Annotated in this window: 58 protein-coding genes and 1 pseudogene (1 of these 59 only partly in view); 34 read left to right on the plus strand and 25 right to left on the minus strand. The window is 57.1% G+C overall.

The genetic code is table 11. The features are described 5' to 3' along the window. A pseudogene (locus OS189_RS13485) lies at positions 1 to 1,083 on the minus strand (IS3 family transposase); the annotation flags it as partial. Positions 1,084 to 1,485: 402 nt separating this feature from the next. Between OS189_RS13485 and OS189_RS13490 the strand changes: the two are divergent. After that, positions 1,486 to 2,625: an HPP family protein gene (locus tag OS189_RS13490; RefSeq protein ID WP_267167854.1), complete on the plus strand. Its 1,140-nt coding sequence runs from the start codon at positions 1,486 to 1,488 to the stop codon at positions 2,623 to 2,625. A 7-nt stretch (positions 2,626 to 2,632) separates the two neighbouring features. On the opposite strand, the gene OS189_RS13495 is transcribed toward OS189_RS13490, so the two are convergent. Beyond that, positions 2,633 to 2,863 (minus strand): hexameric tyrosine-coordinated heme protein, encoded by a 231-nt coding sequence (locus tag OS189_RS13495; RefSeq protein ID WP_267167855.1) that lies wholly within the window; start codon positions 2,861 to 2,863, stop codon positions 2,633 to 2,635. A gap of 54 nt (positions 2,864 to 2,917) precedes the next feature. Further along, positions 2,918 to 3,073, minus strand: a complete 156-nt coding sequence (locus tag OS189_RS13500) for a hypothetical protein (protein ID WP_267167856.1) — start codon at positions 3,071 to 3,073, stop codon at positions 2,918 to 2,920. 80 nt (positions 3,074 to 3,153) lie between these two features. On the opposite strand from OS189_RS13500, the gene OS189_RS13505 reads away from it, so the two are divergent. Together OS189_RS13505 and OS189_RS13510 are read left to right on the plus strand one after the other, a co-directional pair. After that, positions 3,154 to 3,582 (plus strand): RrF2 family transcriptional regulator, encoded by a 429-nt coding sequence (locus OS189_RS13505; RefSeq protein WP_267167857.1) that lies wholly within the window; start codon positions 3,154 to 3,156, stop codon positions 3,580 to 3,582. A 279-nt stretch (positions 3,583 to 3,861) separates the two neighbouring features. Continuing rightward, positions 3,862 to 4,842: a membrane dipeptidase gene (locus OS189_RS13510; protein WP_267167858.1), complete on the plus strand. Its 981-nt coding sequence runs from the start codon at positions 3,862 to 3,864 to the stop codon at positions 4,840 to 4,842. Positions 4,843 to 4,871: 29 nt separating this feature from the next. Here OS189_RS13510 and OS189_RS13515 read toward each other — a convergent pair whose 3' ends face one another. The 6 genes from OS189_RS13515 to OS189_RS13540 form a co-directional block, all read right to left on the minus strand. Then, positions 4,872 to 5,669 (minus strand): 3-deoxy-manno-octulosonate cytidylyltransferase, encoded by a 798-nt coding sequence (locus OS189_RS13515; protein ID WP_267167859.1) that lies wholly within the window; start codon positions 5,667 to 5,669, stop codon positions 4,872 to 4,874. Continuing rightward, positions 5,669 to 6,637, minus strand: coding sequence for a KpsF/GutQ family sugar-phosphate isomerase (locus OS189_RS13520; RefSeq protein WP_267167860.1), 969 nt, complete (start codon positions 6,635 to 6,637; stop codon positions 5,669 to 5,671). Before OS189_RS13520 ends, OS189_RS13515 begins: the two co-directional genes overlap by 1 nt. A gap of 73 nt (positions 6,638 to 6,710) precedes the next feature. Further along, complete coding sequence (locus tag OS189_RS13525; RefSeq protein ID WP_267167861.1) at positions 6,711 to 7,556, minus strand: fumarylacetoacetate hydrolase family protein; 846 nt, start codon at positions 7,554 to 7,556, stop codon at positions 6,711 to 6,713. A gap of 38 nt (positions 7,557 to 7,594) precedes the next feature. Beyond that, a complete protein-coding gene (locus tag OS189_RS13530; RefSeq protein WP_267167862.1) occupies positions 7,595 to 8,272 on the minus strand; it encodes a nitroreductase in 678 nt (225 codons plus the stop codon). Positions 8,273 to 8,287: 15 nt separating this feature from the next. Then, positions 8,288 to 9,049: a MipA/OmpV family protein gene (locus tag OS189_RS13535; protein WP_267167863.1), complete on the minus strand. Its 762-nt coding sequence runs from the start codon at positions 9,047 to 9,049 to the stop codon at positions 8,288 to 8,290. 161 nt (positions 9,050 to 9,210) lie between these two features. Beyond that, positions 9,211 to 9,567, minus strand: coding sequence for an MliC family protein (locus OS189_RS13540; RefSeq protein ID WP_267167864.1), 357 nt, complete (start codon positions 9,565 to 9,567; stop codon positions 9,211 to 9,213). Between the two features lie 52 nt (positions 9,568 to 9,619). Here OS189_RS13540 and OS189_RS13545 point away from each other — a divergent pair, with 52 nt between their 5' ends. From OS189_RS13545 to OS189_RS13565, 5 genes are all read left to right on the plus strand, one after another. After that, positions 9,620 to 9,826, plus strand: a complete 207-nt coding sequence (locus tag OS189_RS13545) for a hypothetical protein (protein WP_267167865.1) — start codon at positions 9,620 to 9,622, stop codon at positions 9,824 to 9,826. Between the two features lie 57 nt (positions 9,827 to 9,883). Then, the gene (locus OS189_RS13550; RefSeq protein ID WP_267167866.1) at positions 9,884 to 10,081 is read left to right on the plus strand and encodes a hypothetical protein; all 198 of its coding nucleotides are present in this window, start codon (positions 9,884 to 9,886) and stop codon (positions 10,079 to 10,081) included. A gap of 5 nt (positions 10,082 to 10,086) precedes the next feature. Further along, positions 10,087 to 10,308, plus strand: coding sequence for a hypothetical protein (locus OS189_RS13555; RefSeq protein ID WP_267167867.1), 222 nt, complete (start codon positions 10,087 to 10,089; stop codon positions 10,306 to 10,308). 633 nt (positions 10,309 to 10,941) lie between these two features. Continuing rightward, positions 10,942 to 11,091, plus strand: coding sequence for a hypothetical protein (locus tag OS189_RS13560; protein WP_267167868.1), 150 nt, complete (start codon positions 10,942 to 10,944; stop codon positions 11,089 to 11,091). 330 nt (positions 11,092 to 11,421) lie between these two features. Next, on the plus strand, positions 11,422 to 11,871 hold the full coding sequence (locus OS189_RS13565) for a hypothetical protein (RefSeq protein WP_267167869.1): 450 nt from the start codon (positions 11,422 to 11,424) through the stop codon (positions 11,869 to 11,871). 13 nt (positions 11,872 to 11,884) lie between these two features. On the opposite strand, the gene OS189_RS13570 is transcribed toward OS189_RS13565, so the two are convergent. From OS189_RS13570 to OS189_RS13580, 3 genes are all read right to left on the minus strand, one after another. After that, a complete protein-coding gene (locus tag OS189_RS13570; RefSeq protein WP_267167870.1) occupies positions 11,885 to 13,183 on the minus strand; it encodes an MFS transporter in 1,299 nt (432 codons plus the stop codon). Continuing rightward, complete coding sequence (locus OS189_RS13575; protein ID WP_267167871.1) at positions 13,180 to 14,637, minus strand: MFS transporter; 1,458 nt, start codon at positions 14,635 to 14,637, stop codon at positions 13,180 to 13,182. Before OS189_RS13575 ends, OS189_RS13570 begins: the two co-directional genes overlap by 4 nt. 113 nt (positions 14,638 to 14,750) lie before the next feature. After that, positions 14,751 to 16,037, minus strand: a complete 1,287-nt coding sequence (locus tag OS189_RS13580) for an MFS transporter (RefSeq protein ID WP_267167872.1) — start codon at positions 16,035 to 16,037, stop codon at positions 14,751 to 14,753. 253 nt (positions 16,038 to 16,290) lie between these two features. On the opposite strand from OS189_RS13580, the gene OS189_RS13585 reads away from it, so the two are divergent. The 5 genes from OS189_RS13585 (at position 16,291) to OS189_RS13605 (ending at position 21,253) form a co-directional block, all read left to right on the plus strand. After that, positions 16,291 to 17,004: an endonuclease/exonuclease/phosphatase family protein gene (locus OS189_RS13585; RefSeq protein ID WP_267167873.1), complete on the plus strand. Its 714-nt coding sequence runs from the start codon at positions 16,291 to 16,293 to the stop codon at positions 17,002 to 17,004. Next, positions 17,005 to 18,549, plus strand: a complete 1,545-nt coding sequence (locus tag OS189_RS13590) for a phospholipase D family protein (RefSeq protein ID WP_267167874.1) — start codon at positions 17,005 to 17,007, stop codon at positions 18,547 to 18,549. A 312-nt stretch (positions 18,550 to 18,861) separates the two neighbouring features. Then, positions 18,862 to 19,161: a DUF1127 domain-containing protein gene (locus OS189_RS13595; RefSeq protein ID WP_267167875.1), complete on the plus strand. Its 300-nt coding sequence runs from the start codon at positions 18,862 to 18,864 to the stop codon at positions 19,159 to 19,161. Positions 19,162 to 19,385: 224 nt separating this feature from the next. Further along, positions 19,386 to 20,318: a mechanosensitive ion channel family protein gene (locus OS189_RS13600; protein WP_267167876.1), complete on the plus strand. Its 933-nt coding sequence runs from the start codon at positions 19,386 to 19,388 to the stop codon at positions 20,316 to 20,318. A 65-nt stretch (positions 20,319 to 20,383) separates the two neighbouring features. After that, positions 20,384 to 21,253, plus strand: coding sequence for a universal stress protein (locus OS189_RS13605; RefSeq protein ID WP_267167877.1), 870 nt, complete (start codon positions 20,384 to 20,386; stop codon positions 21,251 to 21,253). Between the two features lie 6 nt (positions 21,254 to 21,259). Here OS189_RS13605 and mgtE read toward each other — a convergent pair whose 3' ends face one another. Further along, a complete protein-coding gene (gene mgtE / locus OS189_RS13610) occupies positions 21,260 to 22,603 on the minus strand; it encodes a magnesium transporter (protein ID WP_267167878.1) in 1,344 nt (447 codons plus the stop codon). 225 nt (positions 22,604 to 22,828) lie between these two features. On the opposite strand from mgtE, the gene OS189_RS13615 reads away from it, so the two are divergent. Both OS189_RS13615 and OS189_RS13620 read left to right on the plus strand, forming a co-directional pair. Then, complete coding sequence (locus tag OS189_RS13615) at positions 22,829 to 24,481, plus strand: alpha/beta hydrolase (RefSeq protein ID WP_267167879.1); 1,653 nt, start codon at positions 22,829 to 22,831, stop codon at positions 24,479 to 24,481. Continuing rightward, complete coding sequence (locus OS189_RS13620; RefSeq protein ID WP_267167880.1) at positions 24,478 to 25,317, plus strand: patatin-like phospholipase family protein; 840 nt, start codon at positions 24,478 to 24,480, stop codon at positions 25,315 to 25,317. The genes OS189_RS13615 and OS189_RS13620 overlap by 4 nt, the downstream gene beginning before the upstream one ends. Positions 25,318 to 25,335: 18 nt before the next feature. Here OS189_RS13620 and OS189_RS13625 read toward each other — a convergent pair whose 3' ends face one another. Beyond that, positions 25,336 to 28,377, minus strand: coding sequence for an aminotransferase class III-fold pyridoxal phosphate-dependent enzyme (locus OS189_RS13625; protein ID WP_267167881.1), 3,042 nt, complete (start codon positions 28,375 to 28,377; stop codon positions 25,336 to 25,338). Positions 28,378 to 28,544: 167 nt separating this feature from the next. Between OS189_RS13625 and hemN the strand changes: the two genes are divergently transcribed. Beyond that, complete coding sequence (hemN, locus tag OS189_RS13630; protein WP_267167882.1) at positions 28,545 to 29,900, plus strand: oxygen-independent coproporphyrinogen III oxidase; 1,356 nt, start codon at positions 28,545 to 28,547, stop codon at positions 29,898 to 29,900. 14 nt (positions 29,901 to 29,914) lie between these two features. Here the strand turns inward: hemN and OS189_RS13635 are convergent, their stop codons facing one another. Next, positions 29,915 to 30,970, minus strand: coding sequence for an AbrB family transcriptional regulator (locus tag OS189_RS13635; protein WP_267167883.1), 1,056 nt, complete (start codon positions 30,968 to 30,970; stop codon positions 29,915 to 29,917). Between the two features lie 281 nt (positions 30,971 to 31,251). On the opposite strand from OS189_RS13635, the gene OS189_RS13640 reads away from it, so the two are divergent. Continuing rightward, the gene (locus OS189_RS13640; protein ID WP_267167884.1) at positions 31,252 to 33,186 is read left to right on the plus strand and encodes an acyl CoA:acetate/3-ketoacid CoA transferase; all 1,935 of its coding nucleotides are present in this window, start codon (positions 31,252 to 31,254) and stop codon (positions 33,184 to 33,186) included. A gap of 25 nt (positions 33,187 to 33,211) precedes the next feature. On the opposite strand, the gene OS189_RS13645 is transcribed toward OS189_RS13640, so the two are convergent. Then, complete coding sequence (locus tag OS189_RS13645) at positions 33,212 to 33,898, minus strand: 5-formyltetrahydrofolate cyclo-ligase (RefSeq protein ID WP_267167885.1); 687 nt, start codon at positions 33,896 to 33,898, stop codon at positions 33,212 to 33,214. 181 nt (positions 33,899 to 34,079) lie between these two features. Here OS189_RS13645 and OS189_RS13650 point away from each other — a divergent pair, with 181 nt between their 5' ends. The 5 genes from OS189_RS13650 to OS189_RS13670 all read left to right on the plus strand — a co-directional run bounded on the left by OS189_RS13650 (position 34,080) and on the right by OS189_RS13670 (position 36,645). After that, positions 34,080 to 34,709, plus strand: coding sequence for a TetR/AcrR family transcriptional regulator (locus OS189_RS13650; RefSeq protein WP_267167886.1), 630 nt, complete (start codon positions 34,080 to 34,082; stop codon positions 34,707 to 34,709). Positions 34,710 to 34,721: 12 nt separating this feature from the next. Further along, positions 34,722 to 34,895: a hypothetical protein gene (locus OS189_RS13655; protein WP_267167887.1), complete on the plus strand. Its 174-nt coding sequence runs from the start codon at positions 34,722 to 34,724 to the stop codon at positions 34,893 to 34,895. Positions 34,896 to 34,909: 14 nt separating this feature from the next. Continuing rightward, entirely contained in the window at positions 34,910 to 35,083 is a 174-nt protein-coding gene (locus OS189_RS13660) for a hypothetical protein (RefSeq protein ID WP_267167888.1), read from the plus strand. Next, positions 35,080 to 35,865, plus strand: coding sequence for a VOC family protein (locus OS189_RS13665; RefSeq protein WP_267167889.1), 786 nt, complete (start codon positions 35,080 to 35,082; stop codon positions 35,863 to 35,865). The genes OS189_RS13660 and OS189_RS13665 overlap by 4 nt, the downstream gene beginning before the upstream one ends. Before the next feature lie 198 nt (positions 35,866 to 36,063). Next, positions 36,064 to 36,645, plus strand: a complete 582-nt coding sequence (locus OS189_RS13670; RefSeq protein ID WP_267167890.1) for a HutD/Ves family protein — start codon at positions 36,064 to 36,066, stop codon at positions 36,643 to 36,645. On the opposite strand, the gene OS189_RS13675 is transcribed toward OS189_RS13670, so the two are convergent. Continuing rightward, positions 36,606 to 37,964: a formimidoylglutamate deiminase gene (locus OS189_RS13675; protein ID WP_267167891.1), complete on the minus strand. Its 1,359-nt coding sequence runs from the start codon at positions 37,962 to 37,964 to the stop codon at positions 36,606 to 36,608. The two genes, OS189_RS13670 and OS189_RS13675, sit on opposite strands and share 40 nt — an antisense overlap. A gap of 87 nt (positions 37,965 to 38,051) precedes the next feature. On the opposite strand from OS189_RS13675, the gene hutI reads away from it, so the two are divergent. The 4 genes from hutI to hutU are packed head-to-tail and all read left to right on the plus strand — an operon-like array spanning position 38,052 to position 43,259. Further along, positions 38,052 to 39,260: an imidazolonepropionase gene (gene hutI, locus OS189_RS13680; protein ID WP_267167892.1), complete on the plus strand. Its 1,209-nt coding sequence runs from the start codon at positions 38,052 to 38,054 to the stop codon at positions 39,258 to 39,260. Next, a complete protein-coding gene (gene hutH, locus OS189_RS13685; protein WP_267167893.1) occupies positions 39,260 to 40,798 on the plus strand; it encodes a histidine ammonia-lyase in 1,539 nt (512 codons plus the stop codon). The genes hutI and hutH overlap by 1 nt, the downstream gene beginning before the upstream one ends. After that, positions 40,795 to 41,595, plus strand: coding sequence for an N-formylglutamate deformylase (gene hutG, locus OS189_RS13690; RefSeq protein WP_267167894.1), 801 nt, complete (start codon positions 40,795 to 40,797; stop codon positions 41,593 to 41,595). The genes hutH and hutG overlap by 4 nt, the downstream gene beginning before the upstream one ends. After that, positions 41,592 to 43,259 (plus strand): urocanate hydratase, encoded by a 1,668-nt coding sequence (gene hutU / locus OS189_RS13695; RefSeq protein WP_267167895.1) that lies wholly within the window; start codon positions 41,592 to 41,594, stop codon positions 43,257 to 43,259. The genes hutG and hutU overlap by 4 nt, the downstream gene beginning before the upstream one ends. 41 nt (positions 43,260 to 43,300) lie before the next feature. On the opposite strand, the gene hutC is transcribed toward hutU, so the two are convergent. Both hutC and OS189_RS13705 read right to left on the minus strand, forming a co-directional pair. Then, entirely contained in the window at positions 43,301 to 43,990 is a 690-nt protein-coding gene (hutC, locus tag OS189_RS13700) for a histidine utilization transcriptional repressor HutC (RefSeq protein WP_267167896.1), read from the minus strand. Between the two features lie 85 nt (positions 43,991 to 44,075). After that, positions 44,076 to 45,116, minus strand: a complete 1,041-nt coding sequence (locus OS189_RS13705; protein WP_267167897.1) for an aromatic ring-hydroxylating dioxygenase subunit alpha — start codon at positions 45,114 to 45,116, stop codon at positions 44,076 to 44,078. 416 nt (positions 45,117 to 45,532) lie between these two features. Here OS189_RS13705 and repA point away from each other — a divergent pair, with 416 nt between their 5' ends. The 3 genes from repA to repC all read left to right on the plus strand — a co-directional run bounded on the left by repA (position 45,533) and on the right by repC (position 48,965). After that, positions 45,533 to 46,717 carry a plasmid partitioning protein RepA gene (gene repA / locus OS189_RS13710; RefSeq protein WP_267167898.1) on the plus strand — a complete coding sequence of 395 codons (1,185 nt, stop codon included), beginning with the start codon at positions 45,533 to 45,535 and terminating at the stop codon, positions 46,715 to 46,717. Continuing rightward, positions 46,718 to 47,674, plus strand: coding sequence for a plasmid partitioning protein RepB (repB, locus tag OS189_RS13715; RefSeq protein ID WP_267167899.1), 957 nt, complete (start codon positions 46,718 to 46,720; stop codon positions 47,672 to 47,674). Positions 47,675 to 47,879: 205 nt separating this feature from the next. Next, on the plus strand, positions 47,880 to 48,965 hold the full coding sequence (gene repC / locus OS189_RS13720) for a plasmid replication protein RepC (protein ID WP_267167900.1): 1,086 nt from the start codon (positions 47,880 to 47,882) through the stop codon (positions 48,963 to 48,965). A gap of 287 nt (positions 48,966 to 49,252) precedes the next feature. Here repC and OS189_RS13725 read toward each other — a convergent pair whose 3' ends face one another. After that, positions 49,253 to 49,450 carry a hypothetical protein gene (locus tag OS189_RS13725; RefSeq protein ID WP_267167901.1) on the minus strand — a complete coding sequence of 66 codons (198 nt, stop codon included), beginning with the start codon at positions 49,448 to 49,450 and terminating at the stop codon, positions 49,253 to 49,255. Positions 49,451 to 49,777: 327 nt separating this feature from the next. Further along, complete coding sequence (locus OS189_RS13730; protein ID WP_267167902.1) at positions 49,778 to 49,927, minus strand: hypothetical protein; 150 nt, start codon at positions 49,925 to 49,927, stop codon at positions 49,778 to 49,780. A gap of 342 nt (positions 49,928 to 50,269) precedes the next feature. On the opposite strand from OS189_RS13730, the gene OS189_RS13735 reads away from it, so the two are divergent. From OS189_RS13735 to OS189_RS13755, 5 genes are read left to right on the plus strand one after another with little or no spacing between them, the layout of a single operon-like run. Then, positions 50,270 to 50,701 carry a hypothetical protein gene (locus OS189_RS13735; protein ID WP_267167903.1) on the plus strand — a complete coding sequence of 144 codons (432 nt, stop codon included), beginning with the start codon at positions 50,270 to 50,272 and terminating at the stop codon, positions 50,699 to 50,701. Then, on the plus strand, positions 50,701 to 51,360 hold the full coding sequence (locus OS189_RS13740) for a MotA/TolQ/ExbB proton channel family protein (protein ID WP_267167904.1): 660 nt from the start codon (positions 50,701 to 50,703) through the stop codon (positions 51,358 to 51,360). The genes OS189_RS13735 and OS189_RS13740 overlap by 1 nt, the downstream gene beginning before the upstream one ends. Positions 51,361 to 51,388: 28 nt before the next feature. After that, positions 51,389 to 51,730 (plus strand): biopolymer transporter ExbD, encoded by a 342-nt coding sequence (locus tag OS189_RS13745; RefSeq protein WP_267168009.1) that lies wholly within the window; start codon positions 51,389 to 51,391, stop codon positions 51,728 to 51,730. 3 nt (positions 51,731 to 51,733) lie between these two features. Next, the gene (locus OS189_RS13750) at positions 51,734 to 52,123 is read left to right on the plus strand and encodes an ExbD/TolR family protein (protein ID WP_267167905.1); all 390 of its coding nucleotides are present in this window, start codon (positions 51,734 to 51,736) and stop codon (positions 52,121 to 52,123) included. Then, positions 52,120 to 53,103: an energy transducer TonB family protein gene (locus OS189_RS13755; RefSeq protein WP_267167906.1), complete on the plus strand. Its 984-nt coding sequence runs from the start codon at positions 52,120 to 52,122 to the stop codon at positions 53,101 to 53,103. The genes OS189_RS13750 and OS189_RS13755 overlap by 4 nt, the downstream gene beginning before the upstream one ends. A gap of 17 nt (positions 53,104 to 53,120) precedes the next feature. On the opposite strand, the gene OS189_RS13760 is transcribed toward OS189_RS13755, so the two are convergent. The 4 genes in view from OS189_RS13760 to OS189_RS13775 are tightly spaced (at most 1 nt apart) and all read right to left on the minus strand, a layout consistent with a single transcriptional unit that may run on beyond the window. Next, a complete protein-coding gene (locus tag OS189_RS13760; protein ID WP_267167907.1) occupies positions 53,121 to 53,798 on the minus strand; it encodes an adenosylcobinamide amidohydrolase in 678 nt (225 codons plus the stop codon). Position 53,799: 1 nt separating this feature from the next. Beyond that, the gene (locus tag OS189_RS13765; protein ID WP_267167908.1) at positions 53,800 to 54,555 is read right to left on the minus strand and encodes an ABC transporter ATP-binding protein; all 756 of its coding nucleotides are present in this window, start codon (positions 54,553 to 54,555) and stop codon (positions 53,800 to 53,802) included. After that, the gene (locus tag OS189_RS13770) at positions 54,552 to 55,535 is read right to left on the minus strand and encodes a FecCD family ABC transporter permease (protein WP_267167909.1); all 984 of its coding nucleotides are present in this window, start codon (positions 55,533 to 55,535) and stop codon (positions 54,552 to 54,554) included. The genes OS189_RS13765 and OS189_RS13770 overlap by 4 nt, the downstream gene beginning before the upstream one ends. Continuing rightward, positions 55,532 to 56,121, minus strand: the 3' portion of a protein-coding gene (locus OS189_RS13775; protein WP_267167910.1) for an ABC transporter substrate-binding protein. It continues 229 nt past the right edge of the window; 590 of the gene's 819 nt are visible here — the last part of the coding sequence; the start codon falls outside the window, past its right edge — the gene reads right to left on this strand; the stop codon is at positions 55,532 to 55,534. Before OS189_RS13775 ends, OS189_RS13770 begins: the two co-directional genes overlap by 4 nt.

A 56,121-nucleotide genomic window follows, 5' to 3' on the forward strand; every position in this document is an offset into this window, starting at 1 on the left:
TCGAATTGCTCAAGCGCACGACGCGCTTCAGCGGGTGTTTGATTTTCCATTGATGAGTGTGGTCTGACGTTGTTGTTATCGTATCGCCAGAGCGCCAATTTCCGGCGGGTGTCGTCCAGGCTGCCGAACCATTCTTCGTTTAACAGCTCGTCTCGAGGGCTACCATTGAAGCTTTCGATGAAGCCGTTTTGTTGCGGCTTTCCAGGATCGATGCAGGGCCACTCGACATCGTTCTCATTGCCCATTTCAGGATCGCACGACCGGTGAACTCGGCCCCATTGTCGCTGACAATGCTGGCGGGCATGCCGTAGATCCGAACAAGCGCATCCAACTCAGGGACGACGCGCGCGCCAGAGATGCTGGTGTCGGCCATGAGGCACAGTTTCTCACGACAGCAATCATCATTCACTGCCAAAATACGGAACTTGCGGGACACGCCAATCGTGTCAGACACGAAGTCCAAGGACCAACGTTCGACCGGCCGCAGCGCAACAGGCATTGGCGTGCGCGATACACGCGCCCGCTTCCTATCCTTTCGTCGCCTGACACCCAGCTTCTCTTCCGGATGAAGGCCGTACAGCTTCTTGTGGTCCATGATCATGCCTTTGCGTTCCAGCATCACACCGATCCGCCGATAACCAAGCCGGCGGCGTTTGTGCGCGAGAACCTTCATCTCAGCACGTATTTCTGGATTGTCAGGCGGACGATCACGCCTGACGGGTTTAGGATCAACACCAACAAGACGGCAGGCCCGGCGCTGCGAGATATCATGACCCCGTATCGCACGAAGCGCTGAAGCTCGCCGCTCGTTTGATGTTGTCAGTTCTTTCCCGGCAAATCCTTCAGGCCAACGTTATCCAGCATCGTGTCAGCCAGCAGGCGTTTCAATTTAGCATTCTCGTCGGTCAATGCCTGCAGCTTTGCCGCATCCGACACTTCCATGCCGCGATACTGCGATTTGAACTTGTAGAACGTCCCCTGATTGAGGCCGTGCTTGCGGCACACCTCCGCCGTCGACATCCCAGCTTCTTGCTCTTTGATCATCCCAATAATCTGGGCTTCGCTAAATCGGCTCTTTCGCATTTGTTTGCTCCTTCAAAAGGGTGAGCAAACTCTACATCAAACTGAGGGAAGTTTCGGGGGGGCAGGTCAATAGCCCCGTCGCCTTCGAAAGGAAAGTGGCCTAAACGAGCACTTGGGGCGGCACGAAAGCGCGACAGGTCCACGTTAAACAGCGCAAGTATCTTAGCCACAATACACCTTCGATACCTTCCGCGAGGAACTTATTAAACCGGAGCAGATGTGAGCTACCCTTCCCTCGGAGACCGATGCTATTGGAATGGAATTCACTGAACATTAATCAATCGTATTTTCGCGTTCATCCATCTCACTTTCCTTATCATTCCTGTCTAGTAAGGCGTGGACATTGGGGCGCTGTCCGGCCAATCAGGGAACTAAACGTCGATTGGAACGGGGTAGCTAACCATGATAAGACTGAATTCTTTTGGGCCCGTCGTCGCACACACGTCACCTCTTGAGGCGCTGCGAGCAGGTATCGGAGCGTTTATCGGCCTGGGTCTGGTTGGGTTGTTGGTCTTGCTCCCCTCGGTCGATTTGACGACCGGCATTTATCTTGTCGCACCATTCGGTGCCAGTGCCGTATTGCTTTTTGCGCTACCCAACAGCCCCCTCGCGCAGCCTTGGTCAGCTATTGTAGGCAACACGGTCGCAGCTGTCGTTGCTGTGGCGGTCTGCCTTTCGGTTGCTGATCCCACTTTACGTATTGCTTTGGCTGTCGGGCTTGCGCTTGTCGCCACAATTCTATGTCGCGCACTGCACCCTCCTGCAGGTGCCATCGCAATGACTGCCGCACTCAGTCCTGACGCCATAGACGAACTGGGGTTTATGTTTGCTATAACGCCCGTCGCCCTAGGGACAGTTTTGCTGGTAGGAATTGCGATTGTCTATGGCCGCCTGACGGGGCGGCACTATCCCTTCCGTCAGTTTGACGATCCGAACAAGCACGGCACACTTGATCCCGAGCCGACAGAACGGTTGGGTTTGTCCGAAGAAGAGTTATCCGTGATTCTGGAGCAGTACCAGCAATCCTTTAACCTTGGCGTAGAAGATCTTGCGCGGTTGATTGGCGCGGCCGAGATGCAGGCGGCGGGTCACAGGATCAATCCAGTGGTAGCGGGTGATGTCATGTCACGCGATCTGATCACAGTGCGTGCAACTGCCCCACTCGTAGAAGTGGCCGACCTGTTCCGGCAGCACCGGATAACCTCGCTGCCCGTCGTTGATGAAAACGCACGATACTTGGGTGTAATCTTCCAGATGCATTTGATCGATCACGCACGACAGGATGCTTCCAAACTCCATCACAGGTTTGGGGCCGCGATGAGACAGGTGTTTGAGAACCGGGCAAACACGGCAGCAAATGCCGCTCGAATTATGAGCACTCACAGCCCCCGTGCCACTCCGGACACCCCGCTAACCGCGCTGTTGCCTCTGATGGCAGAGGGAGCGGTTGATGCTGTTCCGATTTTGTCTGACGCGAAAATTGTCGGCATTGTTACCCGCACTGATTTGATCAGTGCGCTGGCGCGCCTGAGTATTCAGTGAACTTGGTTCAGACGTCTTTCCAATAACCGTTGGCGGCTGCGACAGTTGCAAAATGCGTTGCAACAACCTGGCTGGACGCAATCAAGGCATCCGAGCTTCCGGCATACTCGGTACGCAGTTTGTTGCGCATATCCGCGTCCGGCTGGGTCATCTTCACCGCGACGCGGCTAAGTTTTACCGCCAACTCATAGCCTTCTTCAGGGGTTTTAGTGATTAATGTAGGTAGCCATGATGCCATAATAAATTCCTTTGGATCAGCGATTTATTTCCGAATATCCAGACACGCATATGCCTAAACAACAACGATCCATACAAACACCAAACTTACGATCAGGTAGACAAGTGTGTTCACCATCCATCGGATCAGGCCTGCATCACCCTCAGGATCCACACCCAAACGTTCGCAGACTTTTGTTCCCGGCCAGAGAAAAGCTTCTGATAATGACATCGAATTCACCTTTAATCGGTATTTCTGATGCGTAATATCTATCACTTTCAAATCGGCATTTCAAATGCTAAATATAGTCCATGCAGTTGGATAAATTCACCGATTACGCGTTACGCGTGCTGATGACCCTTGCCGTGCGAGACCCTGCGCGTGTGTCCGCAGCGGAAATTGCGGCCATTTTCAACCTTTCCGAAAACCACTTGTCCAAGGTCGCGACACAGCTTGTACGGGAAGGATTTGCATCATCGGAAAGGGGCCGCAACGGTGGGCTGACGCTGGCGCAACCGGCTGAACGTATTTCGATCGGCGATGTTGTACGGGCAATGAAACGAAGCGATCCTGTTGTTGAGTGTTTTGGCGCAAATAAATCCTGTCTGATCCTGCCAGCCTGTGGTTTGCGTGAACCGCTGGCCGAAGCGCAGGAAGCATTTTTTGAAACATTAGACCGATACACACTATCCGATGTAACACAGTCGCGTAGCGCACTTGCTAATCTAATGAAGGTTTAACCATTTGCAGTGCAATTGCGCGCCCCCGTTTAGGGCGCCTATCCCGCGCGACTTCTTAATCAAGAACCATTTCGGTACGTCTGACTAGAGTAATTAAATCGGCGATAACCTTGCAGCGGCACAGTTGATACAATCGGTTTCCTGATACGTGACGTTTGCCTTTCGGGATAACCCACTCATTGCTGATGAACCGAAAAGCAGGCAGTATAAATCGAATAAACCCGAAGCCGGGACACAAAACGGCAACCGCCGACACCCGTCTCTGAAGGAGCCGTGCTTATGCGAATTGATGGCCTGCAATATGCCAACTGGTCTGAAAAAATCTTCCGCCAGATGCGCGATGGCAATGTCGACGCCGTGCATGTCACGATTTCCTATCACGAGAATTTTCGCGAAACGGTCCTGAATTTCGAACAGTGGAACCGCTGTTTTGAACAGTATCCCGATCTGATCATGAAAGGCCAATGGGCCAGAGACATCGACGAAGCGCGTAATACCGGGCGCACGGCGATCTTCTTCGGATTTCAAAATCCAGCGCCAATCGAGGATGACATCGGGCTGGTTGAAATTGTTCATACCCTTGGCGCGCGCTTTATGCAGCTCACTTATAACAACCAGTCCTTGCTCGCCACTGGCTGTTATGAGGCCGAAGACACCGGTATCACACGCATGGGCAAACAGGTGATCAAGGAAATGAATCGCGTCGGGCTTGTCATCGACATGAGCCATTCTGCGGACCGCTCGACCATTGAGGCGACAGAGTTGTCGCAACGCCCTATCGCAATCACCCACGCCAACCTGCATGAATGGGCCCCTGCCCTGCGCAACAAAAAGCACGATGTGATCAAGGCTGTGACAGAAAATGGCGGCATGATGGGATTTTCGGTTTACCCTCACCACCTGAAAGGTAAATCCGATTGCACCCTGCAAAGCTTCTGCGAAATGGTGGCGATGGCAGCAGAGAAATACGGTGTCGATCATTTCGGCATCGGAACCGATCTGTGTCAGGACCAGCCCGACAGCGTGGTTGAATGGATGCGCGTTGGCCGTTGGTCAAAGGAAATTGACTATGGCGAAGGCTCTGCTGCCGCGCCCGGTTTTCCGCCGATGCCAACATGGTTCAATGACAACCGCGACTTTGGCAACATCGAAGCAGGACTGCGTGACATCGGATTTAACGAAGAAGAGGTCGGCAAGCTGATAGGGAAAAACTGGTACAGGTTCTTTGCCGAAAACTTTACCCCCGCCGCGCGCGATTGATCACGGCGCGTCGGCTGGGGCGTCTCGCCTCAAGACTCTTCTGCGTTCAGGATAGACTCGATCCGCTCAACATCAGCGGGGTTGTTCAGCTCCCAGAACACACGCCCGCGCCCCTCGACCTCTACGCACAGAATATCCGTACCATTTTCGAGAAAACGCAGCTGTTCCAGCCCCTCGTGTCGCTCGAGCCGCCCTTCGGGCCAGTTTGCGTATTGCGCGAGCGCCGCGGGGCGGTAGGCGTAAAGACCGACGTGGTGAAACACCTCTCCCGCTGCTTCCGCTTCCTTTGCGGGGGCGATGTAGGGCAGAACCTCCTTGCTGAAATACAGCGCGCGGTTGGTACGATCAAACACAGCTGTTGTGCCCCCGACCAACCCTGCCGCACGGTCTGCACGGAAGTGCGCGTAGGTCTGCGCGTCACATTTCACCACAGGCGTGGCAACTGGCGCTTCGGGGCGGGCAGCCATGGCCGCTATCAGGTCTTCGACAAACCATGCGGGCGTCAGCGGTGCATCGCCTTGCAGGTTTACCACCAGATCAGCCTCGAACACACCTGCGGTTGCGGCTTCGGCGCAACGGGCAGTGCCATTCTCACAGCTTTCCGATGTCATAATAACATCCGCGCCGAATGCCTCTGCCGCCTGCTTGATCCGCGCGTCATCGGTGGCCACATAAACCGCATCGACACCGCGCACGGCAATTGCCGCTTCCCAACTGCGCTGGATCAGGGATTTCTCTGCGCCGTCACGGTCGCGCAGCGTGACCAGCGGCTTGCCGGGATAGCGCGTCGAGGCATAGCGGGCGGGAATTACGATTACTGTTTTCATTATGCGACTCCTGCGCGCAAACAATCGTTAACGCGCAGCAATCCCACAGGTGCTCCGCCTTTATCTACCACCACTAAAACGGTGATCTTGTTGTCATTCATCACTGCCAGAGCTTCGGCTGCCATCATGTCAGTCGGGACGGTTTTGGGCGATCTGGTTGCAACCTCTCCGGCGCTGCGGGTGTTCAGATACTGGATATTGCGGCGCAAATCCCCGTCCGAAATTACCCCGACCAGCTCACCATCATCAATGACGCAGGCAAGGCCGAAACCCTTTTCGCCCATCTTCAACATGGTTTCCTGCATGTCCGTATCAGGGCCAACCACCGCCATGGCCTCCGGCCCGTGCATCAATTGATGGACCAGCGCCAGTTGCGCACCCAATTTTCCACCCGGATGGTAGGTGCGGAAATGCTCTGACAGAAATCCGCGCTGCTCCATCAATGCCATCGCCAGTGCATCACCCAGCGCCAGCGCCATGGTGGTTGACGTGGTGGGGGCGATGCCGCTGCCGGCCTCGCGCTCTTGCGGCAAGGTCAGACACAGATCGGCCGCGCGCATCAGCGTACTCTCTGCCTTGCTACTCATCCCGATCATAGGGATAGAAAAGCGGCGGGTGTGGCGGATCAGATCACCCAGTTCCGATGTCTCGCCCGAGTTCGACAGAAGGATGCACAGATCATCCTGCGTGATCATCCCGAGGTCACCATGGCTTGCTTCCGCCGGATGTACAAAATACGCAGGCGTACCCGTTGACGCGAGGGTTGATGCAATCTTGCGCGCGATATGACCGGATTTGCCGATGCCCGACAGGATGATCCGGCCTTTGATCTGCAGGATACGCTCAACCGCTGGTGCAAAGTCATCCGGCAGGTTTTCCGACATCCGCAGCAGCGCATTGCCTTCCTGTTCCAACACTTGCGAAGCGGTTGTCAGTATTTTGTCACGGGCCGCGATTTGATCAGGCATTATCACTCTTTCAGTCAACAGTCACAGGCACCGATGTACGCATTACAGGTCCGCCCTGCAAGGCGTGCGGTTTTCAGCCAGGATCGCGGTAAGCCAGAACCTGTTGACGCTGCGTGCCCAACCCTTCGATCCCCAGTTCGACAACACTGCCTGCGCGCAGATATTGTGGTGGGCTCATGCCCATGCCCACGCCTGGCGGTGTCCCTGTGGAGATCACATCCCCTGGCATCAGAGTGACAAAGCGGCTGAGGTAGGAGATGATATTTGCGACACCGAACACCATGGTCGCGGTATTGCCGGTTTGTCGCCGCACACCGTCTACATCCAGATACATCGACAGGTTTTGCGGGTCTGGCACCTCGTCCGGTGTGACCAGCCACGGGCCAACGGGGCCGAAAGTGTCACAGGACTTGCCCTTGGTCCACTGTCCGCCATGTTCGGTCTGGAACGCGCGTTCCGACACGTCGTTTACGATGCAGTACCCCGCGACATGGTTCAGCGCGTCGGCCTCTGAAACGTGATGGGCGCGCGTGCCGATCACAACACCCAGTTCAACTTCCCAATCGGTTTTCTCGGATCCTTTCGGCAGGATAATCGGATCATTTGCGCCTGTCGCGGGACAGGTTTTCATAAACAGGATCGGTTCATCCGGTATCGCCATCCCCGCCTCTTTCGCGTGGTCGGAGTAGTTCAAACCGATACAGAACATCCGCCGCACGTCATCAATGATCGGCGCATAGTCACCTGACAAAACAGGGTAATCCGCAGGGTTAATTTTTGCTATTGCGGCAAGGCGATCTGCCGAAATGGTCTGCGCGGTGATATCTTCCACCACGGCGGAAATATCATGTGGCGCGCCATCGGCATCAATAATTGCAGGGCGCACTCCGTCAGCGGTTCGGATACGGGCAAGCTTCATCTCACGGCTCCTGATAAGTGGGACGGCAAAGTCACCGACTAGTCGTCAAACCCGACAAACCGCGCAACTTCTGCTACATCGCGCCGTTCCGAGACAACCGCGTTGGCGGAAAATTCCTCGTCCGGCCAGCCGAGAGCAACACAGGTCATAATCACTTCGTCATCGGGAATTTCTGCGTGTTCACGCACGACAGGCGATTGCATAATGCCCTGCCCGTTGATCACACAGCCCAACCCGCGCGACCACGCCGCCAGCGTCAGCCCGTACGTCACCGCGCCCAGATCGAAATGCGCAATAGTGCCGCCTTCCAGTGATTTATCGAACGTCACCACAATCGACACAGGAGCGTCAAACTGGCGAAACCCGCGCATCACCCAGTCCTGCCGCATGTCTTTATCATCACGCGCAATGCCCATCGCGGCGAACAACTGCTTTGCTATGCCGACCTGACGGTCACGGTGCGGCCCTTCATAGGCCCCATGATCCTGAATTTCACGTGAAGGGGGAACGCCGCTTAGCATGCGCGTAGAGTTTCCTTCCCGCACGCGCTGCAATGGTTCACCTGTCAAAACGTGTAGATGCCACGGCTGCGTGTTCATCGACGAAGGCGCCCGGTTGGCCAGTGCGATCACTTCTTCGATCAGCGCACGCGGCACAGGTTTGTCTTGAAAGCCGCGGATGCTGCGGCGTCCTTGCATCGCTTCGTCAAGTTTCATGGAAATGGCCCCGATTCAGAAATTAAGCGTAAATACGCGGCTCAGCCCTAGACGCACGCGCCACTGATCATCAGAGCCGTTCAGGGTGATCGGGCTGTCTGCCGCGTCATTGAGCAGCTTTTCGTAAGTGATCGCACCTTCTAGCGCCCACTTGTCATCAATGAAGTAAGTACCTGCCACCTGTAGGCCCGCACCCAATGCACCGCCCTGTGCATCATAAGCGGCAAAGCTGGAGGTACTGCCAGTAGGGATACCGAAATATGTGTTGGCATATTTGTCATCACCAAAATTGACCCGCGGACCAGCTGTAAACAGCCAGCGATCACTGGGACGGTAAATCAGGTCGGCGCCCAGCGTACCCGCAATGCCGCTATGGCCGGTCACGCCTTTGCGAACCTCACCGAACGCCAGCCAGTTTGTCTGTTGGTACGTCAGCCCGAAGCCGAGTTCTACGGCAATGTCGATATCCTCAAGACCGGCCAGTTCGGGGCTGTCCTCTGCCTTGCGATCACCGATCATGCGGAACGCACCGCGCAAGGACAGGCCGTTGTCCGGTACCCCGCGCACGCCATTGCCAATATCAAGACGGCCCATGCGCAGTGCGCCAAAGGAAAAACCCAGATCAACACCTGCTTCGGTCTGGTCAGAGCCCATGTATTCAGGCGTGCCCGCTATACCGCCACGCAACGAAAAATTGAACGAGTTGTCCTGCGCCACGGCAGGAACAGCAAAAGAAACAGCGCACACAGACGCCAGAAGAAAAGAAGATACGCGCATTAAAAATGCTCCATAAGCAGCAAGAACCGAAAAACCGGACCCGTCAGATTCCATCGTAATTTAGGGGATTCCCGCAGCTAAGTATATGGTGAAATAATAAAGACACACAGCACCCCACACCTGAGAAATGCTGTGTGATATTCACCGCCGGGAAGCGGGGTTTATTGTGACGCTGCCGGTTCCTGTGATTTACATTCTTGCAGGCTGTTTTCCTGCATTTCATTCTCCAGTGTCGCGGTGTCGCCTTTGGTCCACCACACATGAGAGCCGGAGCTATACTTGGCCCCCGACCCCGAAACCACATTCGCGAATATCCGCTGCTCGCCATCAAGCTCGAATATGGCAAGCGCGTTGGCGCCGGAATTAACGTATTGAACAGACAATTCGCTCCCGTCCGCGCATGAATAAGCCACTGTGTCGATGCTCGCGCCAGCGCTGAGGGGAATCGACAAGGCTGTCTGCGCCGATGCCGCGCCTGCTGTTGCCAGAATTGTTGCTGCCAGTAATGTAGTACGCATTCTTTTCTCCTATGCTTCAGCCCGCGATATAGTCACCCGAAGGCGTAAACCAATGGTCGGCACAGTCCTTATTTCGCCCCTGCCCCGCACCCTTGCGGAAAATTGCCGTATCCAAGACAACAGAAATGCCGCGCGCACCAAACGCGTCGGAAAATACCAGACAGCAAGGGAGTTTACGATGAACGGTGGTACAATGGCCTACTACGTGGAGGAATACGATGCGGCGCTCGGCGCGTTGGACCCGGCAAAAGATTCATGAGCGCGCACCAGTGTTTCAGACCGCATTACCCTGCCGGAACAGGTCAAGGACAACCTGATGGAGGTGGCACAAGACTGGGGAAAGACTGCCACGCGCAAGAAGCGGATTCCCGAAGGTTCAGCCCTTGCGGGGGAGGAATGGGACACGGGGCCTTATGCTGTCGACGGCCTGATCCAGACTCTAAGCCAGATAGACGGGGAAGCGTTTCTCAAGCATCTGCCGACGCAAGAATTGACCACCGACAGACCACAGTAAAGGTGATGCCACATTCGATCTGGGACCATCTGTTTCTGTCGGGGGTGAAGGCAGAAGTCTGGATGCAACACGGCGTAACGGCCGCAAACCTGCCCGGTCACACCACTGCCGCCTATGATATTCCGGCGGCAGAACGGCAGGGCAAGGTCGCGCTGATTTTGGGTGCGGGCAACATTGCATCAATCGCGCCGCTGGATGTTTTTCAAAAGCTGTTTCAGGAAAACTAGGCGGTTATTCTGAAAATGAATCCGGTCAACGACTACCTTCCCGAATTCCTGACCGCAGCGCTAAAGCCGTTGACCGAGCGCGACGCGCTACGCGTTGTCAAATGAGATGGCGAGGCCGGTTCATACCTCACTAACCACCCGCTTGTGTCAGAGCTTCACATCACCGGTGCAGGCTCTAGCCATGACGCAATTGTGTGGGGCACCGGCGCTGAGGGTGAAAAGAACCGCGCGGAAAACACGCCAAAAAAATGACCGCCGCTTCACCTCGGAACTGGGTGCCGTCTGCCCGAGAATCGTTGTCCCCGGCCCGTGGTCGGACGCGGACTTACAGTTTCAGGCGGAACATATCGTCTCGCAAAAGTTGCATAATTCGGGGTTTTACTGCGTCGCGTGTCAGGTTCTGATCATGCCGCGCGGATGGGACAAAGGCAAAACCCTCTTGGCCTATGTCAGCAAGATTGCGCAGAAATCCACCCGCGGCGCATATTACCCCGGTGCAAAGGATCGCCTGCACACATCCGATGAAAAGGCCGAAAATCCAGAAAAGATTGATCGCGGACCCGCGCCATCCCTGATTGTCAACGATGTCGATGACAGCGAATGTTTTGCCAAGACGAAGTGTTCGCCCCCGCAATGTCAACGCACGATATGGAGGCACCGGACCCCGAAACCTATCTGCGAAATGCAATCTACTATTCCAACGACCAGTTGCACGGCACGTTGGGCGCAAACATTCTGATCCACCCCAAAACCATCAACAAGGTCGGTCAGAAGCTGTTTTAAAAAGATCATCGCAGACCTCCGCTATGGCACCATCGCAATCAACGCATGGACCCGACTGGCCGCCTGCCCATGGGGCGCGTTCCCCGGCCACACGCCGCAAGACGTTCAATCAGGGATCGGAACGGTCCATAACACCTTTATGCTGGAAAACACGCAGCGCGTGGTTATTCAGGCCCTTGGGCGCCTTTACCGCGCGGTTTGTTATCGGGGCAGTTCACCTTGTTGCCGCGGCCGCCATGGTTTGTCACCAATACCAGACAGGACAAGGTCGGCAAACTGCTGACCGAGTTCCAGTGCAAGCCAGGCTGGTTCAAACTGCCCGTTAATATGATGACAGATACCGCACCCAAACTGAAACAGCGCGCTGATCTGATCATCTATTGCGTGCAAATTTATAAACAGGTTTTTGTAAGCGGCATTATGGCCGCCCTGCACACCGCAAAGGGGCGCGCGGCAGTTATTGATACACTGGCCGGCGCGCTGGCCCTGCAGGTTAAAAACCACGCGATGTCACATCGTTTATGGTACGACATCCGCAATCAGGCTCTGTGTGACGAGACATTTCGCCCAGTTACTGCCGAAATTGAAGCAATGCTTGTTTCGATCGGCGCACTTGCATTCGAACGTGGAGGGCATCGCGCTGCGCAGCAGTTTGACGCCTGTTACGCGCTTCTTGACGGTGTTTTCCGCTGCGCACTGCAAAATCAGGTTAATAGCGACGGATATACCACCCCACGTCTGAAACAGCTGTTTCAATCAGTGCTTGCGCAGGTTTTGTAGCGCGAGATACGTCTTAATCTCCCACTTCCTTCAATCCCTTTGCGACAACAATCGCAGCAAATGACATCGCTGCGAAAATCAGAAGCGTTACTTTGGCACCCGCAAGTGAAGCCAGCGCACCGAAAATCCCCGAGCCAAGCAGCAACACGCCGATTACTGTATTCGAAACGGCAGTATAGGTTGCGCGGCTGCCTTCGGGCGCCATATCCACCAGATAGATCGAGCGGCCCTGACGCACCCCGTGATAGGCGATCATCAGAACAAACAGGACAAGCGGCAGCGCCCAAAGTGTGCCGGACATACCAACCAGATCCAGCAGCACGGCGGCCAGCAACGCCAAAGTTCCCGCAACCGCAGAAAACATCAGCACCTTGCGGCTGGACCGGTCTGCCAGCCGCCCCCAAAGCCACGAACTGATCAATGACGCGATGGAAGACGCCAGCACCAGCGCGCCCAATCGGTCAAACGTGCCCTGCCCGGCCTGTGCACCCAGCAAAACGATATAGGGCGGTGCCAGCGCCGTGGATGTCAGCAATCCACGCGCCCAGATAAAGCGGCGCAGCTGCGCATCCGTACGCAAAATCTTCAACTGTTCCAGCGCGGCGGTTCCGGTTTCGCCTACCGCGGCTTCCTCCCAAAGGGTTGAAAACAACGTACTGGCCGCAAAAAATAATGCGGCGGCCAGCGCGATGGCGGCGATCACCAGCGTTGCGCGCTCTAACAGGCCCGTCATCAGCAACAACGCGAATATCACTACCGCCCCTGCGCCCAATGAACTGGCCAGACCGGTCGCCGATCCGCGCCGTGACTGGCCCACTGTTTTGCCCAGAATATCGCTGTAGCTGACCGAACACACAGAGCGCGACACAGCAAGGACCGCCAGCAGCGCACAAATCACAATGCCCGCTGCACTCCCCTCCAGCGTGAGCGCAGTCAGCACAATTCCAGCTGCTGCTGCGCCCTGCCCTGCCGCGCCTGCAACCCACGCCCACTTGCGCCGCTCCATCGCCTGAACACGCGGCGCGGTGAACAATTGCGGCAACAGCGCACCCGCCTCGCGGATCGGCACCAGCAGCCCGACAAAAAAGCTGGAAGCACCCAGATGCGTCAGCAGCCATGACAGCACCAGTTTAGGGTCGATCAACCCGTCCGCGATCTTGCTCATGGAAATAGAGGCCGCATGACGCAGAAAATTTGCCGGTTCATGGCGCGCCTGTGCGTCACTCAATCCACCATCGCTTTGGGGATTGTTCACCAGCTTTTCAAACAGGCGGCGGGTCATGTTATTTGCACGCATCGGGGTATCCGTCATGATTTACGTTGCCGCAGGTCTTTCACGGCCACAGCAAGCGCCATACAAACAACTACTGAAATGAGGGTGAAACCGACAACCATCGCTGTTGACCATGACGATACTGCAAGTGTTGAAAACACTGCCGCCGTGATGATTGCAATGCCCACCGCCGTACCGATCCGCTGGCCCGTCTGCATGATCGCGCCGGAACTGCCTGCATAATCCAGCGGCACATCCGCCAGCGTCAATGTCTGGTTGGGACTGATCACCGTACCTTGGGCCACACCGACAAACGCCAGTGATGCCATCAACCACCAGATGCTGATATGGCCCGCTTCATAGAGGACAACGACAACAACGCTCAGCGCAAGGCCCAGCAGTGCCAGCAACAGACCACCAATCACCATCTTGCGGCCATAATGCGCCACGCGGCTCCCCGCCCAATGAGCTGCATAAGCCGACAGTAACGCCGCCGGTATCCCGAAAAAGCCGGATTCAAGGGCTGACTTTCCACCGCCTTCCTGTACGTAAATGGCCACCAGCACCCAGATGCTGGTCATCCCCATGAAATAGAGCGCCATGATTGTAATACCGTTGGTATAGCTGCGGGTGGTAAAGATATTCAGATCAACCATCGGGCTAAAACCCAGACGGGCATAGCGCTCTTCCCATTTCACCCAGGCCCAGACCAGAAACAAACCCAGCGGCAGCAGTACCCAGACGATCCTGCTTCCGCTGCCCTCGACAAAGGGGAACAGAACGGCCAGCACCGCAACCCCCAGCAGAAGGGCGCCCACAGGATCGAGCGAGCGCAAACCGCTGCCCGTGCGGGGAAGACGCGCGATCAAGGGGCGGGGAAACCACATCAGACCCAGAATAATCGCAAGAATACCAATCGGCACATTTACAAGAAACGTCAGCCGCCAGCCCAGTTCGGGGCCGCCAAGCTCTATCAGGAAACCACCCAGAACGGGACCGATGGCAACTGAAAATCCCACAGCCGTGCCGAAATAGCCAAAGGCGCGGCCCCGCTCGTCACCGCGAAAATAGTGCTGGATCATTCCTAACCCTTGCGGGTTCAACAACCCTGATCCGATCCCCTGAACAAATCGCGCCACGTTCAGCCATTCGGCATTCGGCGCAAGCCCCGCTGCCACCGAGGACACTGTGAAAATGCCGACGCCGATCAGGAACAGGCCACCGCGCCCCATGATATCACCTGCGCGTCCTGCGGCCACTAGAACCACGCCAAAGGTCAGCGCATAGCCCGACAGCACCCATTGCAGATCAGACTGCGTGGCGCCCAGCCCCTCGCGGATCGACGGCAGCGCCACGTTCACAATACTGACGCCGATCAATGTCATGAAGATTGTGACCAGCAGCACAGAAAGTATCCGCCATCTTACCGGATCCTGCGTCGGATCAATCTGCAAATTTGCGGATATGTCCGCATCTGAATCCGACGAAACCATGACGTACTTCTTTCTATTTCAAACCGACAAGCCATATAGCCGCCCCGTTGCCTGAACACTAATCGGCGCACCTCGAAACGCAACGCCTGCGTGAGTATCTAGCGCCGGAAGGTTTATTGCGAGTGTTGGTGCGGAAATTCTTCTCGCCGGATGCTGTCCGGCTCTGTGCGTGGATCAAGTGCCATTGCTACCGGGGTAACATCCGGCAATGGCACGTAGGGTTCGCGCTGCGCGGCGGGCACGCAAGGCTCCTGCCAGACGCGGAACAAGACAAAGATAGCGAAAAGGATTGCGACCGCGGATTCAAATACGAAGAAACTGGACGGGCCATAGGCCGCCATAAGTGCCGCTGCAAACAGCGGACCCACGGTTGCTCCGATGGAGTAAACCATCAGCAAACGTCCCGATGCGGCAATGTAATATTTGCGTTCCAGCCTGTCAAAAGTCTGCGCAACACAAAGCGGATAGACACTGCTCATCGCGCCGCCAAAAGCCGGGGCAATGGCTAATAGTGTCAAAAACGGCAAACCTGACGCCACGAATCCGGCCAGTGTGCCCCATGTGACACCGACTCCCAAAAGGGCGCCCGACATTACGATCCGTCTGTCAAACCGGTCGGCCAGCATGCCAATGGGGATCTGTGCCGCAAGCCCGCCCAATACGACAACGCTCATGAACAGGGCGGCTTCGGAAACGCCCAGCCCGATCCGGCGGGCAAAAACCACACCCAGCGCATAAAACGAGCCAACCATTAATCCCGCGACAACCGCGCCGACTACGCCAACCTTTGATGCCGAGTAGAGCGCTTTCACTCCGACAACGCGGCTTTCGCTCAGGTTCGGCTCCTCCAGCAATGTCATCGCAACAGGAATCAGCGACAGCCCGATCAGCGCGGCAGCCAGCATGAACAAGTCGGGAGTCGCGACATCGGCCAGATTGACCATGCTTTGGCCCGCTGCAATCGCCAGATAGAATGTCAGCATGTAAAAGCCCAGAACCCGCCCGCGGGTCTCGTTGCTGCTGCGCGTATTCAACCAGCTTTCGATTCCGGCGGTCATGCCTGCGATGCAAAACCCGTTAACAACACGCAGGATCAGCCACGCCGCCGGATGAAAGAACGCAGCATAAGCGAGCGTCGTGGCCGCTGTAAGTGCTGCAAAAACCGCAAAGGCGCGGATATGCCCGATACGGAAAATCACGTGTTTGCCCCGCAATCCCCCCAGTGCAAGGCCAAGATAATAGGCTGCCATGATCGCGCCGGTCAGCGCAACGGGATAGCCCGCGCCCTCCATCCGCAGCGGCAGGACAACGCCCAGCAGACTGTTACCCGCCATAAAGGCGGCCGTGCCACCCAACAGCGATTTCACAGAAAGAAGGATATCGCGGATATTTTGTACCATTGACGCAATGACACCCCAAAGGCGCCGATGATGCAAGCGCGCTGAGTGTTTAAGACGGATACCGCAGGAGAGGTTGGGCTTAGCGGAGGTATTATTAGACCCGTTACCCCAGCATCGCCAAATGGCTTTCGCCGGAAATCTGGCATCTTTGTGAATCGGGCTTATGTCACGTTATGGGCGTCACCAACCATGCAGAAAACATCCTGCCCTTTGCACTAAAGGTATAGTAAGCCCAATTTACGGGAGTGACGAAATGACAGAACTCAAGCTTGCCAGTTGGAACATCCGCGCCGGACTGGGTCGCGATCTGCGACGGCGTCCGGAGCGCACAATCGAGGTGATTTCAGGCATAGATGCTGATGTGTTTGTATTGCAGGAGGCCGATTTTCGCCGCCAGCCGCGCCCCGCTGCATTGCCGCGCATCCACGGGCGGATCGGCCCTTACGAGGTGATCGACCTCACGCCGGACGCTGTCGGTCTTGGCTGGCACGGCATCGCGATTCTCAAGCGGCCCGAAATAACAGTCAACGCCATCCGGCGCATTGATCTGCCTGCGCTGGAACCGCGCGGCGCGGTCATTGTCGATTTGACGGTCAAGCGCCAGCCAGTTCGGATTGTCGGCGTGCATCTGGGCCTGCTGCGCGGCAACCGTCGCAAACAGATCAGCTACATCACCGACCAATTGAAAGAAATGGGCAAACAGCCGACGATTATTGCAGGCGACTTCAACGAATGGCGCGAGCGCAAGGGGCTTGAAACCTTGCCTGACTGGCTGCGCACCCACAGCCCCGGCCCGACATTTCCAGCAGGCCGCCCGCTGCTGAAACTCGACAAGGTTGCCATGACCAATGATATCAGGTTGCTGGACAGCGCAGTGTTGGGCGATTTTCACGCGCAGATCGCATCAGATCACCGCCCGATCCGCGCGCGGTTCCATCTGACCCCGCGCGACACAAAGGTAAAATAGATGTTCCTCGCCGTTTTGCGGATGGTCCTGTTTGCGGCACTTTTTCTGGCGGTCGCCATTGTTGTGGCGCGCCTGTTGTTCGCCGCCCCTGTACCGGGGACGCACACCCACACCAGTGCACTCCCCCCCGATGACACCGGCACACTAGCAAAGGCGATCCAGCAAAATCGAAAAGGTCACGAAGGCCTGTCCGGCATCGCGCCACTCCGGGACGGACGGGGAGCCTTTACCGCGCGTATCCTGCTGGCCAATGCGGCGGTCTCTTCGATCGACGTGCAATATTACATCTGGCGGCCCGACATGACGGGTCATCTTCTACTCAAGGCGCTACACCGCGCGGCCGAACGGGGCGTAAGGGTGCGCTTGCTGCTGGATGACAACGGGATTGACCGGCTGGACAGTCTTCTTGGCGCGCTGGATACCCACCCCAACATCGAGGTGCGCCTATACAATCCGTTTGTCCTGCGCCGGTTCAAGCGCCTTTCGTACGGGTTTGACTTTTTCCGTCTGAACCACCGGATGCACAACAAGGCCTTCACGGTCGATGGCCGCGCAAGCATTCTGGGCGGACGCAATGTCGGGGATGAATATTTCGGAACAGGCACAACCCCGCTCCAGATTGATCTGGATGTTCTGGCTGTCGGCGAGGTCGTACCACACATTTCAGCCGATTTTGACCGCTACTGGAATTCTGCCCCCGTTCACCCTGCACGCGCAATTCTGGGTGAGGGTGATGCCGGTCTCTCGATCAAAACCGCGCTCGACGCTTTTGATAGTGATCCACAATTTGAACAATATCGCGCGCTGTTGGAGGAGTCCGACATTGTTGCCTCCCTTGCTCGGGGTGATCTGGCGCTGGAATGGACAGACGCCGTTCTGATCAGTGATGATCCCATTGTCGGGACCGACGCGATTGTGCGCGCGGACCTCTTTGTAAGCCGCCTGCTAAAAGCTGTAGGCCCGATCGAAAGTCGCTTTGACGGTGTCACACCCTACTTTGTACCGGGCAAAGCGGGTGTGCGGGTGTTTGCCGGATTGCAAGAAAGCGGGATTGAAATGCGCATGTTGACCAATTCGCTTGAGGCGACGAATATGCTGCCTGTCCATGCCGGATATTCCAAACACCGCGAGGATCTGTTGCGCGCAGGTGTCGGCCTGTTCGAACTGCGCGCCCAGGCAGGCGGTCCGTCAGCCAAGGAAATATTGGGGCCATTGGGCTCGTCCGGTTCCAACCTGCACGCCAAAACATTTGCCGTTGACGGAACCCGGATCTTTGTCGGCTCGTTCAATTTCGATCCGCGTTCGGTGACGCTGAATACGGAAATGGGGCTGCTGATCCAAAGCACTGCCATGGCCGAAGCACTGCACAGCGCTTTTGACGAGGGGCTGAGTGATCTTGCATGGCGGGTGGAGTTGCAAGACCGCAAACCGGTCTGGATCGATCCAGCCACGGACGCGCAATCGCATGTAGAGCCCGGCACGACGTTTTTCAAACGCCTTGCCCTGACGGTGATCGGGTGGTTGCCTGTGGAATGGTTGCTGTAGTTCACGAAACGGCGCGGCCACCGGCGCTTTCCTGCCCGGTGTCTGCGCACAGCCCTGCGCGAGCGTTGAATAGACCTGCCTGCGCGCCTATATCAGAGGCATGATGATGTTCCGATACATAAAGAGGTTCCCGCACAGCGCGGAACGGTTACTGAACCGGTAGCAACCCCAGGCGAGCGGCGCGGTAACGCCCGTCTGCGCACTGGGGAGTATTAGATTTCTTATCACCCGACAATCTTTCACCGTTCATGCCAGTCGTATCCACGCGATACGGGTGGCATTGATCAGGTATGGCCATATCCGGAGGGCAGCATGTCCAGCTTTATCACAAACCGATCCATCAACACCGCGGCCTCGCAACCCCGCTCAACCAAAAGTTCCGGCGGTTTCCGCAGCTTTTTCTACGCCGCAAAGCGCCACGCACAAAAGCGCAAAATGACCCGAGCGTTAGAAGCGCTTGACGACAGGATGCTGGCGGATGTCGGTCTTTACCGCAGCAGCATTCCGCAATTCGTCGCCGCCCATTGCGCAACTGACGCGCGGATCAAACCACTCGCGCATCCGGCACAGCGCGACGACATAAAATATGATCCCTATCTGATGGGCGCTTGAGCAGCAGAAATCAACCTAGCGGCACAGCCACCTGTGCCGCTAAGCGGGTCACAAAAAATCAGGCACCCGAAGCAATCCAAATTAGAAATTCGGCAGATGCAGCGCACCCCCGTCATCCATACCATTACCGGCCTGCAGAGATTTATTCCCAGTGACCAGACTGAAAATTCAGCGTATCGATGTATAATTCTGTCGAAAATGTCTGAACCGGTTAGGGGTTTTGAATGAGTGTGAAAAAGCACGCCCGTCGTCTAGTGCTGCCGGCTTTAGCTTTGACGCTTAGTGTCGGGCTGGGGCTGGGGGTGGCCCATCCCGTACTGCCCGAATTTATTGCTGCGAACGAGAACTTTACCCTGTTTCTGCGCGCGGCGTTTTACTTTTCTGCGGCGTGGCTGGTCAGCCGGCTATTGGCGATGGCGTTGGATCGCGCGGGCGCAAAACGCCCCTATCCCCGTCTGCTAAAAGATCTTGTTTCAGCCTTTCTGTTTATGATCGCGTTTGCGGCCACCGCATCGCTTTATATGGGTCAGGGTGCCATTGGGGCAGTGGCGGGATCAACGCTGATCCTTGCTCTGCTGGGCTTTGCCATTCGTAACGTAGTGGCTGATACGCTGTCCGGTATCGCGCTGGCAATCGAGGGACCGTTTCGCATCGGAGACTGGATTGACATCGATACGCTTGCACAGGGCAAGGCGATTGAAATCGGCTGGCGCACGACACGCCTTCAAACGCAGGATGCAACCTATCTGATTTTACCTAACAGCCAGATTGCCCGCCAGCGGATCACCAATTACTCGGCCCCGAAACGGGAATTCCGCGCGCAAATCCAAATCACACTCGACCACGTTCTGCCCATCGAAAAAGCGCGCGCGATCATGCTTAAGGCCTTGAGCGAAAGTAAACTGATCCAGCAGGAACCGGCACCCGATATTCGCGTACGCTCGTACGAAGAAGGCGGGATAAGCTATACCATCCGCTATTGGGTGCCACGATTTGAACGCGGGGTAGATTGCCGCGACGAGGTATATAGCCTGATCGACGACGCCCTGCGCCGCGCCGGAAGCATCGCACCCTACAGACGGATACAGTTGGTTAATGCGGGTCCCAGCCTTGTGGCAGATACCGCGCATGACCCGTCCGGCAGCGAAGCCAGCTAGCTTTGGCTGCCGCGGTCGGGCATCAAGACTTTATAGGCAAACAACAACAAGCGGAGAGCAGCGCAATGAAACCCCAGATGATCCTCGCCGCTGTTGGCCATTTGCCGCACGATCACGCAGTGCTTGCGCGCGCGCTTGAAGTGTCGGGGCGCAGTGGTGCCGGATTGCAGATCGCCCATGTTCTCGACCTGCCCGGTGGCAGGGACGATCTGACTGATGCAAGCACCTTTCTGGGCCAGGCAGCCCTCGCCGCGCGTGACAGGCTGGGCCTGACACTGGGCGAGATGGGCGCAGACCTTTCACAGATCACGATACACATCATTCATGGCACGCACGCGATTTGCCTGATCGATCTGTGCAGGGACTTCCGGCCCGATCTGGTTGTCATGCGCGCCCATCAGCGCACGCGGATTGCGGAAAAACTGCTCGGTTCCACAACCGAGCGGGTGATCGCGGCAGGGCAAACGCCGGTGCTGGTGGTCAAACGAGATACGCAAACCCCCTATCGCCATCCTGTTCTGGCCACCAATGGCACAGATAACGCTGCGGACACGCTGCGCTTTGTCTCCACCTTGTTACCCGATACCAAAGTGCATGTAGTACAGGCGGTGGATATTCCCCAGCAATTAAAAGAAGCCATGCTGCGCGTTGGAACGCGCGAACGCGAGCTTGCAAAACACCGCAAAGAATTGACCAAGGCAGCCGGTGAGCATTTGCAAACGCTGGTGCAAAACAGCGCAGCCAGCGCCACATCCCAAGTGCTAAAAGGCGATCCGCTTTCCGTGCTCACGCGCCTCAGCCAGCGTGCGGATGTTGATCTGATCGCCGTCGGCGCCGGACGGGCAAGCCTGATCCAGCGCGCATTTATCGGCAGTGTCTCGCGGCGGCTGCTGCGCGATGCGGCCTGTGATGTTTTGATCTGCGCCGCACATTAGCGCGGATCACAAGGCCAGTATTGCAGTCGCCATCGAAAAATAAATCAAAACTCCAACCGCATCCGAAATTGTGGTGACCAGCGGTCCGCTTGCGGTGGCGGGGTCCATCTTCATCCGGCTGAGGAGAAACGGTAGCGACATTCCCACAAGGCTGCCGATGATAACCACCAAAAACATCGTCAGCCCAACCACCAGCGCCACATCGGAACCGCCGCGTAAAATACCTACAGGGAAAACCACCAACGCCATTGTTGCGCCAAGCGCGGCAGCAATGAACAATTCGCGCGCAATCAAACGGCCCCAGTCCTTTATCACGACATCTCCTGTTGCCAACGCGCGCACCATCAATGTGGCCGATTGCGCACCGGCATTGCCGCTGCTGTCGATCAACAGCGGCAGGAAAAACACCAGCGAAACATAAGCAAGAATGGTTTCTTCGAAATAGGCGATGCCCGCGCCGGAAAACAGATTGCCAAAAACCAGAAGCGCCAGCCAGACAATCCGCTTGGAATACAGCACACGGATGCTTGCCTCGCGCATGCTTTGCGAAAAGGGCAGCACTGTCGAAATTTTCTGGAAATCTTCCGTCATCTCGGCCTGCATGGCATCAGCGGCGTCGTCGTGGGTGACAATCCCCAGCATCACGCCCTCTGCATCAATGACGGGCAATGCCAGCAGATCATAGCGGGCGATCACATTGGCCACGTCCTCGCGGCTGGCCTCAAGTGAAACGGAAATCGGGTCTGTCTCCATGATCTCGTGCACCGGCGTTGCGTCTGCCGCCAGCACCAGTTCGTGCAGACGCATCGCGCCGATCAGACGGCGGTGATCGTCCAGTACGTAGGATCGGTATATCGTTTCCGTGTCAGGCGCTTGCAATCGCAAGGCGGCAATCGCCTGCTGTGCGGTCATTTCCCTGGAAAGCACTGCATAATCCGAGGTCATAATCGCGCCGACAGAGCCATCGCCGTAAGCCGACAGACTGCGGATATCTGCACGGTCCTCCTCGGCGAGTTGCGCCATCAAATCACTCTGCTCGGTCTGGGTGAGCTGATTGAACAGGTCCACCCGATCATCAGCATCCATACGCGTCACGATGGCCGCCAGATCAGCAATCGACAGCGTGCGCGCGACATCTATCTGTGTCTCAAGCGGGATGTTGCCAAATACCTCAGCGCGCCGTTCAGCGCCAAGCCTGCGCAGATGCTTTGCAATCTCGACTTCCGGCAGGATGGTCAGCCATGCAGCGACATCAACGGGATGGGCTGTCTTGACAAATGCGCCCACCGTTTCCGGTGTTGCACTGGCGGATGGCATATTGCGGATTGCGTTGTAGTCGTACTGTGACATCGGATTGTTCCTTCGGGCAACTGTGCCGCTTGACCCCCGACCAATAGAGAGGATCGCGACCCTCAACAAGCGGCACGAAACACAGCCCGACCGGACACTGCCCCGTGTTTCATATTGCGGGCTCTTGTGGCAGGATAACCGGCGAGCACGCACTTTGAAGGCGCATGGATGAAACAAGTCTCCCGGCGAAAAGCTGTACCGGCAGAAAACGCATAAAGGCACCAGATGCGCATATTCGACAAATCCGGCCTGACGATGGTGCCAATGTTTCTGGGGCTGCTGTTTTTTGCGGCTTCGCTCACCCCCTCGCTTATCCCGCGTGACTGGCTGGTTCAGGGTATACTGGGTGGGTTGGTGATGGCGCTTGGTTATCTGATTGGCAGAGTATTTGTCGGCCTGTGGTGGGTGATGGAACTGCCCACGCTAAAAGGCCGCGCCGCGCTGGTTTTCTATACGGTTTCGGGTGTCCCGGTTGTGGGGGTCCTGGCGCTGTGCCTCAACCGCGCAAATGACTGGCAGAACAGTATCCGTTTACGGATGGGTCTGGAACTGTTGGACAGCAGCGATACCATCCAGATGGTGCTGGTGGCCCTCGGCGTGTTCGGTCTGCTGTTTCTTTTGGGGGTGCTGTTGCGCATGGCGTTTGATTACCTACGCCACCGGCTATACGCCTTTATGCCTGCCCGCACGGCTATCATCGCCGGCTTTCTCACGCTTGGCGTGATCTTAATTGTCGCCACCCGCGACGGTATTCTCGACAAGGTTATCGCCAATCTGGACGAGTCTGTGACAATCGCGCAGGATTTGTTTGATACGGCCCCCCCCGCCCCGACCCGTGAAGGGATCGCAGGTGGAAAAGGATCGCTGATAAATTGGGATGCAATGGGCAATCCGGGACGTGATTATGTAACCAAAGGGCCAAGCGCCGCGTCAATCGCAGAATTCACAGGGCGCGATGCGCTGCAACCAATTCGCGTCTATGCGGGGCTGGCGCAGGCCGACACCCCGCAAGCGCGCGCAGATGTGGCGCTGGCCGAACTTATCCGCCTTGGCGGGTTTGACCGCAAAATTCTGATTGTTGCCTTGCCCACCGGCACCGGATGGCTGGACCCCGGCGGCGTTGATACGGTGGAATATATGCACGGCGGTGATATCGCAACGGTTGCGGTGCAGTATTCCTATCTGCAATCCCCGCTGGCGCTGATTTTGGAGACACGCTCGGGTCTGGATCAGGCGCGCGCCCTGATTTCGACGGTTCATAACTATTGGAAAACCTTGCCCAAGGATGCACGGCCGAGAATTTATATTCACGGTCTTAGCCTCGGCGCTTGGTCGTCAATGTATGGCACCGGTATGTTTGCCTTGCTCGATGATCCCATCAATGGCGCGCTGTGGGCCGGACCGCCATTCCCCTCCGATCGTTGGAACAGGGTGAACGGCGATAGAAATCCCGATAGCCCCTATGTCAGTCCCACCATCGGCGACGGGCGGATCGTGCGCTTTGCCTCGCACACCAAAGACGCAGGCGGGCCGACCGGCTGGGGGGATATACGGATTGTCTATCTGCAATATTCCAGCGATCCGATTGTATTTTATGAACCCGCATCCCTGTTTCGCGCACCCGAATGGATGCGCGAACCGGCAGCCGTCGATGTATCTCCACATATGAAATTCATGCCCGTCGTGACCCAATTCCAGCTTGCTGTTGATATGGCGTTGGCAAACACCGCACCTGACGGGTACGGCCACGCGTATTACGGACCGGACTATGTACGCCCGTGGGTTGCGGTGACCGATCCCGACAACTGGACCGAAGCCGATAGCGCGCGGCTGGCCGCGCATTGCGATGGCGGGTTTCATGAAGGATGCCGGAATTGAACAGTATCGCTCTTGCGCTGGGGGCGGGCGGTGCGCGCGGAATTGCCCATATCCATGTCTTCAAAGCCTTTGATGATCTGGGGCTCAAACCGGCGGCCATTGCGGGTACTTCCATCGGCTCGCTGATGGGGGCGGCCTATGCCTCGGGGATGACGGGCCGCGACATCGAAACCTATGTGAACGAGATATTCAATGACCGCAAAAAGCTTCTGACGCAGGCGCTCAAGGTGCGCCCGCGCAGCATCGGTCGCTTCTTTGCCGATGGCGGCCCGCGCCTTGGCGAGTTCAATCTTGAAACCATCCTGTCGGTGTTTCTGCCCGATACCGTCGCAGACACATTCGAAGCCTTGCACATTCCCCTGTTTGCTGTCGCCACCGATTACTACGCCCAGCAAAGCCACGTCTTTTCTTCCGGTGCGTTACAAAAAGCATTGGCAGCCTCCGCCGCCATGCCTGCGGTTTTCCTGCCTGTCGAAATCGCGCAGCGGTTCTTTATTGATGGCAGTTCAACCGATCCCTGCCCGCTGGAGTGCTTGCAAAACACAGCGGATGCCGTTCTGGCCGTTGATGTATCCGGTGGCCCCGTCGGTACACCTGACATCCGGCCCAACAAGATCGACGTGATGTATGCCTCAAGCCAGATCATGCAGCAATCTATCGTCAGAGCCAAAGCAGACAGGTATCCCGAAACAATCCTACTGCGTCCGCCGGTCAGCAACTATCGCTCGCTTGATTTTCTGAAAGTGTCGGAAATTCTGGCCGAAACGGCAGGTCTGCGCGACCTTGTGAAACGCCAACTGGACGCGATTTACAACGGTGGCGAGCAGGAGCGTTGAAGCCGGCGCACGGCGGTTTCAATGCGCGCGCGGCGTTTCGATTTCTGCAAGGATCAGATCAAGGGTCGTGATGATCATATCGGCATCTTCTGCCTCAACAGTCAGGGGCGGGCGGATTTTCAGAATGTTGTCTTTCGGCCCCTCACTGCCGATCAGGATACGGTGATCGCGCATCCGGTTTTTGACATAGGCGCAAATCTGGGTGGCTTCGCTTCCGTCAGGGTTCACCAACTCCAGCCCCAGAAAAAGGCCCATGCCACGCACGTCACCGACACAGGTGTATTTCCGCTCCAGCGTTTGCAGCCCCTTCAACAGATGCCCCCCCACAACGCGTGCATTATCCTGAAGGTTTTCATCATCCACTATCTGCAAAACTTCGTGCCCAATCCGACAAGACAGGGTCGATCCGCCAAAGGTTGAAAAGAACTCGATCCCGTTGTCGAAACTGTCCGCGATTTCGCGGGTGGTGACCAGCACACCCAACGGATGACCGTTGCCAATGGGTTTGCCCATGACCACAATATCCGGCAGCGCGCCCTGATGCTCGAACCCGAAATAATAATCCCCCAGACGGCCAAGACCCGTCTGCACTTCATCCGCTATGCAAACACCACCTGCCGCGCGGATCTTTTCATAAACCGCTGGCAGATACCCTTTGGGCGGAATGATCTGGCCCCCGACGGAGGGGAATGTTTCGGCAATGAACCCGGCCAGTCCATGCCCCTTTTGCGCAAGCGCGGAAATTGCCGGATCGACCAGATCGGCGAACTTTTGGGCGCGCTCGGGATCATCGCGTCGGTACGAGCCGCGATAGTCATCCGCGACTTCCACCAGCTCAACCCAGTCCGCCTGCCCGACACCCCCCGGTTTGTTGAATTTATAGGCCGAGATATCGACCGCACCGGTGGTATTGCCGTGATAGCCGTGGTCGGGTGTCACCATACCCTTGGCACCGGTATGCGCACGCGCCAGCCGCAGGGCCAGTTCGTTTCCTTCGGTACCGGAATTCACGAAAAAGCAGACCTGCAAATGATCAGGCAGCTTTGACAGGACCTTCTGCGCAAACGCCGTCTGTGCGGGATGCAAATAGCGGGTGTTGGAGTTCATCCGTTTCAGTTGATCCGCCGCAACCGCCTGAATACGCGGGTGCGCGTGGCCGACATGGGGTACGTTGTTGTATGCGTCCAGATACGGGCGGCCCCATTCATCAAACATATGGTGCTTCCAGCCCCGCACCAGCATCAGCGGATCATTATACGTCAGGCTCAGATTGCCGCCGAAATGGTTTTTGCGGCCCTTCAGCACCTCGGCCTTATCGGTGGGGGCATAGTGTACTTTGTCGTCAGGCAGATTCAGCAGCGCCGCGGGGTTCGGGCAGATCGCGCGCCACAGATACATCTCGTCAGGTTCACCAACACCGGGCCAGTCTGCTTCGATCCCCTCGGTGGTGAGAGCAAGCTGGAAATGCACATGCGGTGCCCAGCCTCCGTTCATGCTGGAATCTCCCAAACGGCAGAACGCCTCTCCCTTTTCGATCACTTGCCCGACCTTTAGCCGGTCAAGAAATTCCGGATCAAGGTGACCATAAAGCGTGAATAACGGATCACCCGCAGGCGTTTCGTGACGCAGAATGATCACGCCACCGTAATCCAGATGCCCTGCGCGATATTCGGCAACAAAGACTTCGCCGCGCAGGGGGGCATACATCGGGGTTCCGGCATGGGTGAACACATCTACAGCCAGATGCACCGTCCGCCTGTCGCTGGCCTTCCACGGTCCGTTGCGAAAGGCGGGTTCGGCATAAATCAGGCGGGGTTCGTGATAATACCCCAGCCACATCCGGCCATTATCTTCGAATTCTTCCCCGACCCTCGCGGCCTCTTCCAGTGGCATTTGAAACGGGTCTTGCGGCCAAACCGATTTTTCAACCGAAAGCGATCCCATCGGCGCATTGGAAATGTCACCGCCCATCAACTCGGCAAAGTTACCGCGCTCCTGCTCCAGCCAAGCGGTGATACGGTCTGCACCATCGACAACGGGCAGGCCACAGGCCGCGCGCAGGCGGGCCTTCAGCAATCCGCCATGCAATTCGACACCCTCAAGGAACCGCCATGCAGGCGCTTGGGAAATGGTTACATACGGGTCATCGGGGTTGTCAGCGGCCATCAGGGTGGAGTTGACAACACTTACCGCCAGCCGCGCGCGCAACAATGGCCAGATCAAATCGACCTCGGCTGCACTCAGCGGATAGGCCTGATGAAACCCCGCGACCAGCGCGGCAAGTGCTGCTTCGGGGCGGGGATGGTCCAGCACAATATAGGCGGCTGCAATTGCCAGATCACAGATGCGCGGCGCGGCGCACATATCGCCCAGATCAATCAGGCCCGACACATGGCGCGTCGCGTCAAGCGTGCCTGACACCATGATGTTGTAATCATTTGCATCATTGTGGATGGCTTGTTTGGGAAAGGCGTCCAGTGCGGGTTTCAACTGCGCAAAATCAGCATGTATCGTTTCAATCAACTGCCGTCGCGCCGGATCGGTAATGCAATGCATTTCGTCCCCGATCCAGTCCGCGCGCGTCAGATCCCATTTGAAATCCCGTGACAGCCCTGCGTGGTTAAAATCTGCCAATGCCTTGGCCGACCCGCCCAAAACCTGCCCGACTTCATGGATTAGCGCATCACCTTTTGGATGGGAAATTGCATAACACTGTCCGGGCAGGCGGTTGAGCAGCCAGACCAGACGTTCCGCACCGTTTTCATCGACAACTGTTACCAGCGGCCGATCATCCGATGTACGGATCACGCGGGGGCAGGGAAGATCCGGCGCGCGCTTGGTGATATGCTCGAACGCTTTCACCTGCATATCGACCAGCCATACCTCGCAGTCCCGCCGCATAACTTTCAGGATGTACCCTTCACCATCTGGCGTAATCGCAAGGAAGTTGAGATCGTATTCGCCGTCCAGCCGCGTCAGCGTTGCATCAATACCCCAATACCTGCCAAGAGCGGCCTGCCAGTGTTCAAGCTGCTGCTTCCTGATGTCGGTGTTATCCATGCTCGCTCACTGCCCTGTTTGATCCACGGCATTGTGATGATCCCCCCGCATTGTAGTGTCAAGAAACTAAGCCGCTGCGCCGCTGTTACGGTCATCCTGCGCAAATATTTGGCTTTGTTTGATCTAGCGCAACATATGGATGGGGCGCTGTCTGCTATGGCCACGGTATGGAAAATCTTGATCAGCTCAGTCGCTTTGGTTTGTTGAACGCGCAGGTGCCGCGTTACACAAGCTATCCCACCGCTCCCGTCTTCTCGAACAGTGTCGGGCAGGCCTTCCAGACGGAAGCGCTCGGCGCGCTCGACCCCGCGGTGCCGGTTTCGCTTTATGTGCATATTCCGTTCTGTGAACGTCTGTGCTGGTTCTGCGCGTGTCGCACACAGGGCACCCGCACGCTCAGCCCTGTCGAACAATATCTGGAGTCCGTCAAGCGCGAACTTGTGCAGCTTTCGCAGGTCATCCCGAAGGGCCTGAAAATAGGCAAACTGCATTGGGGTGGCGGCACACCGACAATCCTGCCCCCTGTTCTGATTCACGAGCTTGCACAGGCGATCAAGGCTGTCGTCCCCCCCGCCAGTGATTTCGAATTCTCGGTCGAGATTGACCCGACGATGGTGGACGATGCAAAAATCGCCGCACTTGCGAGCGAGGGGATGAACCGCGCCAGCATCGGTATTCAGGATTTCTCGCCCAAGGTTCAGGCCGCAATCGGGCGCGAACAACCCTACGATTTGACCGCAAAATGTGTGCAATCCCTTCGCGATGCCGGCATCGCATCCCTAAATGCCGATCTGGTTTATGGCCTGCCGCATCAAAATGAACAGGCAATCATCGAGACTGTTAAAAAGGTGCTGACCCTGAACCCCGACCGCCTTGCCCTGTTCGGGTATGCCCATGTGCCACATATGGCAAAACGCCAGAAACTGATAGACGAAACCGTTTTGCCGGATGCGGTTGAACGCTACACGCTGTCCGTGCGCGCAGCGGAAATGTTCTGCGATGCCGGATATCAGAGCATCGGCATCGACCACTTTGCCAAACCGCGGGACAGTCTGGCCCAAGCTGTTAACGAAGGCAGTTTGCGCCGTAACTTTCAGGGCTACACCACAGATACATGCGCGACGCTGATCGGTGTGGGCGCGTCATCAATCTCACGTTTTGGCGAAGGTTATGTACAGAACGCTGCCGCAACCGGTGCCTATATGCAGCGGATCGAGGCCGGAACACTTGCCGGATACCGGGGCCACCGCCTGAGCGAAGAAGACAAGCTGCGTGCGCGCGCCATAGAGATGTTGATGTGTAACTTTGCTATAGATGAAGCCGAACTGCACAACAGCTTTGGTGATCTGTCGCTGCTGCTGAAGCCGGTTCATCAACAGGTTCTCGATACCTATGAATGTCTGGTGATGCGTGGCGCTGACGGTATTGAAATCACTCCCGAAGGGCGCGCGTTGACGCGAATTATCGCGCAGCATTATGACGGCTATGTCAACATCGGCGCAATTTATTCCAAGGCGTCTTAGGCCTTGGGCGCGCGCTAGCCGATTTTCCGGCCCACCACGCCCGCGACAAAAACCGTAAACAGGATGCGGAACAGGTGGTGTGCCGTCACCAGCACCGGACTCACCCCGAGGCTGAGGGCAACAAGGCTCATCTCCGTTACGCCACCGGGGGCGAAGCTGATCAGCAGCACGGCAAAGGGCATCGCGAGCCAACCGGACAGCACCAGCGCAAACACCGCCGACATCCCTAACGTGATCGCAACCGATATAATTCCCAGACCCGCCGCAGCGGCAAGTTGCGAGGGTGTAGAACGTGCAAACATTGTGCCAAGGCCTGCGCCCACCACCAGTTGCGCAATGTTCAGCAAGGCCGCAGGTCCGTACAGATCAATAATATTAAACGCCTGCAACCCTGCCGTCAGCACCATTGGACCTACAAGATGCCCCGCAGGTAGCCGCAGCTTTTCACCAGCAAAGACGCCAACAGGCACCAGCACGGCAATCAGTAGCCAGTCTCGCCAGCCCGCGGGCGACAGCTCCAGCGTTTCACCGCCAGCGCTGCCTACGGCCTGACCCGTAAAAATGAAAAACAGGGTCGGCACCGAAATGATAACAAGAATAATGCGCACAAAATGCTGCACACCCATCTTTTCTACATCACCCCCTGCCCTCTCGCCCAGAATGACCGCTTCGATCAGACCACCCGGCATGGCAGAGAAAAACGCCGTTGCTCGGTCATATCGCCCTATGTGGCGAAACACGGCATAATTTGTCCCGTGCGCCAGCGCAACGAACAGCACCATTGCGCCCAGCGTTACCGCCAGATCAGGTGCTTTCGCCAGAATGTCGGATGTGAACGTCGAGCCGATCATGACTCCAATTACCGCAGTAAAGGATTTGCGCAGCGACAGGGGAAACCAGATCCGTTCCGAAGTGCGCGCAAAATAAACCAACGAAAAGGCGGCTGTGCTGATCAGACTGCCCAGCAGGTATGGCAGGGGAATGCCAAAAAACCACGCCACAAGCGCACCCGCACCGCCTGTGATGAGGATGATCGCCAGTTGCACGATCTTGAGACGATAGCCGCTCATGACACACGCGTAGCTTTCTCGCCTTCGACTTTTTTCTGCAGTGGTGTAATGTTCCCCATCTTCCCGACTTCTTTTGTTTGCGCGCAATATCGGCCAATCAGACCCGCTTTAACAGCATGAAATCCCCCTCCCGAAAGAACCGGCCCGCCACAGCTTCAGCGCGCGACACCTGACGGAGGCTTCCCATTCGGGCACGGCGGTGCAATCATCAAACGCAAAGCGCACCCTTGTGCAATGCCTGCGCGAGGACCCACTGCTTTTGGCCAGACAGGAGTAACGCCATGTCCGACAAGACCGTATCACCAGAAGCCGCAGCTGCGCTGATATCTGACGGCGATGTTGTGACCACTTCGGGCTTTGTCGGCATTGGCGTGCCCGAAACGCTGCTGAAAGAGCTCAGCAAACGTTTTACCGAGACCTCAACACCCCGCGACCTGACGCTGTTTTTCGCCGCCGGACAGGGTGACGGGAAAGGGCGCGGTCTGGATCATCTTGCCCATGGCGGATTGTTGAAACGTGTTGTCGGCGGCCATTGGGGGCTGATCCCCAAGGTCGGGCGCATGGCGACAGCAGGAACGATAGAGGCCTACAACCTGCCCCAAGGTGTGATCAGCCAGATGTACCGCGACATTGCCGCAGGCAAGCCCGGAACACTAAGCCGTGTCGGATTGGAAACCTTTGTTGATCCGCGCAAGGGCGGCGGCAAGTTGAACGAAATCACTACCGATGATCTGGTTCGTCTGATGGACATCGACGGCGAGGAATGTCTGTTTTATAACTCCATCCGCATCGATGTTGCCCTGCTGCGCGGCACGACGGCTGACACCGCAGGCAACGTAACAATGGAAAACGAAGCACTGACGATTGATAATCTCAGTCAGGCCATGGCGGTCAAAAATTCTGGCGGCGTGGTGATTGTGCAGGTCGAACAAGTGGTCGCGCGCGGCTCGCTCAATCCACGCGATGTTGAAATCCCCGGTGTGCTGGTAGATGCAATTGTGATCGCCCAGCCGGAAGATCATTTGCAAACTTTTAATACTGCTTTTTCCCCCGCCTTTACCGGGCGCTATCGCACGCCAGAGGAAAGCGCCGGTTCCATGCCATTGGATGCGCGCAAGATCATAGCGCGGCGGGCAGCGTTTGAATTGCCTGTAAACGGTGTGGTGAACCTCGGCATTGGTATGCCCGAAGGGGTTGCCGCTGTAGCCGGTGAGGAAAAGCTGCTGCAGCATCTGACGCTCACCGCCGAGCCGGGGATAATCGGCGGGCAACCTGCCTCTGGTCTTGATTTTGGTGCCGCAGTCAATACCGATGCAGTGATCGCCCAGAACCAGCAATTTGATTATTATGATGGCGGCGGGTTGGATATCGCCATTCTGGGTATGGCCGAAGTTGACAGCAACGGTTCTGTCAACGTGTCACGCTTCGGTCCCCGCCTCTCGGGTGCAGGGGGGTTCATCAACATCAGCCAGAATGCGCGCAAGGTCGTTTTCACCGGCACATTCACTTCGGTGGCTCTGGATGCCCGCATTGAACAAGGCACGCTGCGAATCCATAGCGAAGGCCGCGTGCGCAAATTCGTTGAGGCGGTGGAGCATACAACCTTTTTCGGCCCCCGCGCCGCGCGTTTGCACCAGCCGGTGTTGTTCGTAACCGAACGCTGCGTGTTCCGTCTGCGTACAGACGGTCTGGAGCTGATCGAAATCGCACCCGGTGTTGATCTGGAAAAGGACATTCTCGCGAACATGGCTTTCCGCCCGATCATCAACGATCTGCCATTGATGGACAGCCGCATTTTTGAGAATGAACCGATGGGCCTGAACGTCGATCTGCTTGCGCTTGATCTGGAAACCCGCATCGCGCTTGACCCTGTAACAGAGCGTTTGTTCATCAACCTTGAAAAACTGCGCATCCGCAATGCGGGAGATGTAAGCCGGATTGTAAAGCGGGTTGAAAACATCTGTACGCCCCTCGGCAAAGAGGTTGATGCAATCGTCAACTATGACGGGACCGTCATCTATCCCGAGATCGAGGAAGTCTATGCAAATGCCGTTCAAAAACTCGAAGACCGGTTTTATAAAAGCACCACACGCTATTCCGCGTCCGCGTTTATGCGTCTTAAGCTGGGCAAGGTCTTTGCCCGTTCCAAAAACGCCCATATTTTTGAAAGCGAGGCGCAGGCGGAAGGTTACTTGCAAAGCATGCATCCGAGCTGAGGTCTGGCGTTACAGCGACGTAAAATTAGTCATTGCCGGCCGCTAAGATGACATCCATCGCAATGTCATGGGGTTGTGGATAGATCGTGGGCAGTTTTGCATTTTGATAGCCTACGCCAATCTTGAAAGGCTGCTGCTTCAGGGCCGCAAGAGTGCGGTCGAAATACCCGCCGCCATAACCAAGGCGATAGCGTTCATTATCCCAGCCAACCAAGGGGGCCAAAGCGATATCCGGCAATAACTGCATCGCATCTGGTGGCGGCACGGGAATGTTCCAATCCCCACGGATCATCTTTGTCTCCGGAGTCCAGCGTCGAAACACCAGCGGCGCCGCTTTCACCTCGACCAATGGCATTGCGACAACTACGCCAGCGTCGTGCAATCTGGTCATCAAGGAGCGAAGGTCCGGCTCTCCCTTGATGGGCCAAAACGCGGACAGCACCATTCCCGCAGCACCATCAAAACGGTCTCGTAATAGCTCCTCCACTTGCGCGGCCAACATTGATGAAATCGCACCATGCCGGGCCACGCCAAGCGATTTGCGATCTGCCAGAAGTTGTGCGCGCGTTGCCTTGCGCCAGCGCGTAACGTCGCGCCACTGCACAGGATCAACTGCCAACGGATCGAAATAAGCTGGATCAATCTCGTGCGCGAGGCAGGGCGGTGATGCATAGCTGCCCTTTGGCGTATCTTCCTTATTGTCATCATTCATCAGATCAGCCCCTGTCCCATTAACTAAGGTCTGGTGACAATCTTGCAAACGTTTCGAACAAAGCTCAAGATTCCAAGATGAAAGTACCCCTCTTTACCTCTCTCGCTGTGCGATAGCGGGCCAATGAGACACCTGTAGTGGATGTCTTTACAGCATACCAACCATATGGTATGATTCAGACATGTCAAGACCGACCAAACAATCACCAGAACGCGGCAGCGCCCGCACGCGCCTGCTGGAAGCGGCCCGCGATACCATCCGGCAGAAGGGGTTTACCGCCACTTCGGTTGATGATCTGTGTGATGCTGCGCAGGTCACTAAGGGTGCGTTTTTTCACCACTTCAAAACGAAACAGGCGCTAGGCGTGGCTGCCGCACAGCACTGGGCCGAAACAACCGGCGCGTTTTTTGCTGACGCGCCTTACCACACGCCCGATGATCCGCTTGATCGTGTGCTGGCCTATCTTGCCTTCCGCAGGGAAATCATTGCCGGTGAAACCGCTGAATTCACCTGCCTTGTCGGGACCATGACGCAAGAAGTTCACAACACCTCACCCGATATTACCAGCGCCTGCGCCGACAGCATCTTTGGCCATGCCGCGACCCTAGAACCCGATATTGCCGCCGCAATAGTGGCCCATGATATCCGCGGCGACTGGACCGCCGAAAGCCTCGCGCGGCACATGCAGGCTGTTATTCAGGGCGGCTTTATTCTGGCGAAAGCATCGGGCAACCCCGAAATGGCGCGCGAAAGCATTGATCATTTGATCCGCTATGTGCGTCAGCTTTTCAACATTGGCGAAACGCCCTGACCGAAGGAACCTATGGACCATCCGGTAAAAATTCGTACCTGCCTCTGGATGACGACGCGCGGCGTCGACGCGGCGCGCAAATATGTCGCTCTGCTGCCCGACAGCCGGACGATCAGACAGAAACAGACCGTCTTTGGGCTGCGCTGCTTGAAAACGGCGGGACAGAAAGCAGATGCGGCTAGCTGACGCACGGTTTCGGCGTGTCTTGGCAGATCATCCCCAAACGTCTGATCGAGCTACAGTCAGATCCCGTGCCAGAGGTGGCATCACAGGTCAGAAACGCAATGTTGCAAATGATAAAAATCGACATCGCCACGCTGGAAGAGGCAGCACGCGCTGCACAAACTAAAACACAACAGGAGGATAAAACATGACCAATCGCGAAGGACATCCCGTCTGGTATGAATTAATGACAAACGCACCCGATGCCGCCGAGGCGTTTTACCAGAGTGTTCTGGGCTGGGAGTTTATCAAAACGCCCCCCGCCCCCGGCGCGGATTACCGCATCTTCAATACGACGGAAGGGCAGACCGTCGGCGGGATGATGAAAGCCCCAGATGGAGCGCCATTCGGCCCCACTTGGGCGGTCTATTTCGGGGTGCGGGACGTAGATGCCGCTGCGCAACAGGTAGAAAACCTTGGCGGGCACGTTCACATGCCACCACAGGATATTCCCGATGTCGGGCGGTTTGCCTTTGTTGCAGACCCCCAAGGCGCAATGTTTTACCTGATGAACGGGGACAGCGATGCCAACAGCGCGTCATTCGATCAGGAAACGCTGGGCCATTGTAGCTGGAATGAACTGGTCACAACCGACCAGTCCGGCGCGCTGGACTTTTACAAGGCCCTGTTCGGGTGGGAAAAGTCAGGCGCTATGCCGATGGACGAAGGCGGTGATTATACCTTTGTCAAAAACGCCGGTGTCGACATTGGCGCCATGATGGCTCTGCCAAAAGACGGCGCACACCCCTATTGGAATTTTGCATTCAACGTGGCCGACATCGACAAAACCCATGCAGCGGTAACCGCTGGCGGTGGCAAGGTGAACCATGGCCCGATAGAACTGCCCGATGGGGACGACTGGCTGATACAGGTCACTGATCCGCAGGGCGCAAAGATCATGCTGGCAGGTAAACGCGTACAGGCCACAAAGTGAATGCAGCGCCTCGTGCGCTATCCGCTCACCGCAGATCATGTTCCGGCACTTCTGCAATTGGGTAACCGCAAGTCCTGCGATCACCCCAGCATTGCCGGATAACAACTATCCGCTTCAACAGACCGGAACGTCTTGATTATCCGGTTGAGGCGCATACAGTCGGCCCCTCGCAGTCACTCTTGCGCACAGGATATCCGGATGAAGGTTTTACGATTCAGCGATCTTGTTGATGTGCCATGGAAAAACGCCGGGGGCACCACCCGCGAAATCGCCACAGGAGTGGTCGAAGACACCGCCGCGTGGCGGATCAGCCGTGCGGACGTTGCGCAGGACGGCGCGTTTTCCAACTTTGCGGGGTTGGTGCGCGTGCTGACGGTTGTTTCACAAAATACAATGACGCTGGAGCACGCAGACGGCACGCTCACCGCGGCACCGTGGAAGCCGGTGCGTTTTGATGGCGGTATTGCAATCACCTCGCATCTGCACGATGGCCCGCTTACCGATCTCAACCTAATGTTTGATCCACAGCATTGCGCAGGCACTGTCACAACACTGCACACCCCTGTCGCGCAAACCTTACAGCGCCCCGCGCAAGGCATCCTGGCCTACCATGTGCTTTCAGGCACCCCGAACCTTGGCGAATTGTCTCTGTCCACCGGCGACACCGCTTTTGTAGAAACACCCGCCGCATCGCTGGTGCTGCGCAACAGCGATGCCGTGTTGGAAATTCGTTTAGTCTATCACAACGATGCAATCAAGCTGCGCATCGCCTCACGATAGGCGGCCGTGACCCCCGCGCGCTGAACGTGGGCGCCGGATCTCACCATGTGCCGCCCCGCTGACCAGACATCGGTGACCACCGTATCTTTGGCGGCAAACACCAACCCGTCCAGCAATTGCTCAACCCGCAGCGCGCACAACGCAGGCGCGGTGCTGTCGATTGCCGTCAGGTCTGCCAGTGCGCCGACGGCGATTTCACCCGTACCGCGCCCAAGCGCTTGCGCGCCGCCCCGCGCTGCACCGGCATAAAGCGTCTCTCCGACGGAGCCTTCGCCAACCACCATAACATTGCGCGCGATATCCCGCAGCCGCTGGGAATATTCCAGTGTGCGCAACTCCTCGATGAGAGAGATCAGCACGTTCGAATCCGAACCAACACCAAACGCACCCCCTGCATTCAGATAGGCCGGACCGTTAAACGGCCCGTCGCCCAGATTGGCCTCTGTAACTGGGCACAGACCCGCCACCGCACCCGACTTTGCCATGTTCACTGTTTCTGCCTCTGTCATGTGGGTGGCATGAATCAGGCACCAGTCCGGCGACACATCCACATTGTCCAACAGCCATTCAACCGGCCGCGCGCCCAGCCAGTCACTAATGTCTGCGACCTCCTTTGGCTGCTCTGCAATGTGGATATGAACCGGCCCTTCCGGATGCGCGGCCAGAACCGAATCCAGATCTTCGGGTGAGGTCGCGCGCAGGGAGTGCGGCGCAATGCCGACGCGGCAATCCGGCGTAAGATCCGCCACCGCATCTTTGGCCGATGCTACCAGATCATTAAACCGATCCACTGTATTACCAAAACGCGCCTGCCCCGCCTCTAACGGCACCTGCCCTGCCCCACCGTAGCTATACAGCACCGGCAGATGGGTCAGCCCAATGCCGGTTGTCTGCGCCGCCGCCGCGATCCGCGCCGAAAGCTCGCCCAAGTTATCATAGGGTGTACCGCCGGATTGGTGGTGCAGGTAGTGAAACTCCCCCACACTGGCATAGCCCGTCTCTAGCATTTCAAGGAAAACAAACGCGGCAATCGCCTCGATATGGTCAGGCGTGAGGTTTGCAGTAAAGCGGTACATCAGATCGCGCCATGTCCAGAAACTGTCTTTCCCGGCCATTCGGTATTCGGTCATGCCCGCCATAGCGCGCTGAAAACTGTGGCTGTGCAGATTGGCCAGCGCTGGCAGCAAAGTGTCTACCGTGGCGTCAGATTCTTGCGGTGCGCTGTCCGTTTCAATGGCGGTGATCCGGCCACTTTCCACGCTCAAGCGCACATTTTCTGCCCATCCGGTTGCCAGTCTGGCCTGCTTTGCAAAAATCATTTTGCGTCCCATCATTCTTTATGTATAGACATAATACATCTTAATACGCACCAGAAAAGTCTAATCTTTGCCAGTGTCAGGACCAGTATGACCCAAAACAGGAAGCTATTCACTGATCTAAACGCCGCGACCATGCAGGTATCGGACACCCCTTACGGGATGATCGAAAATGCCGCCATTGCGGTGTCGGATGGTGTAATTGAATGGGTCGGGCCGCTGGGTGCTGTGCCGGTTGCATATGCAGACTATCCGCGCAGCAGTCTTGGCGGGCGGGTTGTCACCCCTGCCCTGATCGACTGCCACACCCATATTGTGCATGGCGGTGACCGCGCGGTTGAATTTGAAATGCGTCTGAACGGTGCCAGCTATGAAGAGGTTGCGCGCGCAGGCGGCGGAATTGTTTCCACCGTAACGGCAACCCGTGCCGCCAGCGAAGCCGAACTGCTGGCAGATGCCCTGCGCCGCGTTGATGTGCTGATTGGCGAATGTGTCGCCACCATTGAGATAAAATCAGGCTACGGCCTTGATCTAGAGACTGAATTGCGCATGTTGCGGGTTGCCCGCGCGGTTGCACAGCACCGCCCGATCCGTGTAAAAACCACCTTTCTCGGCGCCCATGCCACTCCTGCGGAATACGCGGGCCGCGATGACGCATATATCGACGAAGTCTGCATACCCGCCCTGCGCGCCGCCCATGCCGAAGGGCTGGTCGATGTCGTTGACGGATTTTGCGAGGGCATCGCCTTTGACACGGACCAGATCGCACGCGTATTTGACGTGGCGGTTGAACTGGGCCTACCGGTCAAGCTCCACGCAGATCAGCTTTCCAACATCGGCGGCGCAAAACTGGCTGCAAGCTATGGCGCGCTGTCTGCCGATCATATCGAGTATCTGGACGAAGACGGCGTAAAGGCAATGGCAGAAGCCGGAACAATCGCTGTGATCCTGCCCGGTGCGTTCTATACCATACGTGAGACCCAAGCCCCGCCGATTGCGTTACTGCGCAAACATGGCGTTCCCATGGCGCTTGCGACGGATATCAATCCGGGGTCTTCACCGCTCAACTCTCTGTTGCTGGCATTGAACATGGGATGCACCCTGTTTCGCCTGACACCCGAAGAAGCGCTGCGCGGTGCCACACAAAACGGTGCACGCGCACTGGGTCTGACAGACACGGGCACGATCACCGCAGGCATGCGCGCCGATCTGGCAGTTTGGGATATCAAACACCCTGCCGAACTATCCTATCGAATCGGCTTCAACCCCCTTCATTCCCGCATTTTCGGAGGCACCTGATGACCACCCTTACCCTCACTCCCGGTGCCGTGACGCTGGATGATCTGGCAAAAATCTATTGGAGCGAGGCATCCGTGCGCCTTGATCCCGCTTGCCACCCGCACATCGAGCTGGCCCATGCCCGTATCGCAAAAGCGGTTGCCGGAACCGATGCCGTGTACGGCGTCAACACAGGATTTGGCAAGCTCGCTTCAGTCAAGATCGAGTCCAAGGACACCGCCACCTTGCAGCGCAATCTGATACTGTCACATTGCTGCGGGGTTGGCCCTGCCATCCCGCGCCGCCATGCGCGGATGATCATGGTGCTGAAACTGCTTAGCCTCGGGCGCGGCGCATCCGGTGTGCGGCTGGAACTGGTCACGCTGATCGAAGAGATGCTGGAAAAAGGCGTCACCCCCGTGATCCCCGCGCAAGGGTCTGTCGGGGCGTCAGGCGATCTGGCCCCGCTGGCCCATATGGCCGCTGTAATGATGGGCCACGGAGAGGCCGAATTTGACGGGCAAACAATGGCAGGCGACAAGGCACTGGCGGCGGCTGGCCTGACGCCGGTTGAGCTTGGCCCCAAGGAAGGGTTGGCCCTGATCAACGGCACCCAGTTTTCCACCGCCTTTGCCCTTGCCGGATTGTTTGGGGCCTGGCGCGGCGCACATTCGGCGTTGGTGACCTCGGCGCTGTCCACCGATGCAATCATGGGCTCTACCGCCCCCCTGCAACCCGAAATTCACAGCCTGCGCGGCCATCGCGGCCAGATCGAGGCTGGAGAGACAATGCGCACCCTGCTTGCAGGCTCTGAAATCCGCGAAAGCCATGTGGTGGATGATGCTCGTGTGCAGGACCCCTATTGCATCCGCTGCCAGCCACAGGTGACCGGCGCTGCAATGGACGTTCTGCGCATGGCCGCCCGCACGCTTGAGATTGAGGCGAATGCCGCCACAGATAACCCTCTGGTACTGGTGGGCGCCGATCTGATCGTGTCGGGCGGCAACTTCCACGCCGAACCTGTCGGCTTTGCCGCCGATATGATCGCGCTGGCCATTGCCGAAATCGGTGCAATTGCGCAACGCCGTGTGGCGCTGATCGTAGATCCGGTGCTCAGCTTCAACTTGCCGCCGTTCCTGACGCCCAATCCGGGCCTCAACAGCGGTTACATGATTGCCGAGGTGACCACTGCCGCCTTGATGAGTGAAAACAAACATCTGGCAAACCCTTGTGTCACTGACAGCACGCCCACATCCGCCAACCAGGAGGATCACGTCAGCATGGCGGCCCATGGTGCGCGGCGTCTGGGGCAGATGGTCGAAAACCTTGATCGCATACTGGGCGTTGAGTTGCTCTGCGGTGCGCAGGGTATCGACTTCCGCGCGCCCCTGCAAACCAGTGATACGCTTCAACGTGTTGTCGCACGCCTGCGCGAAGAGGTGGAAACGCTGGGGGAGGATCGCTACCTCGCTCCCGATCTGGAGCGTGCAGCCGCGATGATCACCAGCGGCGCAATTGTGGACGCCGCCGCCGTTGAGATGCCGGAGTTTGACGCATGAATCCTGTAGAAATTGTGCAAGGCGACAGCCCTGTTGTGCTGGGCCTGCCCCATACCGGAACCTATGTGCCTGATGAAATACTCGCCGATCTCAACGCGCGCGGGCGCGGCCTGGACGACACGGACTGGCATATTCAAAGGCTCTATGAAGGGCTTTTGAACGGTGCGACCACGGTGCGCGCATCTTTTCACCGTTATGTGGTGGATGCCAACCGCGACCCATCGGGCGCATCGCTTTACCCGGGACAGAACACCACCGGCCTTGTGCCGCTGACAGATTTCAACGGGCATGACATCTGGACAGCCCCGCCCACGGACGAACAAATCGAAGAACGGCGTGCAACGTACCACGCCCCCTATCACGCTGCGCTACAGGCCGAGCTGGAACGCGTGCGCGACCTTCACGGCATTGCAATCCTGTATGATTGCCACTCTATCCGTGGGAACATCCCGTTCCTGTTTGAAGGGACCCTGCCAGATTTTAACATCGGCACAAATATGGGCACCACCTGTGCCCCAGCTCTCGAGACAGCAACGCAAAAGATCTGCGCCGCGGCTGACGGGTACACATCCATCACGAACGGACGCTTCAAGGGCGGCTGGACCACGCGCCATTACGGACGGCCCAGCGAGGGCTTGCACGCAATACAGATGGAACTGGCGCAAAGCACATATCTGACCACAGAATCTGCTCCATGGACCTATGACGAAGACAAGGCCGCGCGCGTACGCCCCCACCTCACCGACATTCTCACAAAACTGGCCGCACTGGCCCCGACCCTGAAAGGCACCTCATGAGCGATCCGCGCAAGAACACCCGTGATATCTTTCCCGCAACCGGCAATGAACTGACAGCAAAAAGCTGGCTGACCGAAGCCCCCCTGCGGATGTTGATGAACAACCTGCATCCGGACGTGGCGGAAAACCCGCATGAATTGGTGGTTTACGGCGGCATCGGACGTGCCGCGCGGACGTGGAAAGACTTCGACATGATCGTCGCCTCCCTGCGGGATCTGGAAGAAGACCAGACACTGTTGGTGCAATCGGGCAAACCCGTGGGTGTGTTCCAGACCCACAAAGACGCGCCGCGCGTTCTGATCGCCAATTCGAACCTCGTGCCGCATTGGGCCACGTGGGACCACTTTAACGAGTTGGATAAAAAGGGCCTTGCGATGTACGGCCAGATGACCGCCGGATCGTGGATCTACATCGGCTCGCAGGGGATCGTGCAGGGCACCTACGAGACATTCGTTGAGGCCGGTCGCCAGCACTACGATGGCTCACTCAAGGGCAGATGGATCCTGACCGGCGGTCTTGGTGGTATGGGCGGCGCACAGCCGCTGGCCGCTGTGATGGCAGGGGCGTGCTGCCTTGCCGTGGAATGTAACCCCGAAAGCATCGATTTCCGCCTGCGCACCAAATACGTCGACGAACGCGCCGATACGCTGGACGAGGCGCTTGAGATGATCGAACGCTGGACCGCCGCCGGAGAGGCAAAGTCGGTCGGCCTGCTGGGCAATGCGGCGGATGTCTTCCCCGAGTTGGTCAAGCGCGGCATCCACCCCGACATCGTCACGGACCAGACATCGGCCCACGATCCGATCAACGGGTATCTGCCCCAAGGCTGGACCATGACGCAATGGCGCGAAAAGCGCGAAAGCGACCCTAAAGCGGTGGAAAAGGCCGCCCGCGCCTCGATGAAGGTTCACGTCGCCGCAATGGTGGATTTCTGGAACGCAGGCGTTCCGACGCTGGATTACGGCAACAACATCCGTCAGGTCGCGCTGGAAGAAGGGCTGGAAAACGCGTTCGCCTTCCCCGGCTTTGTGCCCGCCTACATCCGTCCGCTGTTCTGCCGTGGCATCGGCCCGTTCCGCTGGGCCGCTCTGTCGGGCGACCCCGAGGACATCTACAAAACCGACGCAAAGGTGAAGGAAATCCTGTCCGAGGACACACACCTGCACAACTGGCTGGATATGGCGCGCGAGCGGATCTCGTTTCAGGGCCTGCCCGCGCGGATCTGCTGGGTCGGCCTTGGCGTGCGTCACAAGCTGGGCCTTGCGTTCAACGAGATGGTGCGCACTGGTGAATTGAGCGCGCCAATCGTGATTGGCCGTGATCACCTTGATTCAGGCTCTGTTGCGTCGCCAAACCGCGAAACAGAATCCATGAAAGACGGTTCCGACGCAGTGTCCGACTGGCCATTGTTGAACGCGCTGCTCAACACTGCATCAGGCGCAACGTGGGTGTCTTTGCACCACGGCGGCGGCGTTGGCATGGGCTTTTCCCAGCACTCCGGCATGGTAATCTGCTGTGACGGGAGCGAGGACGCGGACCGCCGCATCGAGCGTGTTCTGTGGAACGATCCCGCAACTGGCGTCATGCGTCATGCCGATGCAGGCTATGACGACGCACTTGAGTGCGCGCGTGAAAACGGGCTGAACCTGCCAGGGATTTTATAATGCTTTGGCGCCGTTGCCCCTGCGGGTAGCGGCGCCTTTAGTTAATACCGCGTTGTCAGGCGATGACCGGGTCGATAGGTCAGCCGTACAAATGTAACCGCCTGCCCTTCCCACCATGTTGAACGTTCGATCGTAAAAACCGGATCGCCAACGGCACAGGCAAAATACTCTGCCAGTTTTTCATCGGCCAGCCCTGCGGAAAAGCTGATTTCCACATCGGAAAACGGAATTGTCGCGACAAGCCACTCGTTTGGGCCGGTCTGCACAAAGTCCTCGTCCCGCGCTTGCGGTAACGCCGCAATGTTTATCCAGCGGTCTTCGTGCTGGTAGGGGTCACCGTCTGCATAATGCATACACAACAGGTGCAATACCTCGCCTTGCTCAGACAGGTTGAGCCGCGCGCGCAGCCAGTCGGGCGCTGACACAATTGCCCGATCAGCCAGCGAATAGCGGTATGCCGCGCCTTTTTCCTCAATCTCTGCGCGCACGACGGGGATGTCGAAACGCGCCTGCCGGATCGGAGTCATGCGCACACGCGTGCCCGCCTTTCGCCGCCGCTCAATCAGCCCGTCATCGGCCAGCTCGCGCATGGCACGGTTTACGGTCGAACGTGCGCAGCCGTATGTTTCGGCCAGATCGACCTCGTTAGGGATCAAACTGCCGGTCGGCCATTCGCCCTTGGTGATCTTCGACAGAATGTCCGCCTTTACGTCCTTGTACGTCGCTTTCATGGCAAAGGGCTCCGCTGGCATTATGTCTGCGTTAACCAGCTTTACATCAGATTTAATGTTAACCCAAGCGAAGCCCGCTCCCTATCTACTGGCTCAGCTTTTCATCTACCATCGCCTCCTCGGCGATCATCGCCTCAAGCTGGCGTCGGAAGCGCAACTGCCCTGCGTCGATGCTCAAATCAATATGCGGGGATGTCTTTTCATTCATCCCGATCTGCACATTTTCCAAAACAGCGCGGTCTTCCTCAAACGCATCGCGCACGTCCTCGCTCATCATCTTCGAGAGCTCGGCATCGTCGGGGCGGATATTGCGAAGCTGGAACCAGTAATACCGTGTTTCGGTTTCTGTCGTCGGGGTCATGAAATTGTAACTGTCCATCACAAAAGTGTTTTCATGCAACGGTCCGTCAGGGCCACCCGTCCCCGCGGGTGTGAAAACCGCGCGGATCAACGCATGACCGGGATAGCGTACCTCGTAATGTTGCAGGCGGTCGCAGTTGCCCTCAAACTCCACCACCTTTTTATAAAACGGGGCCGGTTCGTGATCCATCATCCAGCGGTGGACGATGATACCCTTGTCTGTTTTGCTGACCCTGAGCGGCGTATCTTTTGTTGCAGCAGCCGCAAACGAGCTTTGATGCACCCACGCAACGTGGGTCGGGTCAAGCAGGTTATCGCACATCAACAGATAGTTGCACTTCAACTCCATTGCAGCGCCGCGATTGATACCCCACTCGGCGCTTTCGAAATTCGGGATTTCGATAATCTCTTCCACATCGGCAATCGCGGCGTTGCCCATCCATATCCAGACCAGCCCATACTTCTCGTGTACGGGATAGGGGCGCACCCGCGCCGCAGACGGAATCCGCCCGCCACCCGGTGCCCAGACACACTGGCCCGCGCAATCAAACGTCAGCCCGTGATAGCCACATTCAATGTTGTTGTCCTTGATGCGCCCCTTGGACAGGGGCAATTTGCGGTGCGGGCAGGCGTCTTCCACCGCAATGACCTCACCCGTATCCGTGCGAAACATACATATCTTTTCGCCTAGCACTTTGACCTGCTGCAATTCGTTAACGATCTCATCGCTCCACGCCGCGACGTACCAAGCATTTTTAAGAAACATATGACTTCCTTACTGAATTTTTTCCTTGGGTTGTTGGGTTTAGCCTATCCGATTCAACAGCTTTCCTGAAACTGTTTTCAACCACAGAAGACCGAAATAACGATTTTAGTTTTGGGTTTAAGCACGGCCTATCCAACATAGCGTTGCAGGGCGAGAATCTCTGCCAAAGGCTTTGGTTTCAACCGGACAGCCCAATGGAAACCCTTCGCGACCGGTCCAGCACACAGGCAACTCAAACACACATCATATGGTAGCAATCCCTCTTTTGACACAAAATATGCCGCGTTAACCCTTGAAATTGCGCTTGCCTTATTCTTAACACAGGAATCAGTTGCCAAACCGTTATGATTTCAGCTAAGAAACGGTAAAGAGAGCGCTAGCGAAATAAAGCGTTACCAAGTGAGCGGTGAAATCCAATGTCAAACGGGCTTGAGCAATTCAAGATCAATACGCGTATCCGCGAGAATGCGGAAGACCTAAGTGCGGCTCTGCAAAGCCATATGCTTAAGGTATTCGCGCCAGACGCGCGAAAGGAAATGCGTCGTTTTTCGGCAGGAGAAGCGGCCGATATGCTCGGTATCTCTGGCAGCTTCCTGCGCAAACTGCATTTTGACGAGAAGATCCCCGATGTAGAGTCTACTTCGGGTGGGCGCAGGCTATATTCCGCCACCGATCTACTGGATATGCGGGTTATTTTGGAAAAGTCCGCCAAAACCCCGGGCACCTATTTGCGAGGACGGCGGGATGGAGACAAGGTACAAGTACTGTCGTTCCTGAACTTCAAAGGCGGCAGCGGAAAAACCACCAGCGCGATTCACACAGCCCAACGGCTGGCGCTGAAAGGGTATCGCGTGCTGGCGGTGGACATCGACCCGCAAGCGTCTCTAACCACCCTGTTTGGCTATCGTCCCGAGCTGGATTTTCTGGAATCCGGTACGATCTATGATGCGATCCGTTACGAAGACCCCCTGCCCTTTTCGCAGATTGTCCAAAAGACGTTCTTCACCGGAATCGATCTGGCACCAGGCGGACTACTGTTACAGGAGTTCGAACATGAGACGCCCCAAGCATTGCGCGCGAACATACAACCCCCGTTCTATGCCCGCCTTGCCACTGCGTTGCAGGAGGTCGAAGCAGATTACGACGTGATTATCTTCGATTGCCCGCCACAATTGGGGTATCTGACGATGTCAGCGCTCTGTGCATCGACGGGTGTGCTGATAACCATTGTGCCCAACATGCTTGACGTGGCCTCCATGTCGCAATTCCTTCAAATGAGTGCGGATCTGCTCGATGTAGTCTCTAATGCAGGGGCAAACATGGAATTTGATTTTCTGCGATTTCTGATCAACCGGTATGAGCCGAACGACGGGCCGCAACAGCAGGTTGTCGCGTTCCTTCGGCAGTTGTTTGGCGGCGAAGTGATGATTTCTCCGATGTTGAAATCCACTGCCATCTCAGACGCAGGCCTGACCCAGCAAACGATCTACGAGGTCGAGCGGTCACAATTTCACCGTAACACCTACGATCGTGCGCTGGATTCACTCAATCTGGTCAATGATGAAATCGAATTGCTGCTGCAACAGGCATGGGGGCGATAAATGGCACGTAAAGGTATTCTTAGCAGCGAAATTTCAAAACCGGACCGCACCCGCGCAACCCCTCCTGCCCCATCCCGCGGCGCAGTTGGCGCACTTCAGTCCTCGCTTACCAAATTGCAGGAAAACGCGGTGCAGGAGATTGATGCAAATCTGATTGATGATGCTGGCATCGAAGACCGTCTCGGGCTTGATCCTGCCGCGCAGCAACAGCTGGTCGAAAGCCTGAAGACCTATGGCCAGCAGGTGCCGGTCTTGTTGCGTCCAAATACCAGCAAACCCGGTCGCTACGAGATCGTTTATGGCCGCCGACGCCTCAAGGCGCTGAAATCCCTGGGCCAGCCTGTGAAGGCAATGATCAGGCAGTTGGACGATCACGCACTTGTAATGGCACAGGGGCAGGAAAACACAGCGCGACAGGATCTGAGCTTTATCGAAAAGGCGTCGTTTGCCGCGCAGCTACACTCAATGGAATACGACCGGCAGACAATTGCTGCAGCTTTGTCGATTGACCTGCCGATGCTGTCACGAATGCTAAAAGTGGGTACAGCGTTCCCCCTGCCCTTCCTGCGCGACATCGGGTCGGCACCGAGCATCGGGCGGGACCGCTGGATGGCACTGGCGCGCGCCCTTGAGCAGGAGGGCGTCCGCGCGCGCGTGTCTGCCTTTATGCAGGGCCCCGATTTCATCAAAGGCGATTCCGATGCGCGCTTCGAAGCGGTTTTCGCCCGTGCGACAACCGCCCCCGAGACACGCAAAGCACCGCCAGCCAAACCCCGCACCTTGCGCAGCACCAGCGGCAAAGCGGTGGCTGACATCCGCGCCAATGCCAAGGGCGTCACATTGAATATTCCCGCACGCACTGCCGAAGGCTTTGACGTCTGGGTTAACAGCAACGCCGAAGCGCTGCTGGGCGAACTTCATGACCGCTGGGAAAAAGAGCGGTCAGAGGACACCTAAACCCGAAACCAAACAGGAAAGGCACGACCAGACAAAAAACAGCCCCCCAGGATTTCTCCCGGAAGGCCATTCTCGATCTTTGCACTTTTGAGATACCCCTAGCCGGAAACCCTGTCAACTCTGCATCCTCGTGCAGAGCGGGTGAAATATTGTCTTTTGTGATTTTTATATGAAACACGCGGACCAAACACAGTTTGGACGGCAGATGACGCCTGTCCAAAAGATATCGGCGCCTGTGGACAAATGGGAAATCCTGGCCAGCCTAACGGATGCAGCTGATGATTTCGGGCTGAACCACAGAACACTGGGCGTCCTAAAAGCACTGATGAGCTTTTTCCCTGAGCGGCTTATTCAAGCAAGACCGTGCAGCGCGATCGTCTTCCCCTCGAACAAAACCTTGGCAAAACGACTGAACGGAATGCCCGACAGCACGTTGCGCCGCCACCTTGCGACACTGGTGGCAGCAGGGATTGTCAGCCGTCACGACAGTGCGAACAAGAAACGGTTTGCGCGCCGTGTTGGTACAGCACGTGTGCTTGCCTTCGGATTTGATCTCGCCCCTCTGGCAATTCACGCCGACGATATCAAAGCATCAGCCACCAAGGCGTTGATCGCACGCGAGCGGGTAGCCGCATTACGCGCTGATGTCGCGCACTTGCGCCAGTGCCTCGTTGCTGGCGGTGATACATCTACGCTCGCAACGGAAGCTGCCCGCCTGCTGAGACGCAATGCAGATGAACACACACTGAAGGCAATGCAGACCGAAATTTGGACACGTTTAGATGAGTTAGACACATCTAAATTGAGCACCACTAACGCTGAAAATGAGCAGCACATACAGTATGAAGATATAGAATTATCAGAAACGAGATCCGGCGCGGACAATATGACCGATGACATTTCACCAAACATCGTTCAACCCCAGTCGAAAAAATCTGCGGCATCTCCACGATTCACGGACGTAACGAACATCTGCAAAGAATATAAGTTATTCTTTCCAGAACCTGCACGGCATTGGAATGATCTAGTGCAGATTGCAGACCAAATCACTCCAATGATGGGGATTGATGTTTCGATATTCAAACAAGCCATAACCCACATGGGTTTGACCACAGCAGTCACCTCTGTTCTTTGTATCCTTGAAAAGCTGAAGGACATTACCAACCCAGCAGGATACCTGCGCAGATTGACCCAGAAGGCCATGAACGGTGAGTTCGATATCGGCCTGATGCTACGCATCATCAAGCGTGGGGGCAAATTGTCAGCTGACAATTTTAGATGTGCTTTATAATCAGTGTATTACATCAATATCAGCTTGCTAATTTGCAGAAGCCGATCGATTTCCGGTGATTAACCACAGAAGCGCGATTTGCATCAGAATGAGCCATAAGAAACCCGATACTGGCTATAGATTTCCCACCAATCAATAGTCTTGTTTGGGGTAAGTCCTGTGCTGATGAAACAGAAATACCGTGTTCCAGAAAATGCGGATGAAAAGCGATTGCTGCCATTCAATCAAAATTATCTTTACGGACCAGCAATCCGTACGCCTACATCTCCGATGATAACGATAGAATGTCAGCCGGCGCGGGGCAGGGGGACAACAATGGAGTCACCAACCAACACCCGCTGGAAGTGACAATGAGCAAATTCGGACAGATCAAAGCCGGTCATCAGAGCGCCGTCCGTTAGTAACAGTTCTGCGGGATCGACGATCACCGTTTCAATTTCTGCGCTGGCAGGCGGGTGTTTACCGATCTGAGGTTCGGGAAACATATTGCGGCGGTCTTTCAGAAATAGGGGCCACGCGGCGCTACTCAAGGACAAAGTGGCGATTTGTTGCGCTGACACAGATTCGTTGTCGGTTGATGGTGCGGTGTTGGAAAATGTGCGATGAGGGGTAGCCGCGGCCGTTAGAAGCGCATCAGCTGGGTTTGTCCAATTCACGATCAAGCAAGGTTTGTCTGCAGTAATGTGGAATTCGTACTCTATGAAAAAATGAGCGCGTATCCGTTTGGGATAGCAGCAGCGCCGGATCGTTGCCGTGCAAAGGCGTTTGGCGATTATGTGTATCATCCTGTTGGGCGTTTCCAGTGCGACGGGTTATCGAGTCACACTGCTTGTTACCTGATTGTAGATCGAAGACACCCCGCGGGAACAATCCAGCAGCGCACCGATTGTTGCGGGCTGCGCGTCATAGCGGATTTTGCGCCCGTCACGCACCGGCATGACAAGATCCACGTTAGCAAGCATCGGCAGTTGCGCGGATGCGCTGGTGTGCCAAAGACCGTCCTGTGTACGCCAGTGCAGAGAGGGTTTTGATTATTTCGGCTTGTCCCAAACTCCACGTACATATGTAGTATGAACAAAGAGATCTATTTCACAGCTGTCGCAATCGACAGTCTCCAAACAGGATCGCAGGTTGCAAAGCGGGGTAGGGGCGGACGCTTGCCAATTGGCAATCCTTAGGTTTATTCGGAATATCTGACAATTAAAGTCGGGATTGAAGCGGAGGGAGTATTTTGTTAACCCTTGCCAAACCCAGCATCACCAAGCCACGGTGCAGCCAGCCATCTTACAACCGCGGGAGCGATCATGATCTTGCCCAATCCAATTCTTGCAATAATTCTCGCGGTGACAACCGCCAGCACTTTGAGTGCGCAGGAAACCGATATCGGGGGTAAAATCTCGGTAGAACTGAACGCCGCGCAGACAAATGCAGATGCCTGTACGCTGACGTTTCTGATCACCAACGGGTTGCAGGGGGCGGTGAATAAGGTGGTCTATGAAACAGTCCTTTTTGACCAGAACGGCCAGGTTGACCGTCTGACCCTTTTTGATTTCGGAAAGCTTCCCGTAGCGCGGCCAAGGGTGCGCCAGTTTTCAGTACCGCAAATCACTTGCGATCAATTGGGGCAGATCATTTTCAACGGTGCCAACACCTGTGACGTCGAAAATTCAGAGGTTTCGGTTTGTGAAACCGGATTGTTGCTCTCCACACGAGCAGACATCGAGGTGTCGGGCTGATGGAAGGTATCGAAGCGATTATTGAGCCAGTCAGACAGATTGCGGCCATTGGTGGTCCTGTGGTTGTGGTGTTGATGGCGGTGGCCGTCATCACGCTGGCTGTTGCGCTGTACAAAATCTGGCAGTTCTGGATTTCTGCTGTCGGGCGGCATACCGCGCTGACCCAGGCGGTTGTATTCTGGGATGCGGGTGACAGGGCAGGGGCGCGCCATGCGCTTGATCGCTCTAACAGCTATCTTGTGCCGGTCGTTGATATGGCAATGTCGGCCCCGTCAGACGGATTGGCACGTCTTCAGGCCGAAGCCGAAACCCGTTTTGCGCGGCTTGAATCCGGTTTCCGGTTTCTCGATTCAGTTGCGCAGCTTGCGCCGCTGTTGGGTCTGTTCGGCACGGTTTTGGGCATGATCGAAGCGTTTCAGTCGTTGCAGAATGCAGGCGCGCAGGTTGATCCGTCGATCCTTGCCGGCGGTATCTGGGTGGCCTTGCTGACAACTGCTGTCGGTCTGGTGGTGGCGATGCCAACGGCGCTGGTGCTAAGCTGGCTGGAAGGGCGGATGGAGGCGGAACGTGTCATCGCCGACAAGGCGATCCTGACCATCCTGCACCCGAAGGGAGCGGCACCGGCGGTAGAGGCCGACATGGAGCCGGTTCATGGCTAAGGCGCGTGCAAGGCGGCGGCGTTTGTCGATGACATCCCTGATTGATGTGATCTTTCTACTGCTGCTGTTTTTCATGCTGACATCTACATTCTCAAAATTCGCCGAGGTGGAGCTTTCGGCCGCTGGTGCTGGTGCCGGCGCGCCAGGCGATGCCAAGCCGCTGTTTCTGCAACTGGGCACCGACAGCCTGCGCCTGAACGGGCGTGATGTGACGTTGGACACGATAGCAGGGTCTGCTTTGGGCGATGCGCCAAAGGGCGCGGTGTTGCTGGTGTCGCTGGGGGAGGGGGTGGATGCACAGCGCCTCACCGATCTGCTGGTGGTTCTGCGCGGTCTGCCTGATTTGCGTGTTTCGGTATTAGGAGGTTAGAAAATGCGCCGACTTGCCAAAGCCAAACCCCAACGCGAACCCACCATCGCATTGATCAACATCGTGTTTCTGATGCTGGTTTTTTTCATGGTTGCGGGCACGTTGGCGCAGCCAGTTGATGGCGCGCTAAAGCTGGTTGAAACCCGTGATCTGGACGGCGCTGCGCCCCCCGATGCGCTGGTTGTCTATCCCGACGGGCGCATTGCGCACCGCGGTATTGACCAGACCGATGCGGCAGAGTTTGTAGCTGGTCTGAGTGAAGAAGAAAAAGCGCTGGTGCGTCTTTTGCCTGATCGTGCCCTGCCTGCAGAAACGCTGGTTTCCCTTACCGCTGAGTTGCGCCGCGCTGGTGCGCAGCGGGTAGTCCTTGTAACACAAAGAGCTTTGCAATGATTGTGCGATCAACCGGAGCCAAGGTCGTTTCCCTGCTGCTGTCTGTCGGGCTTTTGACAGGGGCGATGCAGATGGCGTCACCGGACACCAAATTGCAAATGGAAGGCGGGGGCGAACCTGTCGAGTCGCAGATGGGCACCATGTTTGAGGACATGGCAGTGGGAACGCTGACCGCGATGACCGCGCAAGAGGTGGTTACTTCCGAACCGCCACAAGAAACTGAGCCTACGCAGGCGACGCCAACACAAGCGGAGACAGCACAAGCGACACCTCCGACGCAATCCGAAGCTGTTGAGGCAACACCGGTTGCACCAATGGCGGCGGTTCCGCTTGCTACGCCGTTGGCGGCGAAATCTCCGTCAGTCGCGCTGCCTCTCGTGGCGTCGCCTCGCGTTGAGGCCGCGCAGCCTGCACCGGAACCTGAAACAATTACTGCTGCCGAACCCGACAGCGACGCACCGATGTTGTCCAGACGTCCGGCGCGCAAGAACCCCGAACTTGCCGCCAAAGCGGCCCAAGCGCAAGAAGAGGCCGCCCGTGCGGCGCGCGCTGCCGCCGTTGCGGCTGAACAAGCCAGAAAGCCGAAGCGGACAGAACAGAAAGCCACCCGCGGGAACGCCAAAAAGAACAACACACGCGGCACGACGGCTGGCACTCGCAAGAAGGCGACAACGCAACAGACAGGCAAGAAACCGGCGGCACGCCGTCAGGCAGGCGATGCAGCTGCAAGCAACTATCCGGGTCAGGTCATGCGGCGGATCTCACGGCTTAGCAGACCACGGGTAAATGCGCGCGGAACTGCCGTGATCGCCTTTTCGATCTCGTCCGGCGGTGGTTTGTCCGGCGTGTCGGTCGCACGTAGCTCCGGCTCTGCGGCGCTGGATCAGGCGGCGGTAAAACTGGTGCGTAGGGCCGCTCCGTTTCCGCGCCCTCCTGCGGGCGCGCGGCGGCAGTTCAGCATCAGCATCAAAGGGCGCTAGGTGGCGGCGTTAAACGGCTAGGGGTTGGCGGTAGCCCTTTGCGCCTCGATCAGTCGACCGACGCTTGATTTCCAACTGTCGGCACCTTCCTTGACGGCCGCATAAACCGCTGCGCCAACGGCCTCGCCCAAATCGGTGTGAAGACCTGCGTAATCCTGCGGGCCGGCGGGGGCGGCGATGGCGATACAGTCGGTTCCGGTTCCCGTGGCAACCCCTGTTTCCAGCATCACGGCAGCGTCTATCACGGCTGCTGTGCGGGCCTGAGTGGCGATTGACAGGGCTTCGATTAATCCGGTCTGCGACAGCGGCACGTTCAGGCGAACCGCGATATTGATGGTCCCCCAGTCCTGGGTGCTGCGGTCAACACGGTGGCCGATCCGCTCGGCGTTGGAAAGGCCGACAGTGGCGATGCATTGCGCGGATATTTCACCAACCTGTGCGGTGTGTCGGGTAAAGCAGGATACATCGCGCGAGGTGATGAAAGCGATGGCATCGGTGTAGTTCTGCGTGCTGAGTTGCTGTGAAAACCAGTCGCGTACATCCAGATCAACAGGCAGGTCGGCATTGCGTACCTCGCGCCAGACAATGCGATTTGCCATGGCAAATCCGGGACGGTTGATCGCCCAGCTCAGCACTTGCATTTCGCGCCCCAGATCGAACACAAGCCATGGCTGCAGCAGGTGAACCGTACCCACCTTACACCACCGCGAGCGGTTGAAAGATCAACCCATCTGCTGTGTTTTGCAAAAACGCATTGATGCCGAAAGTGTCGCGCACCAGTTCGGGCGTCAGCACGTCTGAAGGGGTACCATCGGCAACAATGCCGCAACGATCAATTACAACCAGCCTTGTGCAATGGCGCGCCGCAAGGCCCAGATCATGCAGTGACACGATGACAGAGCGGCCTTCGGCGGCGAGACTGCAAAAGGTCTGCATGGTGGCAATCTGGTGGGCGGGGTCAAGGCCCGCAATCGGCTCGTCCGCCATTAGCAGCGGTGTTTCCTGCGCCAGTGCGCGGGCGATCAGCACGCGGGCCTGCTCGCCGCCTGACAGGCGCGTGACGGTGCGGTTGCGCAGGCTGGTAAGGTCCATCCGCAAAAGCGCCCGATCAACCGCTGCGCTGTCGGCGTCCGTGGCGCGCTGGCCGGTGGCCAGATGCGGCGTGCGGCCCAGCATCACCAGCGTTTGCACATCCACCGGCCAGGCGATCTCGCGTGATTGAGGCATCCACGCTACAGCGCGGCCCCGTTCGCGCGCCGACAGCGCGGTGAGCGAGCTTTGCCCGACCGCATCAATCAATCCCAACGCCGCGCGCATCAGGGTGGTTTTGCCCGCGCCGTTCGGGCCGATAATGCCCACCAGTTCGCCGGTGTCGACGCGCAGATTGACGTTGTGCAGGATATCGCGCTTGCGGCGGGTGACGCTGAAATCACTGAGGGTAAGCAGTGTCATAGCCCGCCCTTTCGGGTGCGATAGATGAGGTGCAAAAACAGCGGTGCGCCGACCAGCGCTGTTACAACGCCCAGTTTCAGATCACGTGCCGGAAGGATCACCCGCACGGCAATATCTGCCGCCAGCAACATAGCGGCGCCACCAAAGGCCGATGCCCACAGCAACCGCCCCGGACGTGCACCGACCAGCGGGCGCAGTAAATGCGGCACAACAAGGCCGACAAACCCGATTGCGCCCGCAACGGCAGTAGAGGCACCAACCACAGCAGCCACACCAAAAATCAGCGTCAGCCGCATCTGACGCAACCCGATGCCCATCGCCTCGGCAGCGTCTTCGCCCAGTGTCAGGGCGTCCAGACCGCGCGACAGGGTGGCCAACATCAGCGCGCCAACCACAATCAGCGGCAATGCAATCCACACATGTGTCATTGAGCGGTCCGCAAGCGAACCCATCATCCAGAACACAATCTCGTTGGCGGCGTAAGGGTTAGGCGACAGGTTAAGCACCAGCGAGGTAAACGCCCCCGCCAGCGCGGAAATGGCGATGCCTGCAAGGATCAAAGTCAGGGATGATCCCCGCGGTCCTGCTAGCATCACCAGCAAAAACACCCCGATCAGCGCACCCGCCAGTGCTGCCAGTGGCAGACCGAAAGCAACGGTGGCCGCGAGCCCCGTGTGGATCGCCAGTACAGCGCCCAAGGCCGCGGACCCCGACACGCCAATTAATCCCGGATCAGCCAGCGGATTACGCAGGTATCCCTGCATCGCGGCTCCCGCCAACCCAAGCGCGCCGCCGATGAGCAGCGCAAGCAGCGCGCGCGGCAGGCGGATTTCCCGCATCACGAGCGTTACCGGCGTGCCGTCACCGAAGATCAGCGCATTTAAACTTTGCGCCATACCGATATCAGCGGGGCCGACCACAAGGGCAGTCACAAACAAGGCCGCAACCAGCGCCGACAGAAACAGGGCAAGTCTTGTCATGGTGTTCCCCTTTTTACGTCATTCCGCAGGGTTACCATCTTGTCTATGGCACGCAATACAAAGGGCGTGCCGCAAACCCAGTCGCTATCGCTCATCGTTGCGCCGTGATGGGCGCGGCGCAGGGTCTGGATCACGGGATGGGTTGTTACCTCTTCAGAGCGGGACGCACCGGGGTAGGGGGTGCTGGTGATCACAGTGTCAGGTTGTGCCATCGTCAGCACTTCCAACGGAATAACGCCACCAAAGCTGAAACCCGCTTCGGCTGCGATATTGGCCAGACCGGCAGTCGCGAGGATGTCACCGGCAAGGGTTTTATCGCCAAGGGTGTATCCGTTGGCGTAATAAAGCGCGGCGCGTGGAGGGGACGCGGAACCGCTGCCATAGGCCGTCAACTGCCGTTCGAAATCCGCGATCATAGCGGCGGCGCGCGCAGGTTTGCCCAGTACATCGCCCATTTGCCTGATGCGATCGGTGACGTGATCCATGGCACTGGCCGGATCAAACAACGCCACCGGAATGCCAAGCCGTTTCAGCATATCCACTGTCGCGCGCGCGGTGTAGGTGCCTGCGACAACCAGATCAGGCT

It is taken from the genome of Sulfitobacter sp. F26169L (assembly GCF_026410285.1).
Lineage (GTDB): Bacteria > Pseudomonadota > Alphaproteobacteria > Rhodobacterales > Rhodobacteraceae > Sulfitobacter.

Excerpts from the sequence above, each read along its gene's own strand:
- OS189_RS13490 (WP_267167854.1), top strand. The coding sequence starts at position 1,486 with ATGATAAGACTGAATTCTTTTGGGCCCGTCGTCGCACACACGTCACCT.
- OS189_RS13495 (WP_267167855.1), bottom strand. The coding sequence starts at position 2,863 with ATGGCATCATGGCTACCTACATTAATCACTAAAACCCCTGAAGAAGGC.
- OS189_RS13500 (WP_267167856.1), bottom strand. The coding sequence starts at position 3,073 with ATGTCATTATCAGAAGCTTTTCTCTGGCCGGGAACAAAAGTCTGCGAA.
- OS189_RS13505 (WP_267167857.1), top strand. The coding sequence starts at position 3,154 with ATGCAGTTGGATAAATTCACCGATTACGCGTTACGCGTGCTGATGACC.
- OS189_RS13510 (WP_267167858.1), top strand. The coding sequence starts at position 3,862 with ATGCGAATTGATGGCCTGCAATATGCCAACTGGTCTGAAAAAATCTTC.
- OS189_RS13515 (WP_267167859.1), bottom strand. The coding sequence starts at position 5,669 with ATGAAAACAGTAATCGTAATTCCCGCCCGCTATGCCTCGACGCGCTAT.
- OS189_RS13520 (WP_267167860.1), bottom strand. The coding sequence starts at position 6,637 with ATGCCTGATCAAATCGCGGCCCGTGACAAAATACTGACAACCGCTTCG.
- OS189_RS13525 (WP_267167861.1), bottom strand. The coding sequence starts at position 7,556 with ATGAAGCTTGCCCGTATCCGAACCGCTGACGGAGTGCGCCCTGCAATT.
- OS189_RS13530 (WP_267167862.1), bottom strand. The coding sequence starts at position 8,272 with ATGAAACTTGACGAAGCGATGCAAGGACGCCGCAGCATCCGCGGCTTT.
- OS189_RS13535 (WP_267167863.1), bottom strand. The coding sequence starts at position 9,049 with ATGCGCGTATCTTCTTTTCTTCTGGCGTCTGTGTGCGCTGTTTCTTTT.
- OS189_RS13540 (WP_267167864.1), bottom strand. The coding sequence starts at position 9,567 with ATGCGTACTACATTACTGGCAGCAACAATTCTGGCAACAGCAGGCGCG.
- OS189_RS13545 (WP_267167865.1), top strand. The coding sequence starts at position 9,620 with ATGGTCGGCACAGTCCTTATTTCGCCCCTGCCCCGCACCCTTGCGGAA.
- OS189_RS13550 (WP_267167866.1), top strand. The coding sequence starts at position 9,884 with ATGGAGGTGGCACAAGACTGGGGAAAGACTGCCACGCGCAAGAAGCGG.
- OS189_RS13555 (WP_267167867.1), top strand. The coding sequence starts at position 10,087 with ATGCCACATTCGATCTGGGACCATCTGTTTCTGTCGGGGGTGAAGGCA.
- OS189_RS13560 (WP_267167868.1), top strand. The coding sequence starts at position 10,942 with ATGTCAACGCACGATATGGAGGCACCGGACCCCGAAACCTATCTGCGA.
- OS189_RS13565 (WP_267167869.1), top strand. The coding sequence starts at position 11,422 with ATGACAGATACCGCACCCAAACTGAAACAGCGCGCTGATCTGATCATC.
- OS189_RS13570 (WP_267167870.1), bottom strand. The coding sequence starts at position 13,183 with ATGACGGATACCCCGATGCGTGCAAATAACATGACCCGCCGCCTGTTT.
- OS189_RS13575 (WP_267167871.1), bottom strand. The coding sequence starts at position 14,637 with ATGGTTTCGTCGGATTCAGATGCGGACATATCCGCAAATTTGCAGATT.
- OS189_RS13580 (WP_267167872.1), bottom strand. The coding sequence starts at position 16,037 with ATGGTACAAAATATCCGCGATATCCTTCTTTCTGTGAAATCGCTGTTG.
- OS189_RS13585 (WP_267167873.1), top strand. The coding sequence starts at position 16,291 with ATGACAGAACTCAAGCTTGCCAGTTGGAACATCCGCGCCGGACTGGGT.
- OS189_RS13590 (WP_267167874.1), top strand. The coding sequence starts at position 17,005 with ATGTTCCTCGCCGTTTTGCGGATGGTCCTGTTTGCGGCACTTTTTCTG.
- OS189_RS13595 (WP_267167875.1), top strand. The coding sequence starts at position 18,862 with ATGTCCAGCTTTATCACAAACCGATCCATCAACACCGCGGCCTCGCAA.
- OS189_RS13600 (WP_267167876.1), top strand. The coding sequence starts at position 19,386 with ATGAGTGTGAAAAAGCACGCCCGTCGTCTAGTGCTGCCGGCTTTAGCT.
- OS189_RS13605 (WP_267167877.1), top strand. The coding sequence starts at position 20,384 with ATGAAACCCCAGATGATCCTCGCCGCTGTTGGCCATTTGCCGCACGAT.
- mgtE (WP_267167878.1), bottom strand. The coding sequence starts at position 22,603 with ATGTCACAGTACGACTACAACGCAATCCGCAATATGCCATCCGCCAGT.
- OS189_RS13615 (WP_267167879.1), top strand. The coding sequence starts at position 22,829 with ATGCGCATATTCGACAAATCCGGCCTGACGATGGTGCCAATGTTTCTG.
- OS189_RS13625 (WP_267167881.1), bottom strand. The coding sequence starts at position 28,377 with ATGGATAACACCGACATCAGGAAGCAGCAGCTTGAACACTGGCAGGCC.
- hemN (WP_267167882.1), top strand. The coding sequence starts at position 28,545 with ATGGAAAATCTTGATCAGCTCAGTCGCTTTGGTTTGTTGAACGCGCAG.
- OS189_RS13635 (WP_267167883.1), bottom strand. The coding sequence starts at position 30,970 with ATGAGCGGCTATCGTCTCAAGATCGTGCAACTGGCGATCATCCTCATC.
- OS189_RS13640 (WP_267167884.1), top strand. The coding sequence starts at position 31,252 with ATGTCCGACAAGACCGTATCACCAGAAGCCGCAGCTGCGCTGATATCT.
- OS189_RS13645 (WP_267167885.1), bottom strand. The coding sequence starts at position 33,898 with ATGAATGATGACAATAAGGAAGATACGCCAAAGGGCAGCTATGCATCA.
- OS189_RS13650 (WP_267167886.1), top strand. The coding sequence starts at position 34,080 with ATGTCAAGACCGACCAAACAATCACCAGAACGCGGCAGCGCCCGCACG.
- OS189_RS13655 (WP_267167887.1), top strand. The coding sequence starts at position 34,722 with ATGGACCATCCGGTAAAAATTCGTACCTGCCTCTGGATGACGACGCGC.
- OS189_RS13665 (WP_267167889.1), top strand. The coding sequence starts at position 35,080 with ATGACCAATCGCGAAGGACATCCCGTCTGGTATGAATTAATGACAAAC.
- OS189_RS13670 (WP_267167890.1), top strand. The coding sequence starts at position 36,064 with ATGAAGGTTTTACGATTCAGCGATCTTGTTGATGTGCCATGGAAAAAC.
- OS189_RS13675 (WP_267167891.1), bottom strand. The coding sequence starts at position 37,964 with ATGATTTTTGCAAAGCAGGCCAGACTGGCAACCGGATGGGCAGAAAAT.
- hutI (WP_267167892.1), top strand. The coding sequence starts at position 38,052 with ATGACCCAAAACAGGAAGCTATTCACTGATCTAAACGCCGCGACCATG.
- hutH (WP_267167893.1), top strand. The coding sequence starts at position 39,260 with ATGACCACCCTTACCCTCACTCCCGGTGCCGTGACGCTGGATGATCTG.
- hutG (WP_267167894.1), top strand. The coding sequence starts at position 40,795 with ATGAATCCTGTAGAAATTGTGCAAGGCGACAGCCCTGTTGTGCTGGGC.
- hutU (WP_267167895.1), top strand. The coding sequence starts at position 41,592 with ATGAGCGATCCGCGCAAGAACACCCGTGATATCTTTCCCGCAACCGGC.
- hutC (WP_267167896.1), bottom strand. The coding sequence starts at position 43,990 with ATGAAAGCGACGTACAAGGACGTAAAGGCGGACATTCTGTCGAAGATC.
- OS189_RS13705 (WP_267167897.1), bottom strand. The coding sequence starts at position 45,116 with ATGTTTCTTAAAAATGCTTGGTACGTCGCGGCGTGGAGCGATGAGATC.
- repA (WP_267167898.1), top strand. The coding sequence starts at position 45,533 with ATGTCAAACGGGCTTGAGCAATTCAAGATCAATACGCGTATCCGCGAG.
- repB (WP_267167899.1), top strand. The coding sequence starts at position 46,718 with ATGGCACGTAAAGGTATTCTTAGCAGCGAAATTTCAAAACCGGACCGC.
- repC (WP_267167900.1), top strand. The coding sequence starts at position 47,880 with ATGACGCCTGTCCAAAAGATATCGGCGCCTGTGGACAAATGGGAAATC.
- OS189_RS13725 (WP_267167901.1), bottom strand. The coding sequence starts at position 49,450 with ATGTTTCCCGAACCTCAGATCGGTAAACACCCGCCTGCCAGCGCAGAA.
- OS189_RS13730 (WP_267167902.1), bottom strand. The coding sequence starts at position 49,927 with ATGCTTGCTAACGTGGATCTTGTCATGCCGGTGCGTGACGGGCGCAAA.
- OS189_RS13735 (WP_267167903.1), top strand. The coding sequence starts at position 50,270 with ATGATCTTGCCCAATCCAATTCTTGCAATAATTCTCGCGGTGACAACC.
- OS189_RS13740 (WP_267167904.1), top strand. The coding sequence starts at position 50,701 with ATGGAAGGTATCGAAGCGATTATTGAGCCAGTCAGACAGATTGCGGCC.
- OS189_RS13745 (WP_267168009.1), top strand. The coding sequence starts at position 51,389 with ATGACATCCCTGATTGATGTGATCTTTCTACTGCTGCTGTTTTTCATG.
- OS189_RS13750 (WP_267167905.1), top strand. The coding sequence starts at position 51,734 with ATGCGCCGACTTGCCAAAGCCAAACCCCAACGCGAACCCACCATCGCA.
- OS189_RS13755 (WP_267167906.1), top strand. The coding sequence starts at position 52,120 with ATGATTGTGCGATCAACCGGAGCCAAGGTCGTTTCCCTGCTGCTGTCT.
- OS189_RS13765 (WP_267167908.1), bottom strand. The coding sequence starts at position 54,555 with ATGACACTGCTTACCCTCAGTGATTTCAGCGTCACCCGCCGCAAGCGC.
- OS189_RS13770 (WP_267167909.1), bottom strand. The coding sequence starts at position 55,535 with ATGACAAGACTTGCCCTGTTTCTGTCGGCGCTGGTTGCGGCCTTGTTT.